Below are 56,675 nucleotides of genomic sequence, written 5' to 3'. Positions count from 1 at the left end.
TGCAGCGCTAGCGGCATTTCTTGATGATCTGCAGCTGTTCTCGATGGGTTTTTCATGGGGCGGCTATGAAAGCCTTTGTGTGCCGTTCAAGACTGGCTCGGCGCGCACCGCCGTTCCGTGGGAGGAACAAGGCACACTGCTCCGCCTCCATATAGGCTTCGAAGATCTTGACGACCTCAAAAGCGACCTTACGGCCGCAATAGATCGCTACCGAAAGATCCGTCTGGAATAACCGCGAAGCACGCGTCTCAAGGCCGGAACGCCCCGAAAGCGAACGCGCCCTTCGCCGTTGGCAACAAACAGCCAACGGCGGCGGGCAAAGAGATTGCGGACGATATAGGCCCCCGCAATCCCGACGACGAAACCAGCGATAACGTCGGTTGGGTAGTGCATCCCTACGGCGATGCGTGAGATTCCTGTCGCTACGGCAAGTGTAAGCAGCAGAGGGAAAAATCGCGGCGACATGAAGCCGATCGCGAACGCAAAAGCCAGCGCAGTTGTCGAGTGCCCTGATGGAAAGCTCTGATACGTCCAGTCGTTGAAAATGCGCTGAAAATCAAACGCGCCGGCATCAGAAAAGACAGGTGGCCTGCCGCGACCGAACAAGCGTTTCAGGATTTGCGTCAGTATGCCGGCTCCGGCGACGGTGACGAAGAGATAGCCACCGAGCAGAGTAAGCTCCATCGCAGCGCGCCGCCGTAGTCCGCGGCTCAGGTAGAAGACCGCCAGTCCCAACACGAACATCAGCACCGAGGAGACCAACACCCAGTCGGCAAGGCCGTAATCCGTGATAAAGAAGAACGGCGCGCGCCAGACCATCGGCCACGCCATCATCTCCTGGGACAGCCAGGCGTCGAACCAGAGCGCGACGAACAGTATGATGAGCACCACATTTACGTGGGTTGGCCAGGTCTTGCGATTAAGGCCGAAAGGCCAGCGCTGTCCGAGATCGATCATGCAGGCTTTTTCCCCGAGCGAACGCTTAACGTCAATGGAAAGAGCGAAGCTTGGCCTTGCCCTTTGCTTGCGAAGCTTGTAACGGGAGATGGTGATTTTCGGGGTATAGCTCAGCCTGGTAGAGCACCGGTTTTGGGAACCGGGGGTCGAGTGTTCGAATCACTCTGCCCCGACCATCACAGTAGCGGCGGCTCTTGACCGCCATGGCAGAGATGCCAAGATCTTGTGCGTAGTACGCTTGAGACGAGGACCACAATGACCGCCCGCATCTACCGTCCCTCCCCCAACGCCATGCAGTCGGGACGTGGAAAGTCGAAGCAGTGGTTGCTTGTGCATGAGCCGCTTGCGCCGCACCAGATAGAACCACTCATGGGCTACACCACCTCCGCCGATACGCGCCAGCAGATCAAGCTGTCGTTCTCGACCCTTGAAGCCGCTGAAGCCTACGCGCAAAAGAACGGCATTCCCTACACTGTTCAGCCGGTGCACCAGACGACGCCAAAGCGGGTATCCTATTCAGACAATTTCCGTGCTGGCCGGAAGACTCCCTGGACGCACTGAATTTGTAGCTCGACTGCGGGCTCTGTCTCACCAGCGTTGATCAGACGAAAAAGGGCCGCGCAGTAGCGGCCCTTGTGCTTTTATGCATCTGAGTGCCTGCAATTACCCTTCGAGGGTCACCCAGGCCGCATCCTGCTCACTTGAGCGGACAGCTGCCATGATGAACTGCATGCCTTCAATACCGTCTGCCATGGAAGGCAAGACATCCGTGTATTCTGCACCATCGCCACGGATGATGGCGGCGAACTGCGTATAAAGGGTCGCAAAGGCCTCGAGGTAGCCTTCCGGGTGACCGGGTGGCACGCGCACGCCCATATGCTCGGCAGGGGCAACGCCGATTGCACCACCGCGGGTGAGCAATTGCTTGGGCTTGCCGAACTCGGTGAACCACATCTGATTGGGATTGTCCTGACGCCACTCGATGCCGGCCTTATCGCCATAGACCCGCAGCTGCAGCCCGTTCTCGCAACCGACAGCCACCTGGCTCGCCCACAACATGCCTTTTGCTCCGCCTTCGAAGCGCAGCATGATGTGCACATTGTCATCAAGCTGCCGGCCCGGCACGAATGCCGTCAGGTCAGCCGCCAGCTTCTCGGTCTTCAGGCCGGTGACAAAGCGCGCCAGGTTGTAGGCGTGCGTTCCGATATCGCCAATGGCGCCCCCGGCACCGGACCGTTTCGGATCGACGCGCCAAGAGGCCTGCTTGTTATCTTCGTCGGTCTTTTCGGTCAGCCAATCCTGTGGGTATTCCACCTGGACCACACGGATCTTGCCAAGGGCGCCGGACTGCACCATCTCGCGCGCTTGGCGCATGAGCGGATAGCCCGTGTAGTTGTGCGTCAGCAGGAACTTCGCGCCGTTCTTCGGCGTCACCGAAGCCAGAGCCTGCGCATCCTCTAGTGAGGATGAAAGCGGCTTGTCGCAGATGACGTGGATGCCCGCCTCAAGGAATGCCTTCGCCGGACCGAAGTGCATGTGGTTGGGAGTGACGATCGACACCGCCTCGATCCCATCCTCGCGCGCAGCTTCCGCGCGGGCCATTTCCTCATAATCGGTGTAGATCCGGTCGTCAGCCAGTCCAAGCTCGCGCCCCGACTCCTTGGCGACTTCCGGCCGCGAGGACAAGGCCCCTGCAACCAGCTGATACTCCCCGTCTATGCGCGAGGCGATGCGGTGCACGCCGCCGATGAAAGCACCGGCGCCGCCGCCGACCATGCCAAGTCGAATGGGTCTGTTGCGGTTTTCAGCCATCGTCTCCCCCTAAAGCCCGAGCATCTTGCGGTTAGCAGCGTCGTCCGTGCCGGACGCCGCGAAGTCGTCGAAGGCGCGTTCGGTCACACGGATGATATGAGCATCGATGAACTCTGCGCCCTCACGCGCACCATCTTCAGGATGCTTGAGCGCACATTCCCATTCGAGCACAGCCCAGCCGGCAAAGTCATACTGTGCCATCTTCGAAAAGATGCCTGCAAAATCGACCTGCCCGTCGCCAAGAGAGCGGAAGCGCGCCGCGCGGTCCACCCAGTTCTGGAAGCCGCCATATACGCCCTGCCGACCAGTCGGATTGAACTCAGCGTCCTTGACGTGGAACAGCTTGATTCGGTCCTTATAGATATCGATGAACTCGAGATAATCGAGCTGCTGCAGCAGGAAGTGGCTTGGGTCGTAGAGGATGTTGGCACGTGGATGGTTATTCACATGCTCAAGGAACATCTCATAGCTGATGCCGTCGTGCAGGTCTTCGCTCGGGTGCAGCTCGTAACCAACGTCGACGCCTGCTTCATCGAAAGCATTCAGAATTGGCGTCCAGCGGCGTGCGAGCTCGGAGAATGCCTCGTCGATCAGGCCCGCCGGGCGTTGCGGAAACGGGTAAAGGAACGGCCAGGCGAGGCCGCCAGAGAATGTTGCATGGCCGGTGAGCCCCAAGTTCTGAGACGCTTTGGCAGCCCAGTGAAGCTGCTGAACCGCCCATTCCTGACGTGCTTTCGGATTGTTGTGTACTTGCGCTGGCGCAAAGCCGTCCATCGGCAGATCGTAAACCGGATGCGCAGCGACCAGCTGGCCCTGAAGATGCGTCGACAGCTCGGTGATTTCGAGCCCGTGCTCGGCAACAGTGCCTTTCAACTCATCCGCATAGGTCTTTGATTCCGCAGCCTTTTGCAGGTCTATGAAATCTGTGACCCAGGTCGGGATCTGAACGCCCTTATAGCCATAGTTTGCAGCCCAGCCGCAAATCGCGTCCAACGAATTGAACGGCGCCGCATCCCCTGCGAATTGGGCCAAAAAGATACCTGGCCCTTTGATGGTGCGCATAATCATCCTCCGCTTGTATCCGCCGCATCACTTCCAGTGAGGCACGTACCTCATGCTGCATCGGCGATTATAATGAGACAGTGCCGAGCGTCAGCCCGGCACCACCATTCGAGAGCTTATTTGTCCTGCCCACCCTGTCAAGCGATCAGCCCTTGAGCAGGGCCTGCGCATCTTGGGGCGACAGGGCAAGCGGTCGGTCACAGGTCGTCTGCATTGTCAGAACCGAACCAGACTCTGCGGCCTTGAGAAGCGAAGTCATGACTTCTACGGCGTGCAGCGCCACATCCTGTCCGCAACGTGCAGGGCGCCCCTCTTCAAGCGCCGCAAGCATATCCGCTAGACCGGCGGTGCGGTAGTTGGCACGCGGCGATGGCTTGTCGAGATCCTGGTTCAACACTCCAAATGGATGATCCCAGGCTTCGACGTCAGTCTTTTCTCCGGCGCGGTCGGTAATGGTCAGATCACCACCGAAGAAATTGGGATCTGGCACATAGATGGTACCTTCAGTGCCATACAACTCGATATTGTGGTGACCGTGGCTCGACACGTCCCAGCTCGCGCCAATCGTAACAACCGCGCCACTGGCGAACTCCAGCACACCGTGGATGGTGGTAGGTGTCCCAACCTTGACCGAGGTGCCCTTGTAAGGACCTTCAGCGGTCACCTCGCGTTCGGTACGTGCCATGTTGGCAAAAGCGGTAACGCGCTTCACCGGCCCGATGAGGTGGATGAGGTTTGTGACGTAGTACGGTCCGATATCGAGAATCGGACCGGCTCCAACCTGAAAGAAGAATTCCGGATTGGGGTGCCAGTGCTCCATGCCACGGCTCATCACATGCGTCGTTCCGGACGTGATCTTGCCGAGTTTGCCGCTGTCGATGATGTCGCGAGCCTGCTGGTGCGCACCACCGAGAAAGGTGTCAGGCGCACTACCCACGGCCAGATTGCGCTCTTCCGCCGCCTTGCGAAGGGCCAGGCCCTCCTCAAGCGTCAGGACGAACGGCTTTTCCGAATACAGATGCTTGCCAGCGCTGATGGCATCCATCGCCACCTTGTAGTGAGCCGCCGGGATAGTGAGGTTCACCACCACGTCAACTTCGCTGTTGTTCAACAGTTCATCCGGACTTTGCGCGGCGACACCAAATTCGTCAGCACGCTTTTTCGTGGCATCCGGGTTGATGTCAGCAACCGCACGGATTTCCAGCCCTTTGAACAATGGCGCAAGCCGCAGGTAGGCGCTCGAGATATTGCCGGCACCCATGATGCCGACGCCGTAAGTCTTGGCCATCGGATTATTTCCAGTTCTTGGCGGTTGCGATAGAACGGCTGGCAAAGCGCTCGAAATCGGCAGGATTATCGTGTTCGGCGACGAAATAGCGGGCCTTGGTCTTCTCTGTGACGTCGTTGATGAGCTCGTTCCAGTTCATCACGCCGTGGCCAACGTCGGCCCAGCCATCTTCATCGCTGTTCTCACCTTCAGGAGCCAGATCCTTGACGTGGACAGCTGTGATGCGATCGCCGAACTTGTCCATCCATGCACGCGGGTCATTCTGGCCACGGACCACCCAGGCGACATCCATCTCCCATTCGATATCCGGGGCGCCATCGAGCAGGATGTTCATCGGCAAAGCACCAGAGGCCGTCGGCCAGAACTCGAAATGATGGTTATGCCAGCCAAAGCCATAGCCCTTGGCGGTATAGGTGCGGCTCAACCCGCCCAAGGTCTCGGCCAACTGCTTCCAGTCGTCTTCGCCCTGCTCCCATTTTTCGCGCGGGATGGCCGGACAATAGAGAGTCTTGATCCCCACCTTTTCTGCAATCGACAGGGTGGCGTCGGTATCCATCAACTGGTCGAGGCCAATATGCGCAGTGGGCATAGTGAGATTGTTGGCTTTCAGGCTGGAGACGAGCGCATCGACATCCTGAAACAGGCCGCCAAAGCCCTCGACCTGTGAATAGCCAAGTTCCGACAGTTTCGCGAGAACGGAATCGAGCGGCGGGAAATTGCGCGCGCTGTAGAGCTGGAATGATAGGTCCATCGGTTGAACTTTCTTGATTGGCACGGCAGCCGGGTCCGCAGCGACTGCCGCGGCCCGACGCACGATTAAGGGAGCATCTCCCGAAGATTGTTAGCCTAGAGCCGGTTCGTCGTCTCAACGTCGAAGATCGACCCGCGTCCGGGATCAAACCCGACCCGAAGCTTCTGGCCCGCCTTGAGGTCGAGCTCGCTGTCAGCACGCGCCGAGACAGAGACACCACCGACAGTGGTATAGGCAAGAGTGTCCGATCCCATGGGCTCGACAATCTCTATCACGACGTCTTCCTGATAGGGCATGGATGCCGCAGCCTCGCCGACAAGGATATGCTCCGGCCGGATGCCGAGAACCGCTTTGGTCGACCCGCTCTTTGGCTTGGTTTCGAACTCGTACCCGCCGACCGGAATGGTCGTACCGCTCTCAAGCCGAATGGTCGGTTGATCACCGCCGATCAGATCACCTTCAAGAAAATTCATCGAAGGAGAGCCGATGAAGCCGGCGACGTAGAGATTGGTCGGACGATTATAGATCGTGTGTGGATCCGCCAATTGCTGAATCACACCATTCTTCATGATGGCAATACGATCTGCGAGCGTCAGCGCTTCGATCTGGTCGTGGGTGACGTAGATCATCGTGTTCTTGAGACGCTGGTGCAAGCGCTTGATCTCGACGCGCAAATCGCTACGCAGCTTGGCGTCGAGGTTGGACAGCGGTTCGTCGAACAGGAAGACATCAACATCACGCACAAGCGCGCGGCCAATGGCAACACGCTGACGCTGGCCACCAGAAAGTGCCGCAGGTTTGCGCTTGAGAAGCGGTTCGATCTGCAGGATCTCGGAGGCGCGCTTAACGCGCTGATCGATTTCCTTCTTGTCCATCCCCGCGACGCGCAGGCCGAACGAGAGGTTCCGCTCCACGGTCATCTGCGGATAGAGCGCATAAGACTGGAAGACCATGCCGATACCACGGTCTTTCGGCTCTTCCCACGTCACGTTCTTGCCGCTGATGAAGATCTGCCCGCCGGTAACGTCGAGAAGCCCTGCAATACAGTTCAGCAAAGTCGACTTGCCGCAGCCCGAGGGGCCGAGAAGGACGATGAACTCGCCCTGCCCGATATCAAGATTGAGATGCTCTAGAACCCGGACATTGCCAAAGCTCAAGGAGAGGTCGCGAATGGAAACACTGTGATCCATGAGGCTTACCCTTTCACCGCGCCGGCGGCGATGCCGCGAACGAACAGGCGGCCTGAGATGAAGTAGATGATCAACGGCACAAGACCCGTGAGGATGGTGGCAGCCATGTTGACATTATATTCCGGGCTGCCCTGTGCCGAGTTGACGATGTTGTTGAGCTGGACGGTCATCGGGTAGTTCTGCGTGCCCGCAAAGACCACGCCGAACAGGAAGTCGTTCCAGATACCGGTGACCTGCAGGATCAACGCGACGACGATAATCGGCAACGACATCGGCAACATGATCTCGAAGAAGATGCGCCAGAAGCCGGCCCCATCGACACGGGCCGCCTTGAAGAGCTCCACCGGCAGAGATGCGAAGTAGTTGCGGAACAGCAGTGTCAGGATCGGCATGCCGAAGATGGTGTGCACCAGGATAACCGCCCAGATCGAGCCGTAGATTCCTAGCTCACGCGTGATCATCACCAGCGGATAAATCATGACCTGGTAGGGAATGAACGAGCCGAAGATCAGGATCGAGAAGAAGATTTCCGAGCCTTTGAACTTCCAGTTGACGAGACCATAGCCATTAACCGCCGCAACGACCGTGGAAAGCAACACCGACGGGATCAGAATCTTGACGGAGTTCCAAAAGCCCGGGTTTAGGCCGTTACAGGTCAGTCCTGTGCAGGCTGAGGTCCATGCCTTCACCCACGGCTCGCCCGTGAATTCGATCGGTGGTGCGAATATGTTCCCAAACCGGATCTCCGGCATCGTCTTGAACGATGTCACGACCATCACGTAGAGCGGGAAAAGGTAATAAAGACATGCAACGAACAGGATCGAGTACAGAACGATCCGCTTGGGCGTGAAGAAGGGCTTCGGACGAGGACCGTGGTTCCCCTCAAGCCGCATGCCCTTATTATCCACCGCATCGAGCGCGACATTGGTTGAAAGCTGTGCGGGATTGCTCATGACTTCTTACTCCGCCCGCCGAATTCGAGGTAGGCCCAAGGCACAATGATAATCATTACGGTGACCAACATCATGGTCGATGCCGCCAGAGCCTGGCCGATATTTCCCGCAGTGAACATGTAGTCGTAAACGTACTTGGCCGGCACTTCAGAGGCGATGCCTGGACCGCCATTGGTCAAGGCTACCACCAGATCATACAGACGCACGATACCGGCACCGACCAGCACGACGGCTGTAACGAATACGCCGCGCATCATCGGCAGAACAATAAAGAGGTAGGTGCGCCAGGCCGGAATGCCGTCGACGCGGGCAGCCTTCCAGATGTCATCGTCGATGCTGCGCAATCCGGCCAGCATCAGCACCATGACAAATCCGGTACCCTGCCAAAGCCCAGCGATCAGCAGCGCATAGATGACCATGTCTGACTGTGCGATCCAGTCGAACGTGAAGCTTTCCCAACCCATGTTGCGCAGCGTGCCTTGCAAGCCGAGCGTCGGGTTCATGATCCACTGCCAGACCAGGCCCGTCACGATGAAGGACAAGGCGAACGGGTAGAGCATAATCGTGCGGAAGGCACTCTCGAAGCGGACCTTTTGATCCAGAAGCACCGCCAGCAGGAAACCGAGCGAAAGCGTCAGAACGAGAGAAAATGCGCCGTACCAGATCAGATTGCTGACGGAGCGATTCCAGCGCGAGGTGTTGAAGAGGCGCTCATACTGCTCAAAGCCAACGAAATCCCCGGTTGGCAGCAGGCGCGAGTCGGTGAACGAGTACCAGATGGTCCACAGCGTGCAGCCGATAAACACGACGAGCACTGTGACCACCATGGGGGTGGCTGCGATTTTGGCCGACAGGTTATGAGTGAGAACGCGGCCCAGGCTGCGCCTTGCTTTCCCCTCGTCCTGGTAGCGCACCTCATCGCTAGATGTGGCTTGAGTCAAAGGTATGCCCCTCCGTTGGGGATGCAGCGGCCGGATTGCTCCGGCCGCTGCAAGTGTTTTGTCAAAAGGTTTGCAGGATTAGTCGGCGCTCTCGATGATCGAGGCATAGCGATCGATGTACTCATCAACCGAGATGCTGTCGTCGTCGAGGAACTCGATATTGAGGTCCTGCATCTGCTGCTGCGTGTCGCTCGAAAGCGCGAAGTCACCCGATGGCAGAAGGCCATTGTCGAGCAGCACGAGCGCCTTCTGCATGCAGGGGTTTGCCGCTTCGAGATCGATGTCCGTACGGATCGGCATCGAGCCCTTCTTCAGATTGAACGCCAGCTGCGCTTCCGGCGAGATCAGCAGTTTTGCCAGTTCGGTCTGTGCTTCGATCACTTCCGGATCGGTGCCATCTGGCAGAACCGGGAAGAAGAACGAGTCGCCACCGCCGGTAAGCTGATCGTTCATGCCGAGGCCCGGCAGACACTCATAGTCTTCGCCAGGCGTACCACCAGCCACCTGCAGGTCACCCTGCAGCCAGTCGCCGTGGATGTTACCGGCAGCCTCACCCTGAAGCAGCTGGTTACCGACGTCGCCGAAGGACGGGACCATCGTTTCCGGAGAAACAACGCTGCGGATATCATCGAGAGCTTCGGCAACTTCACGGAATTCCGGGCTGCGGACGGCTTCGACGCTCTTGTCGCGGTTGATCTCAAGCACGAGATCGCTACCGCCGATACCAGCCATCAGAACGCCCGGAACGCCGGCAATCGGCCAACCGGAGGCGAGACCGAACGGCAGAATTCCAGCTTCTTCAAGAGCCGGCCAGGACGCGACATACTCATCCCAGGTGGTCGGGACAGGCTGGCCGATTTCTTCATATGCGGCGGTCGACAGCCAGAGCCAATCCCACGAGTGAATGTTCACCGGGAAGCAGTAGATGCGCCCTTCGTAGGTGCACGGCTCGAGCAGGGATTCGTCGACATAGAAATCGCGGATATTCATTTCTTCCGCGATGTCGGTCAGGTCGCGCATCAAGCCGGCCTGGATCAGTTCCTCGGCGTCGCGGCCGGTATTCATCTGGGTCGCACCCATCGGGTTGCCACCGAGAATACGGCTGATGATCACCGGATTTGCGCCGGTACCAGAGCCTGCAAGCGCACTGTCGACCCAGGTGTTGCCGGTTTCTTCCTCGAACACGCGAGCGAATTCGGCAACAGCCGCAGCCTCACCGGCAGAGGTCCACCAGTGGGTTACTTCCAGATCGGCTGCGAAAGCAGAGGTCGAGCCGAGCAGAGCAGTCGCCATTGCGGCGACTACCACAGATTTCTTCATGATTAGTCCTCCCAACATTCATATGGAGCCAGTGCTCCTGCTTGTGGCTCCAGCGGCTCAATTGCCTTCGGCGCCACGCGCAATGTAATCGATTGCACGGCTGACGCGAAGGTCTCATGCAATCGATTTCATCAGCTTTCATCTTTTGTTGCAGGGCTGTCAAGTTGCAATTACACAAAGCCTTGGAGGACGGCGTAGGGGGAGTGCCAAGAGCTATGGTTGCCAGTCGAAGACCACCGACGATTCAAGACGTTGCACGGCATGCTTCAGTATCCACAGCAACTGTCAGCCGTGCCTTGTCCTCGCCGGAACGCGTGTCGGTACGCACGCGCGAACGGATCGATCAAGCGATTGCTGCGACCGGCTACACGCTTAATCAGGCCGCGCAGTCTTTACGCCGTCAGCGTGCAAAGACCATTGTCATTGCGCTGCCGAACGTTGGAAATCCGTTCTATTCGACCATTCTCGACGCCGTGGTTATGGAAGCTGGGGAGCACGGGTATGGCGTACTCGTTGCCAATCGTCAGCCGGATGATCCGATCGAATGGCTGCGTGACTACTTCTTCTCGAGCCGCGCCGACGGGCTGGTACTGTTCGATGCCACACTCGACGCACCTGCCCTACAGAGCCAACTCGCCGCGCATGGAGACGTGCCCTTCGTGGTGGTGGCTGACGAGGTGGTCGAGCCATTCCTCAACCTTGTAACGAGTGACAATTACGATGCTTCGCGACGAGCGGTGCAGCACCTCGTGGCGCTGGGGCACACCAAGATCGGGCATTTAAGCGGCCCGCAGATCGGTCATTACCGGAACGAGCGCACCGCCGGCTTTATCGACGCAATGAAAGCCAATGATCTAAAGTTGTGTGACGATTGGCTGATGCGCGGCAATCATGTCGCCAGCAGCGGGTTCGCCGCCGCAGAGAATTTTCTGCGGATGACCAACAGGCCCAGCGCCCTTTTCTGCGCAAACGACGAAATGGCGCTTGGCTTCATTTCGCGCGTACATCAAGCGGGCCTCACGTGCCCTCAAGACGTCTCCCTGGTCGGATTTGACGACATTTCGATGGCGGAGTTTCTGTCTCCGCCGCTGACCACGATGCGTCAAAAACGCAATGAGCTCGGTCGCCTGAGCACTGAAGCCCTTATCTCGCTGATTGAAGGGCGTCGTAAGCCACAGCCACCGTTCAGGGCCACTCTGCGCTGCGAGCTTGTGGTACGCGGCAGCACTGCACCACCCTGCTCTTGAGCAAAGGCAGGGGTTGGGTTGCGGCGCAGCTTGCGCTATTCAATTCCAATCAGCGGTCCCGTAGCTCAGCTGGATAGAGCAGCAGCCTTCTAAGCTGTTGGTCGCAGGTTCGAGTCCTGCCGGGATCGCCAGGCTCTTCACGAACGCAGATATCGCCGTATGACTGCAAGAGACTTGAAGCGTGCGATATCGTCTACCGAGGCATTGGGCGCCTGCTCGAGCGCACGATTTATTGCAATCGATGGGTTGCCAGTTAGCGGCAAGAGCACGTTCGCAGACCTCATTGTCGACTCGTACGATGCACAGGTCATCCTTCTCGATGACTTCGTAAGACCGGAGAGACAATGGCGCGGCCATGTCCGGCCTGCCTTTCCCTTCCCTTACATTCGCTACGACGAATTTCTCGAAGCTGTATCGGTCGTTCAGCGCGGTGGGGCTTGCTCCTACAAAGCCTATGACTGGCGCACCGGTGAAGTCGAACCCGACGCGCGAACAGTAACCTCAATGCGCCCTGTGATCGTCGAAGGCGTTTCCGCGCTTCACCAGGACCTCGCGCCTTTTTATGATGTGAGATTCTGGGTCGAGAGCGATGCCTCGAGTGTGCTCGAAGCAAGCCTTCAGCGCGGAACCGCGGGCTGGGAGAAAGAGTGGCGCGAACTCTTTCTCCCGAGTGTCGCGTTGTACCTGGAATCAGACCCCAAGGGCCGCGCGGACTACGTCGTGCGTGGTCGTGGCTATACGGATCCGAGTTAAACCGCCGACTACCGCTCCCGCCTACATCGTTCGCAACAACCGCGCCGGCCGAGTGGACAGCACCTGCCAGATCGTCATCGCGCCAAATGCGATTGTCAGGACGACGGCCCCGCCGCAGATAGCCAGCAACGCCGGCAGGTTGAGTTCGAATGCTGTATCGAGCGTCTGTCCCGTGACAACCCAGGCAAACGCAATGCCAAGGGCTGCTGCGACAATGGCGGCAAAGATGCCCAATACCGCATATTCCAGCGCGAACGCGCCGAGCACCTGTGCCCGAGTTGCGCCGAGCACCTTGTTCATGACCGCCGCCGCTTCGCGCCGCTTGCGCCCCGCCGTCAAGGTGCCGAGCAGAACCAACAAGCCGTTGATAACAGCCACTGCCCCGACGGCTGTCGCTGCCATAGTCAGTTGGTCAAGTACCGTCGAGAGTTGGTTCAGCGTGTCACCGACGGGGATGAACATTACGTCCGGGAACCCAGCGGCCAGCTCGCGCTGCGCCGCAACAACCGCATCCGGCGCGGCCTGCAACTTGCCGAAATATGTTGAGGGATAAGACTCTATCCATCCGGGCGAGAATGCCACCATGAAGTCGATGCCGTTCTGCCACTGGTAATCGCGTAAATTGGCAATGGTCGGCGTTACGATTTCGCCGAACATGGTGAGTTCCAGCTGATCGCCCACCGATAGGCCGAGCTCTGTGGCAATTTCCTCAGGCAGGGAAATCAGCGGGTCGCCGGAGTAGTCTTCCGGCCACCACTCACCCGCCGTGATGCGCGAACTCTCGGGGAGCGTACGCAGCCATGTGAGGGGAATCTCGCCACCGAACAAACCGGCTGTAGGCGGGGTGAGATTGCGATAGCTAGACGGTGCGGCGCCATTCACGCCAGTGACCTCCCCACGCAGCATCGGAGACCAGGAGAAGGACGAAAGCGTGCTGCTGTCTGCCACCATCTGTTCGAGAGTTTCGACCTCGTCGTCGAACAGGTCGGTCGCGACGAAATCTGGTGCGTCCCGCACGGCCAAACCAAGCAGCTGATTCTGCAAATTGTACTGCAGCAAGACGATGATCAGCAGCATGGTCAGGCCCAGGCCCGCTGAGGTAATGACGATCGGCGCGGTAGAGCCTGGCCGGTAAATGTTCCGAAGAGCATTGCGCAGCCATGCGCTCGGAGCGGGCGGCATGGCGTTCAGGAGGCTTTGAAGCGCCCACACGGCCAGCCGGAGCGCAATGACGGTGACCAGAGCCGCGAATGCATACGCGCCGACCAGCACGACATCGCCCGTCGTCAGGACCGCAAGAACGAACAGCGCCACGACCGCGAGCCCAATCGGAACCGAGATTTGTGGCCTGATCCAGCTTTTCCAGCGCGAGCCGCTATCGGCTGTGTTTCCTCCCAGTGAGCGGAAAAGCCGCGAGGGGCTGATGGCCTCGGCACGGGCCAGTGGAACGTAGGAGTAAGTAAATGCCGTCAGGTAGCCAAAAAGCGCGGCCGCTATAAGCGGGAACGGTTCTACGGTTGCGGCAAGCTGCACGTTCACTGCCGCACCGACAGACGGCAAAACCAACGCCGACGCGGCCGCGCCGATCGCCACACCGATTCCGACACCGACACTGGCCAGAACGAATATCTGCGTGAGGAAATGAACGCGGATTCGAAGCCCGGTCGCCCCGAGGCTGCGGAGAACTGCGATGGACGGCTCGCGTTCGCCAACATAGGCGGCGACGCCATTCGAAACACCCACCCCGCCGATCAGCAGCGATGAGAGCCCCACGATCAACAGGAAGCGCGAGAACATATCGTAGTACCGCACAAGATCGCCAATAGCGTCGCGCGGTGTGCGAACAGACCAAACCTCTTCACCGAGCTGCTGGTCGATCGACTCCAGCGCTTCTTCTTCAGTGAATCCGTCCAGCAGGACCTTATAGCGATGTTGCGTCAGCAGACCCGGCAGCGGGGCCTGCAGGTCTGAAATGGCGTCAAACCCTTCGCTGGAGATCAGCACCGGCAAGCCGATGCGGAAGCCGCGCACGGCAGCGTCAGGCACCGACCCGAGCGTTCCGCGTATCTCGAAACTGCTAGTGCCAATGCTGACGCTGTCACCGATGGCGACATTCAACCGGTCCAGCAGGAGTGCATCTACGAGCGCCCCATAGGTCCCTTCCTGCTCCCCGAGGTAACTGAAGGGCTTTTCGTCGACGCCGAACTGAGGAGAGGCAACGGCTCCGCGCAGTGGATAGGTCTCACCGGCGGCCATCAGATCGACAAGCGCCGTATCCTCGGAATTGGCAGCGCGAGCGTTCGTTTCGATGATGTGTGCAGCCTGCCCGAGCGATTGGATGAACGCGAGTTGGTCATCATCGGCGGCCCGCTCGGGCCGGGACAACTCTACGTCGCCACCGAGAATGCCAGCAGCATCACGCTCCGCTGCGGTGCGGACAGATGTACCGACAGAGCCGACAGCCGCAATGACGCCGGTACCCAGCGCAAGACAGGCCAGAAGGATACCGAACCTGCGCAGGTCGCCCCGGAGATCGAGGAGCCCTACCCTGATCCACGCGAACAGGCTTTGCATTATTGCTGCTCCGAAAGATCGGCCAGTTGTCCACGCGCCATCGTTAATTTGCGATCGGCGCGGTTGGCGAGCTGCCGATCGTGCGTGATCAGCAGTACCGCTGTGTTCTGCTCGCGCGCCATATTGAACATCAGGTCGATAACGCGCGCCCCGGTGTCCTCGTCGAGGTTGCCAGTCGGCTCGTCCGCCAGCAACAACAGGGGCTTGGTGACCATTGCGCGGGCAAGCCCCACACGCTGCTGCTCGCCACCTGACATCATGTTCGGCAGGTGCGTGAGACGTTCCTTGAGGCCAACTTCCTCGAGCGCCTTTGCGGCCGCCTCACGAATTTCTGGCAGCTTCATCTTCGGCTGGGCGATCTCAAGAGCCAGCGCCACATTCTCAAGCGCGGTCAGCGAGGGAATCAGGTGAAAGTTCTGGAAGAGGATGCCGACCGTGTTGCGACGAAACCGTGCGAGTTCGTCCTCATTGAGGCCGGTAATTTCCTTGCCGGCAATGAGGACTTGCCCGCCGGTGGCGCGATCAAGCCCGGCGAGGAGCATCAGCAAGGAGGTCTTGCCGCTGCCCGAAGGGCCAACAATTGCAACCACTTCAGCCGCGTCGACAGCGAGGTTCACATCCTTAAGGATGTGAAGATCTTCGCCAGCAGAGCGCAGCCCAAAATTGATACCCTTCGCCTCCACGACCGGTCCAGCATCGGCGCCAGGTGTCCGGTCACGAAGATTTTCCCGACCACGATCCACATGATCGGCTGCCCGGTTTGCCTCGTAATTCACTGTATCACCCTTTCACGGTCCAGCTGCTCTTGGCGGTCGGCGCCCCTGTAGGGCATTGCAACGGCTTGGCCAAATCCGCTTGGCGAATTACTGTCGCCGCAAATTCGAACTCCCGGAATATCGCGGGTCCTGCTTAAACGAAGGTTCAGGATAATGAGAATGATGAAACTCCTGCGTCGCGCACTAACGCTCAGCGGCCTGCTTGCCCCGATGCTTGTATCGCCGGCTTTTGCCGGCCCGGCAGAGTACAACCTGCTGGTCTCCTATATCGGCAACTGGCGCGGCTCGGGTCAGCTGGTTGGCGGAGACCGTCCGGAGTCCTTTAACTGCCGCATGAACATTGCCAAAGGCAATGACACCCGGATTAATTACGCGGGGCGATGTGCGCTTGTCGGTCTGAATCTTTCCGTAAGTGGCACAATTGCATACAACGACGCCAATAATCGTTATGAAGCGGCCATGAGTTCCAATGCAGGGTTTACCGGTCTTGCCATTGGGCAGCGGCAGGGGGACCAGATTTCGTTCGATCTGAGAGAACAGGGTCGCGACCAATCAGGCAACGATGTCAGCATCGGCTCCGAGATCATCCTCAAGGACGGCGGCATCACCGTTAATTTCCTCGTCGAGTTCAACGATTCCGGCGACACGATGAGTGCATCCGTCCCGTTCAACCGCTGACCAACCCGCAAGCTCAGCAGCAGAACACACGACGCCTCACCTGAAGGGCTGCATCCAGTGCAGCCCTTCGCTCGTTCCGGCAAGTGGTGTGTACTCACACCCTATGAAGCCCTGATATCCAGAGTCTTCAATCGCGCGCAAAACGTTGAAATAATTGATTTCTCCTGTGCCAGGCTCGTGTCTCCCAGGATTGTCTGCCAACTGGATATGCCCGATCTGGTCGTGCAGCCGCTTGAACGTTGCGATAAGATCTCCCTGCATGATCTGTGCATGATAAAGATCAAACTGTATCTTGAGGTTTGGGGACTCTACCCTCTCGAGAAGGCGTTCGGCATGATCCGTGTGTGAGAGAAAGAACCCCGGGATGTCCTTGAGATTAATCGGCTCGATTACGAGAAGGATGCCTTCGTCCGCGAGCATGGCCGCAGCCAGGCTAAGGTTATCTACGAAGACAGCCTCGAGTTCGGCGTGTGAGGCATGGGTGGGGGCAATGCCGGCAAGGCAGTTTAGCTTCGGGCACTCAAGAACCTTCGCGTACTGTATTGCTGTCTTTAGCCCCTCCTGAAACTCTTCCCTGCGATCAGGCAGACATCCAATGCCACGTTCGCCTGCATCCCACTGACCAGCGGGCAGGTTGAATAGGGCCTGTCTTAAGCCGGTTTCGTTCAAGATCTCTGCGACTGCTTCGGCCGGCTGGTCATACGGCGAGACATACTCCACTGCCTCAAACCCATCCTGTGCAGCGGCGCGAAACCGATCCAGAAATGGCAGATCGGGGTAGAGAAAAGAAAGATTGGCAGAAAAGCGGAGCACTAAGATTCCTCCGGTTGGGCGCCAGTAGACGCTAAAAAACCAGCGAACTGAACCAGAACAGAATCCAAATCGCAGCCCATCCGAGTGCGGCGAGAATAGCCAGCAGCAATAGCCGGCGTCGCATCAATGCGTCGATCCAGCGTTTGGAATTAGGCACAGCGGGCTCGGTTCTGGTGTTGAAAAGTCACATGCGGGGCACAAATAGACTATTTGGGCGATCGCCGCAGCCACCGCGTTAGTACTAGTGCATTGTCAGTTTTGTCGCGAGAGATTTGGCCGGAGCAATTCATGACGAAAGATAGTGGGACTGTCGCCTACTCATGGTGGAGCCGTCAGCAGCGCCCTTTCAGTTCCGGTGAGTTGTTGGCCGATGGCATAGTTCATGGCGTAGCCATTGCTGGTGCCATGATAGCGGGCGCGTTTCTTTTGTATCTGGCTTGGCGCCATACCGCACCAGATCAGGTACCCGCTCTCGCGCTCTATGTAACTACGCTCATTACTGTTCTCGGCGTCTCCTGTGCCTACAATATGTGGCCGGTGTCACCGATAAAAAAGCTGCTAGCCCGCCTCGATCAGGCGGCAATTTTTCTTTTTATTGCAGGGACATATACTCCGTTTCTTGCTGTTCTGAATCAGACAACTACAGTCACGGTACTGACGGCGATTGTCTGGGGAGCCGCACTCGTGGGGATGGCGTTAAAACTGCTGATTCCCGAGCGGTTCGGCCGTATGGCAATCCTGCTCTATCTGGGTATTGGCTGGAGTGGCGTTGCCGTATTCAAGTCACTCGCCGAAACCCTTCCTCCGACCACGTTGTGGCTGATTGTTGCTGGCGGCATAGCCTATTCCGCAGGAATTATCTTTCACCTGTGGGAGAAGATGAAGTTCCAGAACGCTGTTTGGCACGGTTTCGTGACGGTTGGCGCTGGCCTGCACCTGTGGGCAGTTTTCGATTTTATGGTAATCAACCGCCTCTGACCTCAGGCCGACACGTTCGTATAGAGCACCGCGATTGCCGCAATGGCCGCAATCGGTGTCATTAGCCGGCGCTCTGACTGACTTTTGGAACCCAGGTTCGCAAAGGTGTTGAGTGTGAGGAAGAGGAACACTGCCCAACACGGCCAGTACATCGCCGGGGACCACATCGAATAAAGAACACCCGCCCTGATGAGCACAATGACGCTCATCGCAAGGAGCACCGGAACGCTGGCGGCGCTGGCCACCTGAAGTCTCGGCGGGAGCACATCGCCGGCTTGTCCACCCCAGGCGAAGCGTCCCAGCGGGGCACCAAGAGCCAGAGCGGCCTGAAAGGCTGCGAGCAGCACAAAAATCAGACTGGCGACAACCGCGGCCAGAAGGGTCACGGGTCAGTTGCGGGAATACGCGTATGCTCGACCGTGTCTCCCGCCTCGAGGCCAATCTCTTCGGATCGTCCGCCAGGAATTTCCAAAACGAATTGCACCGGCCCATCGGACGGTATCGATGTGGGATCCTGCGGTCGCGCGTTGACGTGGACGTTCCGGACAACACCGTCAGCACCGATGAAGATCATATCGAGCGGGATCAGCGTGTTCATCATCCAGAAGGACACGCGCTGCTCTCCCTTGAAATCGAACAACATACCGGCGTCGTCGGCCAGGTTTTCCCGGTACATCAACCCTTGGGCGCGACTCTCGGGAGTATCGACCACCTCGACGTTGAACGTGAAGTCGCCGGTGCTGGTGTTGACCGTAAGTCTTGACTCATCGCTGCAGGCGGCGAGCGGTGTCGCAATTACCAAGGTAAACGCAAGGCTGGCGGTGCGGCCGAAGCGGGAGGCCTTCCCGCGGACTTTATCGAGGTACATCGGTCGCTTTCGTTGGCTGATGGTGCTGGCTCAGTGTGACGACGGGGCATCGCCCCAGCCGTCAGGACGAATCTCCGCGACCATCAGCCCCTTCGGCCCGTGACCGTAGCGGACGAGGACATACTGACCGGGCCGCAGTTCTGTAATGCCGAAGCGGCGCAAGGTCTCCATATGGACGAAAATATCGGGTTCCCCCTCCCCGGCTGACAAGAAGCCGAAGCCGCGCACGCGATTGAACCATTTGACAATCAGGCGCTCCATGCCGGAGGTCGGCTCAACCGTCACATGTGTGCGGGCTGCGGGCATCTGTGATGGATGCCGGACGGTCGACTCATCCATGGAAACAATGCGGAAGGCCTGCAGACCACCAGGGCGATTCAACGCTTCGACGACAATTCGCGCGCCTTCGTGCGCCGTCTGGTATCCGTCACGACGCAGACAGGTCACGTGCAGCAGCACGTCCGGAAGACCATTGTCAGGAATGATGAAGCCGAAGCCTTTGCCTGCATCGAACCATTTTATGGTCCCTTCAACCTCGATGGCGTCGGTTGAAGCCTGGCTGTCGCCGGCGCCCGTCTGGTGCACCTCATCTGCGCCAGAATACCCCCGATCGACCGGCTGATCGCCGTTTCCCGAATCCCTGGCCCCCATGGTCCCCAATGCCTTTATGTACTCGCCCCGCCGCAAGCGGGGTACTGAACAAGCCGAACCAACTCTGTCCGATTCATGCTGAAAAGTTAAGGAGGCGTTGAGAAATTCTTTAGGCTTGCGATTCGCGTGCCACAAACATCGCGCGTTGCCGATGAACCCGACGATTGGTAGGTGTTGCTACACACCAATTCGGAGGAAAACGATGCAGTATCTGCACACCATGGTCCGTGTCACCAATGTCGAGGAAAGCCTTCGCTTCTATTGCGAAGGCCTCGGACTAGAAGAAGTTCGCCGCAGCGAAAACGAGAAGGGGCGCTTCACGCTGATTTTCCTGCGCGCTCCGGGCGATGCCGGCGGTGAAGTCGAGTTGACGTATAACTGGGATCCGGAAACCTATTCAGGCGGCCGCAATTTCGGCCATCTCGCGTATCGTGTCGAGGACATCTACAAGCTGTGCCAGCACCTGAGCGACATGGGCGTGACCATCAACCGGCCGCCGCGCGACGGCCATATGGCATTCGTTCGCTCCCCCGACGGCATATCCGTTGAGTTGATCCAGGCCGGCGACGCGCTCGCCCCGCAAGAGCCGTGGGCTTCAATGGAGAACACCGGCTCCTGGTAAAAATCAGGCTTTACGTTTCGCTAACCAGTGCGCTTAGCGCGCGGTTAGCGAAACTTCTCGTATTTTAGAGACTTCAACAGACCGAACGAAATCGTTGCCCAATTGCAACAGATCGGACTGCGGAGTCGCTGATGAAATCCTTATTTGCCGCCGCCGCACTGGCAATCACCCTCGCAGGCTGTGTTCCGATGGCAATGTTCGCCAACGGTAGCGGATCCGGTTATCGGGGGCTCAAGTCGGACTGGGGCACCTACGTATCCCACAACAACGTCAATGCCTTCTGCCTCACCCCCAAGCTTCGCATGGCGATCTGGGACTTCGAAGGGCATTTTGGGCGCAAGGTCGTCATGAATTCCGGATTCCGTGACGCACACTACAATGCCAAAGTCGGGGGCGCATCGCGTTCATTCCATACCAAATGCATGGCAGCGGATTTCTACATTCCCGGCGTGCCGAAGGCACAGTTGATCGCGTTCGCGATGGGCAATGGCTATGTCGGCGGGCTCGGATGCTATCCAGGTCGCACGTTTATCCATATTGACGTACGCGAGCGTCCAAGAGGGTATCGCCGTCCGGTGACGTTTAACGGGTGCTAGTTTTCCACAATCGTTCGTTCAGGGGCTTGCGTCCGAAACGCAGCTTCACTATACGAACCCAGCGCTGACGCGCCCTTCGTCTATCGGTTAGGACGCCACCCTTTCACGGTGGAGAGAGGGGTTCGATTCCCCTAGGGCGTACCAGCACTTGCACACGACCCCTGCGCGCTTTATATCCGGCGTCAGGTTGTTATGCGCCCATCGTCTAGTGGTTAGGACACCGCCCTCTCACGGCGGGAACAGGGGTTCGAGTCCCCTTGGGCGTACCACCTTTTTTATTCTCACATCACGGCATAAACTTCCCGCTGGTCACGCCACCGGTTAGCCATGCGGTGGCACGTGCCGCGCTGCAGCCATCAGGTCGCTGCCGAATACACCATGGTGGCGTCCTTTTATCCCGACAACACTGAATCCACGCTCCTTGAGCCGTGTAAGCAGCGTCGGCAACATCTCGACTGTGCGCTGATGAATATCGTGCATGAGGATAATACCGCTCCTGCGGCGATCGAGTTGAGCAAGGGTACGCTCTACAATCTCGGCAGGGGTCGATTCGGTGTAGTCCTTGCTGTCGATGTCCACATCGAGAACAACGATGTCTGCGCGATATAGTCCTGCCCGCAGGAAAGGCGTCTCAGCGAGGTACGGAAACCGGAAGAATCGCTCCGGTTCCAGTCCTGCCGGGGCTAACGCCTCAACGACCGCAGCCTCGCCATCGATGATCGACCGCAGCGCGCTGTTCTCATCCAGCGAGTCGAGATGAGGATGATCATAGGTATGGGTTCCCACAGCGTGTCCGGCGAGAGCGACACGTTGGGCAAGCTCGGGGTGCTTCTTCGCTTCTGAACCGATCATCAAGAAGCTCGCCGTAACATCGAAACGGTTGAGTATCTCGAGTATCCGGTCGGTTTTCCCTGGCCGAGGCCCATCGTCGAACGTCAGCAGTACTTCACCATCGTTGAGGACGATCTCCTCAGTGGAGCCAATCACCAGCGTGCGTCCCCTCAACCCGGAAGCTGGAAACTCGGCGCTCATGGTGTTCGGAAATGCACGCAGTACGGCATCTCTCCCTCCTCCTTCACCTAACGCGCCTTGATCGCCACTATAGGCGCGAGCGCCAATTGCGATATCCGAGAATCGTGGCGCGGTATCTTGTGGCGGTTTTGCGCAGCCGGCAACGAGCATAGCCAACGCTGCCGCGGCGGCTGCGAAGAAGCGGTGAACAGACAAGTTGTGAGGACCCGTTCTGGTGGTATCGCCTCACAATTCGCCAGTATGGTTAATTTTCTGCCAAGCGCATGAGTCAGACTGGCTGTAGCGACCTGTGTGGCCCTTCGGGCAGTTGCACCGCGATAAAGCTACCGGGAAGAACGACGCCACCCTCTTCCACTACAGCCATAACGCCAGACTTGCGTATAAGCGCGCCGTGCGCATCCCTGTCGAGAACCGCGGCGAGAAGGCCCTTGCCGAAGGCCTCAATCTGCTTGCAGGGATTCCGCAGACCAGTGACGCGCAGCACAACCGCGTCACCAATTTGCAGCAGCGTGTCTGTCGGCAGCCCCAACAGATCGAGGCCTGCCGTCGTGATGTTCTCGCCCAATGCACCGGGCGCAATATCTGGATAGATCGTCCCAAGTTCGTCCAGCAGCTCGGCGTGTATGAGGTGGACCTGACGCAGGTTCGGCTGCGAAGGGTCCACCGCTACCCGGGAGCGATGCTTGACGGTCGTTCCGAAGTGCGCATCGCCAAGCACACCATGGCCCGCGATCAGTTCAATCCGGTCTAGCGCCGGCTTGCTGAATGTGTGCCGCGGATTTGCACAAACAGCGACGACGCTCGCCTGCGAGGACACGGCTAGTACAAGACCACGCTGCGGATACTCTCGCCCGAATGCATCATCTCGAAGCCCTTGTTGATATCCTCGAGACGCAAGGTGTGCGTGATCATCGGATCGATCTCGATCTTGCCCGACATGTACCAGTCAACAATTTTCGGGACATCCGTGCGGCCGCGTGCGCCACCGAAAGCAGTGCCTTTCCAGGTGCGGCCCGTGACGAGCTGGAATGGGCGCGTCGAAATCTCCTGGCCAGCGCCTGCCACGCCGATGATGATGGATTGTCCCCAGCCGCGATGACTGGCCTCGAGCGCCTGGCGCATCACCGTCACATTGCCGGTGCAGTCAAACGTATAGTCGGCGCCGCCAATCTGATCGGCACCCCGCTTGGTCATGTTGACCAGGTAGGGCACGACATCGCCGTCAATCTCCTTCGGATTGACAAAGTGAGTCATTCCAAAGCGTTCGCCCCACTCTTTCTTGTCATTGTTGATATCGACGCCGATAATCATGTCAGCGCCAGCCAGTCGCAGACCCTGGATGACGTTGAGGCCGATACCGCCCAGACCAAAGACGACAGCGGTTGCCCCGAGCTCGACCTTCGCCGTGTTGACGACAGCACCCACGCCGGTCGTGACGCCACAGCCAACATAGCAGACTTTGTCGAATGGCGCCGCGGGATCTATCTTGGCGACTGCGATCTCGGGCATGACGGTGTAATTCGAGAAGGTGGAGCAACCCATGTAATGGTAGATCGGCTTTCCCTCAAACGAGAAGCGCGTGGTACCATCCGGCATAAGCCCCTGCCCTTGCGTCGAGCGTATGGCGGTACACAGATTGGTCTTGCGGGACAGGCAGGACGGGCATTCGCGGCATTCCGGCGTATAGAGCGGAATCACATGATCGCCCTTCTTGACGCTCGTCACCCCTGGCCCAACGTCAACCACGACACCGGCACCTTCATGTCCCAGAACCGAGGGGAACAGGCCTTCGGGGTCCGCTCCTGAGAGCGTGAAGTCGTCCGTGTGACAGATGCCCGTGGCCTTTATCTCGACCAGAACTTCGCCTGCCTTCGGCCCTTCAAGATCAAGCTCAACCACTTCAAGCGGCTTTCCGGCTTCAAACGCTACGGCGGCGCGGGTCTTCATTCAGGCAGCTCCTCATTTTTCTGCCGGCAAACTGGCATAGGGCACCAAGCCGCACAAGCGCAGATGGCCCGGACACAAGCGGCTCTGCGGCGCAAGTAAAGCACATCGTGGCAGTGCCTCAGCCGCCGAACTTGCAAAACGCTGCGAACCCGGTTATTGCGCCGGTGCGTGCCGGTATAGCTCAGTTGGTAGAGCACCTGATTTGTAATCAGGGGGTCGCGGGTTCGAACCCTGCTGCCGGCACCAGATAAACCCCCTGAAATCGCTAAGTTTACTTAATCGGTCGCCAGGCCGTCCCAGTCAATTTTGGCCGGTGGGACGGGGGCGCGAGAATGAACGTCTCTCGGGCCTGTACGTAGAATAGAGAACACGATCTATCGACCTTGCCGATGTTCCGGTTCCGGTTTCGTTCTAGCTTCGATGGATGCCGCCTCGCCCATCCCGACTTTCTGACTATCCATTCGTCGTCGTCCGACTGTCGTGCAGCTATTACCCCCGGCGTGGTCAGTATCGCCTGGCACGGCTGGCTGAGCGATACGGCGCAGATATCGGCATCGAGCACATGCTCGGTCTGCTCGCAGGGGATTGTCCGTGGCATGGACGGAAGCAGAGGAAATACGTGCCGACGTGTGGGATTTATCTGCCCGACCTCGAAGGCGCGCCCCGGCCGCCGGATTTACCACCGGCGCTGGGGCGCTTGGTCGCGATCGAGGGTGGGAAGAAGAAGATCGGATAATCGATCAGATCGCCGGCAACGCCATCGCGGGCTCTTCGTCAGTCTCATCGAGGAACTGCAGCTGCGGCAGATCAGCCAACCGGGCACCGATCGTTTGCGCATCAACCGGTACGTAGCCGACATTATCGACACCGACATCGATGCACTGGCTCGTTCCCGGCAGCCGTCCGTGCGAGTGGCCGTACAATTGGATGGCGCCGCGCCGCATGTTGCGCCAGGTCCGCAATCCATAGTGACACAAGACGAAGATCTGGCCCTTGATGTTGACCTCGGTCAGATCGGACTGGGATGCCCAAGGCAGCTTCTGGGTCTCGTTCTTGAAGTCATGATTGCCAAGAATAAGATGCTTCTCACCATTGAGCTTTGCGAAGATGTCACGAGTCTGCTGCGGCCCGCAGCGGTATGCGAAATCACCGAGGTGATAGACGGTGTCCTCAGGCCCGACGACGGCATTCCAGTTCTCGATGAGCGCGTGATCGTGCTCGTCGATGTCAGCGAAGGGGCGGTTACACATCGACAAGATGCTGCGGTGGCCGAAGTGGGTGTCTGCGGTGAAGAATACGGTCATCAATCCATACCCTCTCAGTTGAACGACACGATGGCGTCAGGATCGTCTTCGAGATCGAGACGCCTTAAAGTGCTCGCAAACCAGGAGTCTGTACGCATGTTTACGTCGTCGATCGACTCGTTCCAGCGTGTGGCGCAGTACACGCAGATGGCATCGGACCACGAGTCAGTGTGCTCGCGAAAAAAGTCGACGAGATCATTCCAGGTCGGGTCTCGGTACATCATGCCAGTCGGCTCAAGATGCGCTGGCGGGTGCTCGTAGCCGATTTCTTCCGCGAGAGTGGCAATAGCCATGGTTTCAGCGTGGGTTCGAGGCATCAGGATCTCCTGTGATTGCGATATCAGGAAGATGCCGCGAGACCATGCAAGGAACACGAGATTAGTCGCTTTTTCTGCGAGTTATTCAGCCTTCACCAAAATTTCCCGGAACTTTACCAGTCGCATCACCCGCGCTTGATAAAGTTCAAGGATAACTTTGTTACGGCATCAGCCCATGTCATCAGCGTAATCGAGCAATGCAAAAATCGTCGTGTGTGCTAGCTCGCATCGGCGGGATTCTGTCATCATTGGGCATCAGGCACAGAGGGGACTTCGGTAGGTGGGCAGATGCAGCCGACCGAGGAGTTGGGAGCACAGCCGCGGGCATTTGGTCATTCGATCTTGGACACTAAATCGCCCCCATGTCGACTTCGTCTGGCGTGCCACACGATCGGCAATCGGTGATTTGCCTTCTAGTCCTTGCTCGAAGTCATCTCACTCGTCTTCGCTATCGAACTGAACGTTGGCTTGAGCACGTCGCGAACATTGCAAGCCCTACTCGTTTCTTGCGTATCGTCCGCCGAGCTTAGCCAAGGACTGAAATGGCGCCGCAAGCGGACGGGCAGGTTTTGGGGACGGTGCGTTGAAAACAGCCGATCTGCGGTAGTGCCCTTGGCATATACGGGCACAATCAGACCGGCGACCTTCGTAAGTGCGAAGCTGGAATCGGACACTTTGCCGCCGACTGAAGAAAGCGTTTAAATGAAATACGGCTGCAGCTCATACGGAGGCACTGGAAGCTCTTTCTTTTCCTCAGTGCCGGCAAGTTCCTCCTCCAGCATGGCGCGCAGAGTCTTTTCCGCGTCCTTGTACTCGTCGGATTCGTATTCCTCGGAGACCGGGTCGACGACATTGCCCTCCATCAGGAAGTCCTTGAGGCTCTTGCCGCGTTCACGCCCAGTTTTGCAGTGCATGTCGTAGGCTTCCTCGGGTATCGTGGGCAGGATACCGCGCTCGAATTCCTTGCGCACGATACCCATGACGATACCGATGGTCAGGTCTTTCTTGGTGCGGCACAGCACGCGGATCGCCTGGGCAAAGTAAGAAGCCCGGTCGATATCGTTATAGGGGTGCATCTTGCGCATCCGCTCCAGGGTCTCGATGACAGTTGGCACCATGGGGTCAGCGAGGCCGATATCCTCCACCGCCATGATCGCCAGCCGGCGCCACAACATGTCCTCGAGCTGCTCGCTGGTGATATACATCTCATAGGCGATGCGGATCGCCAGTTGCGGGTTGTTCCGCCGGATCGTCTTGTGCAGACCTTCTCTCAATTCATCCGCGAGATAGCCGTTGCGCGACGTCACATTTGCCCAGGGGTCGTAAGACAGAAATTCCACGGCAATTATCCTTCAGTTGTTTGCTTGTGAGTGGCTCGGGGCGCGGTCGGGCTCATTGCGAGCGCCGCTGCAACTCCCGCAAAAAGGGAATGGCCTCGAACTGATCGGGCTGAATGGCATCCCACATGATCCCCTTCGGACGCGGGTTGGCACTGTGCGTCTCGATGAGTTCGGCTTCGGTGGCGATGAAATCGAGAGGGGAATCATGATCCATCATGACGATCTCATCGGCCTCGACCAGTTGTGTGGAATGGATCGTGGTGGCAATCGGCGTCTGCGGCCCGATCGTGCCCAGCTCGCGGAAGATGCCGGTCTCGATATCGGCAAAGCCGGCGCCCTTGCCGGTGCGTCCGCCGATCCGGGAGACCGCCACTGACCCCACCACGCAAAAATCGAGCGGTGGCACCTCAGCGAACTCGATGCGGGTGCCATGTTCGAAATAGCCTTGGTGGGTTGCCGCCAGCTCGAAGCTGACGCCCTTGGCCTGGAGCGTTGCTGCGTCGATGCGCAGATATGGATAGGACTGGGTGAGCGCTGGCACCGGACAGAACAGGGTCTTGCCCTCATACAGTGCCCGCAGACGGATCTGGTACTGCGCCGGATCGGGATTGACCTTGATAGTTGTCGCATTCATCCACGCCGGCGTTTGCGCCAGTCGCCAGGCGGCGATGTCAGCGCCAACGAAGTTGGGAATGTGGCTCCAAGTCTCGCCCATTGCATAGCCGCTGTCCTCCAGCATGCTCCAAATCCGGTTGCGCAACGTGTCTTTTTCGGGGCTGCGCCCGTCCCAATTTCCTCGTTTGCTCATGGTTTTTCGTGCCCATCGAGAAAGGTGTCGGGCGAAAGTTTGCTTGTGTCGAAGCGGTCGATCTCAGCCAGCAAGTCCGCCAGGGCCTGCGCCGCATTATCCACCAGTGCGCGTCCGGCTTCGGGGGTCGCACGGCGCGCATCACCGGCGGCGCCATAGGGATTGAGGTCTTGCATCATCCAGCCAAAACCACCAATGCGGCCATTGCCCGGGTCCGATTGCAACAGGCTGAATTCGGAATCAATACTCGCCGCCGTGGAGGGGAAATCGGTGATGCGGTCACGCCGCACCAGCTCGGGATGCAGGTGCAGCATCATCGCGGTTTCGATGGCCCCGGCATGGATGCCGAAATTGACTTCGTCCGCATCAAACAGGCCTGCGGGGTACCCGGCATCGAACCAGCTGGCGTAAGCGGCCAGCACGCCATGGCGTCGGCGGATCTGCAGCGCCACCGGCTGCAGCAACCGCGATTGTCCGCCATGGCTGTTGAACAGCACCACCTTGGAGATACCGGCCCGCACGACAGTGTCGAGCAATGTCGTCCAGATGGACATGATCGCATCCGGGTCATGCGACAGCGTCCCCGGAAAATCGAGATGCTCCGTGGACGTGCCCACCGGCTGAGTTGGCAGAACGACCAGGTTCAGCGCCGGATCGACCAGTTCCAGCATACGCGCCACGATACCCTGATTGATCAGCGTGTCGGTGCCGACTGGCATGTGTGGGCCGTGCTGCTCGGTGGCGCCGACCGGCAGCAGCGCGATAGCCCCCTTGGGCAGGACGGCGAAGTCGGCCGTGGTCATGTGCAGCCAATAGTGCATAGTGCTCATCGTTGCGGAATCCTGATGGTCATGCTTGTTGCCAGATTACCCGGCGCGCCCGAGCCGCAGCCCGGTCGTGAGATCGAACACCGGTGGCGACTTGACGATCGCAACACCGACCGCGCCGGTGACGACCGGTTCATCGGCAGACAACCGGATTACCAACATCTGCCCGCCGGCTTCGACGTGAACCAGGCGTTCGGCACCTAGGTATTCCACCGTCCTGATGGTGGCCGGCAAGGCGTGTGGCGCGTCGGCGGACGTAAGCGCCAGGTGGTCGGGCCGCAGCCCCAGCGCGACGGCCACTCGCTGGATCGGCGCCAGCACGGCCTCGAGCTCCGGTGACGGCGACCAGATCGTGTCGCCCACTGCGAAGCGACCATCGATCTTGCGATCGACCTGCAACATTGCCGCAGGCGGCGTGCCGACAAACTTGGCGACAAAGTCGGAGGCCGGCTGTTCGTAGATCTGCTGCGGCGTATCGTGTTGCAGCACCTCGCCATCCGACATCACGGCAATGCGGTCGGCCATGGTCATCGCCTCTACCTGATCATGGGTCACCATAACGATGGTCAGGCCGGTGCGGGCATGCAGCTCGCGTAGTTCGGTGCGCACGCTGGCGCGAAGCACCGCATCGAGATTACTGAGCGGTTCGTCGAGCAGCAGCAGCCGGGGGCGGATGGCGATGGCGCGCGCCAGTGCCACCCGCTGTTGCTGGCCACCGGAAAGCTCGGACGGCATGCGGGCCGCCAGATGCTCCAGTTTGACCAGCGCCAAGGCATCGGCGACGCGCGTTTCGGCCTCGGCGCGCGGCATGTTGCGCATATCGAGGCCAAACCGCACGTTCCGCGCCACCGTCATGTGCGGGAACAGCGCATAATTCTGGAATACCAGCCCGATATCACGCTTGTACGCGGGCAGATGGCCGATGCGCTGATCGGCGAGCGTAATCGTGCCCTCATCCGGCTCAAGCAGTCCGGCAACGAGCCGCAACAGGGTGCTCTTGCCGCAGCCGGACGGACCGAGCAGCGCAACGAACTCGCCTTCATTGACGTCGAGATCGACAGATTTCAGGGCCGGGGTGCCGCGATAGGCCTTCGCCATGCCGGAAATAGAGAGATAAGCCGAGGTCAAATTTCTGCCTTGCTGGTTGTCGCCATGATCGGTCACACCCGTCGAGACCAGTTGAGAAACCGTTCGCCGATCAGCGCGAAGACGATGATCATGGCGACCAGCATGGCGCTGATGGCGATGGTCGTCGGATCGATGCCCTGACTGCGCAGTTCGGAATAAAGCCGGACCGGGTAAGTGAGGTAGCGCGAACCGGCGATAAGAACCGAGACGGTCACCTCATTGAACGAGGTCAGGAAGGTGAAGAGCGCGCTGGTCAGCACGCCAGGCCAGATCAACGGCAGCACGATGTGCACGACCACCCGCATCGGGGAGGCGCCCAGCGTCGTCGCCGCATCCTGCAGCGTTTTGTCGAGCTGGCTGAAAGTGGAGAGCATGATGCGCACCGCGAACGGCAGCGTCAGCGCCGCGTGGGCCAGCACCAGGCCGAGCAGCGTGCCGCCAATGCTCAGCCAGGCGTAGATCTGCAGCAGCCCGATGGCCCACACGATATGGGGGAGCGCGAGCGGAGCCAGCAACAGGGTCTCGATCATGGTCTTGCCGCGGAATGTGCTGCGGCTCAGCGCATAGGCGGCCAGCGTGCCGGCAGTCAGTGACACCAGCGTGGCCAAGATGCCAACCAGCAGGCTGACGCTCAACGCATTTCGATACTCAGAGCTTTCGAAGGCCGCCTGATACCATTTCAGCGAAAAGCCGCTGGGCGGAAACCGGAAGGTATTGCCATCGCTGAACGAGGCAAAAAACACGACCACTATGGGCATGAGAACGACGATATAGCCGATCGCCATCCACGCAATCCAGACGGTGTCAATCGCAGCGCGACGCAGCTTCATTAAACGGCTCCCGCGACGTTGGAGCGACGCGCCAAGCGCTGCCGGATGGCGCGTAGTGCCAGCACCAGTCCCCCAAGCAGCACCATCATGGTGACCGCAAGTGCCGAGGCGAATGGCCAGTCATTGACCAGCGCGGACTGTTGATACATCACTGTCCCGAAGGTCTGAATGCGTCCCTGCCCGAGGATCTGCGGTGTAACGAAAGAGGTAACCGAGGCAAAAAACACCAGCACGCTGCCGGCTATTATGCCGGGCATGGACAGCGGCAGAATAACCAACATCCACAACCGCCATGCCGGCGCGCCCAGTGAGCGTGCAGCCGATTCCAGGTCTTCGGGCAGTTTCGACATGGTGTTGAGCAACGGCAGCACCATCAGCGGCAAGAAGGCCTGCACGAGGCCGATCAGCACGCCCAGTTCGTCGCCCAGAAATCGAATCGACCTGTCGATCAGGCCTAACTGCTTCAAGAGGCCATTGATCACGCCGAGCAAGCTAAGCAGATTGACGAGGCCGAGCGTCTGCACCACGGCGCCGCTGACCATTGGGGTCACGATAAGCACCACAAGAATGCCGCGCGAGACGACTGCCCTACGGGCGATCCACCGCGCGATGGGCAGGCCCAGCACCAGGCAGACAAGCACCGTGATAACACCGAGATAGATCGTGTGGAACAGCACACGAAGAAAGAACATGTCGGTGGCGATGCGAACGTAATTGACGAGAGTGAAGGCCGGGTCGACCAGCAACGAATTCGGGCGCTGGGTCCAAAAGCTTGTCAGGGCTAGAAATGCAAATGGCGACAAGAATACAGCCCCGGTCACAAACAAACCGGGTGTCAACAGCAAGAACGTGGATTTGCGCGCCATCAGCTACTCTCGGGATAGCAGACCGGCCGTAGCCGGTCCGCAGGGTATGAAACAGAAACGATTAGTCCGCGAGGATCTCGGCGTTCCAGCGATCGGTCCAGGCGCTGCGGTTCTCGATCAGGTATGGCCAGTCGAGTTCCGTCAGGGTCTCAACCTCTTCGGGCGTGTCGATGAGCATCTCGGAGACAGCCGGCTCCAGCTCGACATTGCTGTTGGTCGGACCGAAATAGAGCTCGTTGGCGTAGGCAGTCTGGTTAACAACGCCGAGAGCCTTTTCGGCGAACAGCATCGCCAGCTCAGGGCTGGGGCTGTTGGCGACCAGGCAGAGCATGTCGCGCGTCAACACCGGACCTGGATCGGTCGGAAACGAAAAGCCGATGTTCTCGTAATTCTCCATACCCGAGATGGCATAGCCGCTGATGATCGGTGCTGCGGCGATTTCACCGGCATCGGTGAGCAACAGCAACTCGTCTAGGTTGGTATAGGTCAGCGGGATCGGCTTCAGTTCGGCCAGCTTGTCGAAGGAAGCGTCGGCGTCATGCTCGTCCGCTCCTGCGAGCCGACCGGCGATGGCCAGGATGCCATTGGCTTCCGAACCCGGGAACGGCGGCAAAGCGATCCTGCCCTGCAGCTCCGGCGCCCACAGGTCTTCCCATTCCGGCGGCGATTCAAACTCGTCCTTGTTGTAGACGATGCCCAAGGCCGCCAAGGACATCGCATAGCAACCCTCGTTCATGCCAGGCCAGATGTCCTTGTACATCTGCAGATCCGGATCGGGCGCCACGACAACACCGTCGGCGAGGGCCTGCGGCGCCTCGAAGATGTTGAGGAAGGCGATATCCATCGTCGGGTTGGCGCGCTCAGCATAGATCTTGGCAACCCGATCGCCGGTCCCGCCGAGCAGCAACTCGACATTGGCACCGGTCTCTTCTTCCAGCGGCCCGATGACATTTTCGCGCAGCAGGCGCTCAATATCACCGCCCCAGACGCCGACAACGAGAGTCTGTCCAGAGAAGTCCTGTGCCATAGCTGGCATCAGGCTGGTGCTGCCGAGCGCGGCGCCCAAGCCCATCAGTGCGATACTCTTTAGTCCGTTTTTCATGTCCTTATCCCTGTTAAAGCCGGCTTCTGCCGACTGTTGACGAAGTTCTAGGAGACGAGTTCGTTTGCGCCCCAGACATCTTCGATGACCTTGGCCAGCGTATCGGCGGCGTGATCGACGAGGCGCTGTCCGATATCGGCGCTGGCGGCGGTGGCATCGCCGCAGGCGCCAAACTCATTGAGGTCGCCGCTCAGCCATCCGAACCCGGCGGCGCGCGACCCACCAACTCCAGCCCCCAGCTTGGTAAAGCGGGACTCAAAGCCGATGGCGTTGGAAGGAAAATCCTGGATCTGATCGGTCGCCACGAGGTCCGGGCGGAGCGCCATCATGATCGACGTCTCGATCGCCCCGGCATGAATGTCGAAGCCTAGATTGGGCAGATCGAGAATGTCCGCGGGAACCCCCGCATCCGAGCGGCTGGAATAGGCAACCAGCATGTCGAACCGCTGCCGCAGGTCGACGGCGATGGGGTAAAACAGGTCACGGTTGCCGCCGTGGGAATTGTAGATCACGACGCGCTTGAAACCGGCGCGGTGCACGCCTTCGAGCAACTCCGTCCAGTGTTCGATCAGCCGCACGTGTCGATGCGACAGCGTTCCGGACGAGCGCAAGTGCTCGGCAGACGCGCCAACGCTCTGCTCCGGCAGGATCAGCGCGGGCACAGTGTCCGGCAAGACATTCAACATAGCGGCAATGATGCCGCGATTTATCAGGGCATCGACGCCCAGTGGCAGGTGCGGGCCATGCTGCTCGACGGCGGCGGTCGGGAGCACGCAAACTGTTGATTTGTCGAAGGCTGCCATCTGCCGGGTGGACTGTTCGATCCAGTAGCGGCTGCTCATGGTAAAGCTCTCCGATTAAGATTGTCGATGGGTGGTGCGAGCACCGGCATGCGTCGGGTGCCGGCCTCGGTAAGGCGGCGGGTCTCGCCGAGCAGCGTTTGCCGAAGCCAGCGATTGCGGGTGCTGTTATGGGCATGCTCGTGCCACAGCATATAAAGCTGCATCAGCCCGAACTCGGCTGGTGCCGCGACTGCCCGCAGGTCGCTCGAGCCTGCCATCACCTCGCCCAGTGGCCTGGCGGTGGTGAGCACCAGGTCCGAGCCGGCGATAATCGAAGGGATCACCCCGAACCCGGGCACACAGATGCTGTTCCGCCGCCGCTTGCCTAACTGGGCAAGGCGTCCGTCGACCGGGCTGAGGGCGGACTCGCCGGGGCTGGTAGGGGACAGGTGCGCAAGCTGCAAATATTCGTCCAGTTCAAGCTGGATGCAATTTGCATAAGGGTGCTCCGCATCCATAACGCAGACGAATTCGGCCTCCATCAGCGGCATGCAGCGTAAGCTTTCCGGCGGCTCGGGCCAATTGCCAATGGCAATGTCGATATCGCCGCACTCGAGACCGGTCAGCAGCTCTTGCGTATTCGCCGGTGTTGAAAATTCGATAGGCATCAACGGCGCCGTCTCGCGCAAATGACGCACAAACGGCGGGATCAGAAATGTCGCCAGGCAATCCGCCCCAGCAATTCGCGCTGTCCGCGATGACGTCGCGGGCTCGAACATTTCCACTGTGTCGAACATGCCGTCGATACCGCCCAGCACCTTGTTGACCGAGGCCAGCACCGAGCAGCCCTTCTCAGTGCGCACCATATGCTGGCCACTGCGCACCAGCAGCGGGTCGCCGAACATGGCGCGCAGCCGCTTGAGCTTGTTGCTGACAGAAGGCTGCGCTCGACCGAGGCGATCGGCCGTGCGAGAGACGCTACATTCGCTCAGCAGCACCTGCAAAAGCCGCAGGCTCTTGATATCGAGATCTTCATCGAGGGCGTTGAACATGTTTGAACCGGTCTCAAGTGCGATGTTTCAGTTTAGACGGCTGGTATCCTCCGGGCGGGATCGGTTGGGCGGCACCCGGAGTGGAGACACTCCGAGGCCAACATCACGGGACGCGGCGGTCGTGTGCATGGCGTCTAGCCATGGACGTACCGTTGCAGCATGGCGGCTCATGGCGGGACATTCCTCGCGCCGGAATCGCTCAGCGGACTCCGCGATTTCCTCGCGCAGCGCTTCTTCGTCGACAAACGTAAGGTTCCGATCCTCCATCACCACGCGACCGGCAATGATCGATGTCTGGACCGCTTCTGAGTTAGCGCTGAAGGCGATTTGCTGGATCGCGTCGTGCATGGGAATAAAGCCCCAGGCCTTGCGATCGAGCAGGATGATGTCTGCCTGCTTGCCGACTTCGATCGAGCCGACCTGTTGATCCATCAGGCTCGACCGGGCGCCGCCCAGCGTCGCCATGTGCATCACTTCATGGGCCGAGACCCAGTCGTGATAATCATGCGTACCAACCTTGTGGATCATCGCCGCAGCTTTGAAAGCCGCAAACATATCCGCCGTATCGGCCGAGGCGACACCGTCGCACCCCAGCGCCACATTCACCCCCGCATTCAGCAGCTGCCGCAACGGCGCAATCCCGGAGCCCAGCTTGAGGTTGGCCAGCGGATTGTGGGTGGTGGAGACACGGGCATCGCCCATCATTTCGATATCGGCTTCAGTCAGCCACACTGCGTGATTCATCGTCAGGCGATGCGTCAGGCAGCCTGTGTCTTTGAGATATTGCACCAGCGTTCTGCTGTATTTCTCTTGTCCGGTAACCGCTTGTGTGCGGGTTTCCAACACATGGCAATGGATCGGCAGATCCTTCTCAACCGATAGTTCTGCCACTTCTTCAAGCAGCTCGCGCGAACAGCGCTGCGGCCCGCACGGCCCCAGGATGATGCGCATGTTGTCCTTGCCGTGCCAGTTGTCGTGCAGCTCACGGAACAGCGCGATCTGTTCGGCCTGACCGGGCCGCGGCAGCGCGTCCAGTGCCGCGACAAGGTCCGCCGGCATTGTGTCGCGCAAGAACGGCAGGCTGTCGCAGAAGCTTTCGTCCCACATCGAAGCGGTTAGCCACCCACGCAGGCCCAGGTCGCGATAGGCGCTTGCTGTCGCGTCCACCATATCCGGCTTGAAGCCAAGATTGATGACATCGTCCTGCAGGGTGGTGACCCCAGAGCGAACGGAAACAATACCGACCAGCATTGCCCGCAGATACTTGTCGCGGGCACTGAGCGTCGACTTGTGAAAGGGCGGATAGACCTCGGACAACCAGATTTCGAGCGGCAGGTTGTCATACCGCCCCATCTCGTAGCCTTCGTTGGAATGCATATGCGCATCAACGAAACCGGGAAGCACAAGACGGTTGCCGGCGTCGATGGCCTTGAGGTCGGTATAGGCTGCAGCGCGTTGGCTAAGGTCCTCGCCGACTTCAACGATCTGGTCGTCCACAACCAGAACGTCCCCGCCATTAATGATGGTCTTGGCGGCGTCGTTGACGAAAATCCAGCCGTTTCGGATCAATAGCGCGGTCATATAAGCTCCTGTTGCCGTGCACTCGGTTGCTCGCCGCGTGCCACTTTTCAACAGGATGACTTGAGGTGTCTCAACACCTCTAAGCCCGATAGCTTCGCAGCCATGGCCGTTAAGACAGCTGCGCGGTCATCCGATTTCAGTCTGCAGAGCCTTAGCCCTGCCTAACTAATGAGCAGGAAAACACGTTGCCTACAAGGTGTCCATACCGCCGATGGAATATATTCTATTGCATGCAGACGGTGGCTTGATCTGAAAGCATTCGGCTTAATGCGGTTCGCCAATTACCCACAGGAGACCGCCATGCTGCTGCATTCCCTACTCTTACGCGGCGCAGACAGGCAGCCAGACAAGCTCGCTTTTACCTGGGTGGACCGCACCCGCAGCCTGAGCTATGCGCAGGCTGCAACCCAGATGGACGCCTTCGCGGGTGCGCTTGCCGAATGCGGCCTTAGCAAAGGCGACCGGGTCACAATCGTCGCTCATAACGGCCTCGACTACCTGATGACGATGTTTGCGGCCTGGCGGCTGGGCGCCATTGCCGCCTTGGTCAACGTCAAGTTTGCCGACGAGCTGGACTACTATTTCAACGATCACCAACCCCGGATCATCGTCTATACCCACGACATGCACGAACAGGTGCGGGCCGCGGCGGCCAAGGTGCCATCAGTCACCCACCTGCTGTGCATGGACGGACCGCAGTATGGCGCCCTTAGCCTGCCCGAGCTGGTCGAGGCCGGCTTCAACGTCCCCGCCGATCCGGGCGACGAGGACGCCATTGCGCACCTGTCCTACACCTCCGGCACCACCGGCAAACCCAAGGGCGCATGCCTCGCACATGAGCCCACCTGCCGCGCAACGCGCTCGATCGCCGAACGGCTGCGCATCACCGCCGATGACATCTCCTTTGGCCCGACTGCGCTTTCCAGTTCCTATCAGCTCGTCGGCAATTTGTTGCCGCAACTCGACCGGATGGCTTCGATCAACGTTATGGGCCGATGGACTCAATCAACCGGCTGGGATGCCCTGGACGCTGCCGGCGCCACCATGCTGATCGCCAACCCCCCTGTGCTCACCGAGGTGCTGGACGAGAGCCGTCTGCGTGGCAAGACGCCCGGCCGACTGCGCCTCTCGCTATCCGGCGGTGGGCCGGTGCCGCCTACCCTTAAGGCTGCCTGGCGGGACGTGCTGGATGTCCCGCTCGTCGAAAGCTATGGACAGAGCGAACTCGGCGGCTTCGTCGCCCTGGGCATGCCACACTTCGATACCGTCCCCGACAGCTCGATCCGCGTCGGCCCGCCGCTGCCCGACAAGGAGGTGCAGGTCTTCGGCCCTGATCACACGATCTTGCCAGTCGGCCAGATCGGTGAGCTACGGGTGCGCGGCGGCTTCATGCACGGCTACTGGGGCAAGCCCGAAAAGACCGCCGAAGTCACCGCTAACGGTTGGCTGCATACCGGCGATATCGGGTTCATCGACCGAGATGGCTATATCACCATGCGCGGTCGCCGCTCCGAACTCATCCATGTCGACGGCACCGCCTGGTTTCCGCGTGACATTGAGGAAGCGCTCTGCCGCCAGCCCGGAATAAGTCAGGCGGCGCTTGTCGGCATGCCGCAGGGTGATGGACAGCGCCCTGTGGCCTTCGTCATCGTCGATGATGGAGCGCCGGACACCCTGCTCGACGCTCTGGTGCAGGCCATCCAACCTGAGCTGGGGTACGATCTCTCCCCTCTCACCGTGCAGCGCATTGATGCCATGCCGATGACGCCGACGGGGAAGATTTCAAAGGCCCAGCTCGTCGACGCCCATCGCCACTCCTGAGCGGCGCGGATTTGCAAAGGCGCTGAACCCGAAGAACACCGTGCTGCTATTTGGAGCCGGCTCTTCGTTGCCGTCCGGCGCTCCGTCGGTGGCACACTGATTGACCATTTTCCCAGGCGATTTGAATTCGCCGCCATCGGCTACTCATTGCGCGAGATGGCGAGCCTCTATCAGGCAAAAGCGAACCGCAGACAGGTGATCGATGAACTGCGCAAGTTTGTGCCGGTCTTAAGCCGACGGGCGGGCTAGAGAACTTGTCGCTTTACCATTGGAAGAGCATCTTCACTACCGACTACGGTGATTTGCTAGAGCAAGTCCACAAGCTCGAAAAAAGCACAGGAGCAGCGATCCTGTCGTAATCCCTCGCGACTTCAATATAGCCAATGAAATTGAGAGATCCAAGGATGCATATTGCCATTGTCGGAGCGGCCGGCATGATTGGGCGCAAGCTTGTGGAGACACTGCTCGAACGGCCATGGTTGGGCGACCAGCCGATCGATCGGTTGACCATCGCCGACGTACGACCTTGTTCTCTGGCTTCGAGCGATATGGACTTGCGCGAAGTGATCGGAGATGTTTCGGATCCGATCGTGGCGGCGCAGGTGTTGGCCGAGCGGCCGGACGTCGTGTTCCATGTCGCGGCGACAGCGATGGGGCAGGCTGACACGGATTTCGCTGCGGGCTACCGCATCAACTTCGATACGGTACGTTCGACGCTCGAGGCTACCCGGCTGGCGGGACAGGAATATCGCCCGCGCTACGTTTACGCGTCTTCAATCGGCGTCTATGGTGGGGCTTTTCCGGACATCATAGACGATGTGTTTCTGGCCCTGCCGGAGAGCTCCTATGGGGCGCAGAAGCTGATGAGCGAAACGCTGCTCGCCGACTATTCGCGCCGCGGCTTCGTTGATGCGGTGGCGCTGCGCCTGCCCACCATAGCCATTCGGCCGGGTGTGCCGACACATGGTAATTCCGGATTCTTCTCGAACATCATTCGCGAACCGTTGGCGGGGAAGAGAGCGGAGCTGCCTGCAGCCCTCGACGTGGTGCACTGGCTGGCCAGCCCGCAATCGGCCATCGGTTTCCTTCGGCACGCCGCGACATTGCCCGCCGAAGCGTTGGTAGGCGCGCGGGTGCTGGTGATGCCGGGGCTTGCGGTTAGCGTGGAAGAAGAAATCGAGGCGCTTCGCTTGATCGGTGGCGAAGCGGCGGTGGCATTGATCGATCGCCTGTCGCCGCCCCTTTACCAGCCCTGCAACTTTCCGCAGCGCTTCACCGCCGAGCGCGCCAGGGCGCTCGGCTTCGCGCTGCTCGAAACTAACTTTGCCGAGATTATCTCGTTTCACCTCGATGAGGGTTGAGGCGATTGGCGCAAAGTCGTCCAGACTTATTGGCATGATCCCCCGGTCGAACTCGCATCCGGTCCATCAAGCGTGAGCGATACCGCCCCTCATAAGAAGGCTGCTTTTTTCGGCGCAGTGCCGAAACCGTATAAGCCACTCCCTCCGTTCTGGCCATGGCACCTATGTCCGCTTCAGAAAGGCCGAAAGGCGGATTCAACAGCAGGAATGAGGGCGCACAACCGCCCGTCGGGTTCCGACCCCATTCCGGTCTTTCGCGCTCGTTAATGCTTCCCTGTAAGCTGCCGCTCTTTATGTCCACCGCTCGCTGGAGTCAGCATCTGCTGGACGCGCGTAGATGCTCGGGGGCACTCCGACAAATCTGGAAAATGCCACGCTGAAGGCGCTGGCGGATCCATATCCTACACGCTCAGCGATCTCCTTCATTTGCCCATCTCGGCGTCGTAGCATGTCTTTTGCCAGCGCCATGCGCCATGACGTCAGGTATTCCATTGGCGCCATTCCGGTCTGCTTCTGGAACTTCTCGAAGAACGCCGAGCGCGACAGCATAGCCTTTGCAGCCAAGTCTTCGACACTCCAAGCTTGGTTTGGCGCCTCGTGCAAGGCTCGAAGTGCGAGACTGAGATTTCGGTCTGCAAGTCCACGCAGCAGACCTGGCGCCTCCAAGGCAGCCGTGTCTGATCGCAGCGCCTCGATCAAAAGCACTTGCAGTAGCCGCTCCAGCACGAACTCCTTTGCCGGTCGAACATCCTGTGCCTCTCCCCGGATCATTTGGACGAGAGTCGTAAGCCGGGCTTGTCGACGTACCAGTAAGAGTCGCGGCAAAAGGGCAAGGATGAGCTTGCTGTCAGGTGAGCCGAATGCGAGTCGCCCAATAAGGATGCGCATGTTGGGATCGCCAGTAGGATCGCCATGGCGCGTTTCCTCGGCCAGCTTGGTGACCCGCAGAGGGTCACCCGCGTCAACCGCAGGTGCTTCGGTGCTCGCCATTGTGAACTGGTAAGCCGCTGGGATAAGCACGAAGTCATTCTCTTCGAGCCTCGCTTCCGATTCACCGGCGATCGACAACTTCGCCGACCCTTCGAGGATGGCCGCAAAGAATGGGCTACCGTCCCCCTTGCCGTCGACGTGCCAGCTACCCGAGCCACTAGCCGTCTTGGAGAACGGCAGGCGCGGCTGGAGCAAGGCTACAATCTCAGCCAACGGGTCGGTCAAATGGATCATCTCTAACAAAAGGCGGACGTTTCAATATAGCGCGTCCTTTCTCAGAAGGCCACTATTGGCTTATCGCAATTCGAAAGGTCCATACGATGAAAACCATTCTGATCACCGGCTGCTCCTCCGGCTTTGGCCTCGACACGGCTAAGTATTTCCTGGACCACGGCTGGAAGGTTATCGCGACCATGCGGTCGCCTCAGGAAGATCTGTTTCTACCTTCCGAGAATCTTTCCGTGCTGCCGCTAGACGTTACCGATGAGGGAAGCGTGCGCAAGGTCATCGAGCAGGCCGGCCCCATCGATGTCTTGGTCAACAATGCTGGCATCGGCTGGCTCAATGCGCTGGAGGGTACGCCAATTGACGTGGTGCGTTCGGTTTTTGAAACCAATACGATCGGAACCATGCGCATGATACAGGCGGTTCTGCCACAGTTTCGCGAACGGAAGGCTGGCCTCATCATCAACGTGACATCGAGCGTGACGATGAAACCGCTGCCGCTTCTGTCGGTGTACACCGCCAGTAAGGCAGCAGTGAACGCCTTCACCGAATCCCTTGCTCTTGAGCTAGCTCCATTCGGCATTGAGGTAAAAATCGTGCTGCCCGGCTCCTCGCCGGAGACAAGCTTCAGCGGTACTGCCTTGGCCCGTGTCCAGGGTAACGGAGGGTTTCCTAACGCCTACAGCGCGTTTGCCGGACAGGTGATCGGCGCCCTACGTGAGTCGGGAGCGCCAAAAACGAAATCATCAGATGTCGCCGAGGCCATCTGGCGCGTCGCGAACGATCCGTCAGCTCCATCACGGACACCGGCTGGAGCCGACGCCATAGCCTTGGCTAGCTGAGGTAACGTGGCGGTAAGACGTCAACGCGTCATCTAATCGTTTCCGTTGATGGCATGATGGAGATGCCATCAACGACTGCTCTTTGGTGGACTTCGCTGCCTCCCACTGAGGCACTGACCTTGTCGCAAAGTCTGCTTGAAGCCGATCACACCAAAAGCCGCCAGTCCGCAAACCACCCCGAAAGGGCCGGCCCGCTATCGACCCCATGATGGTCACTGGCGCTCGGAAGGACGTTGCCCGAAAACCTGCCAAAAGATCGCTCGCATAATGCGTCATTATGAAACTGCATTTGTGGAGCGAAGCAGCTTCCGCACTCGGCGCACTCGCCGCATGATCAAGTCGCTTCCAGTCACTTTCCCGGACGCCACCCTGAATTCACGCTTGCCGATCGGCGAGAAGCCAAATCGGGCATAGAAACGCTGAGCTGCCAAATTGTCTTCCCATACGTCGAGGTAGATAGCTTTTGCGTCGGCTAGTTCCAGACGGCTAATCGCGTGCTCCATAAGCAGTCGGCCGACTCCGGCATTTTGGAGCCGTGATTGAACATAGACTCTGCGAATGTCCCAAGCGTTCGACCCCTCTATGGCCGAACCTTCGTGACGCCCAAACTGCAAGAAACCGACTGCTTCGGTCTTATGGTCGGCCACAAGGACAACATCGTGTTTCAGGATTTCCTCGAAGCATGCAACCGACAAATTGCTGTTCAGATGCACAGTCGAGTTTGATGGCCCGAAGGAGTGTCCAAACGCCGCCACGTAGGTTTCAATGGCAAGACGGGAGAGAACTTCCGCTTCGTGTTTCGCTGCTGCTCAGACATTGATCATAATATAAAGGTAACATGAGGCGGCAGGCGTCGAAATTCTGCCCGAGAACTTACCCACAGCGTGGAAATCGATGCTGCCCCCAAACGAACTGGATGAGGCGGAGCTGACTATACAGGTCGCCTTGGGAAGCGAACATGGTGCAAAATTCAGGTGCGCATCTAGCCGGTGGTGTCTGCTTTCACCGCCGCAGACTAAGAGCTGCCAGTCGGTGACCCACCCCTAAAAGGCCGCTCACCATGCTGGACATTTGTAGACACAACATGCTGAGGAAGGCCGCCCGGGTGACGGGAAGATTTCGCGGCGCGTCAGAACGAGCCATTGTTTGAGCGCTGTTGTGCCGGCAGAAATGGGCCGATTGCGGACGGAGAGCTTCGATAGGGTGCTGAGGGAATCGGACATTCTGGCATGGGACGCACCTTTGCTTGAAAGGCGAGCCGACGCGATATTTCGGGCGATTAGCAGGCGATTGCAAATAGGCGCGCGCCAATAAGATGGCTAAAATTATATCAGGTAGTGACCATCCGGTCTAACTCTCTTGAGAACTATGACGGTTGGCGCTTTTGCGGCGATAGAAAACTGACAACCGCTCCGATCAGGCAGACAATGCCAATGCCGAGATACGCGCTCGTGTACTCCACGTGCAGTAGCGAGCTCTCCTGACTAGCACTTTCGGGGGCTTGGGTGGCAAGCAAGGCGGGCAGGGTCGCGAAGAACGCGAGCAGGATGGCGCCTCCGACCTGTTGGCTTGTATTGACCAAGCCGCTCGCGAGACCGCTATCCGCCTCTTCAACGTTTTCAATCGCCAGTTCCGTGCTCGCGATAAACGTTCCACCCAGACCGATCCCCACAATCAGCGTGGGAATGAGCAACGCCACAAGGAAGCCTGCCCCGGATTGTGTCTGGCTCAGCGCCAAGAGCCCAGCTGCGAGGGTCAAAAAAGAGACAGTGAGTACCAGACGCAGGCCAAAACGCCCAATCACCGAAGGGAGCAGGGCCGCAGTCGTGAGAAAGGTAATCGCGAGCGGCAACTGACGGAGCCCGGTTCCGGCAGCGGAGTAGCCCATGACCAACTGCATATGAAGCGAGAGAAAGAAAAAGATGCTCAGCGTGACTCCGCCAACAAGGAACATCGATAGATTGCCGAACGCAACGCCGGGATTGGTGAAGATGTCGAGACGTATCAGAGGATAGTGGCTGCGGCGCTCGATCATTATGAAGAGTGCGACGAGCACAACGCCTCCACCAGCGAGAGCGAGCGCAACAACATCAAACGTGCCCGTTTCTAAAGCGTGTGAAAACGCACCGACAACGGCCAGCATCCCAAGCGTCACTGTGATGGCGCCCATCGCGTCCAGCGGATTGCGCTGAAGGCTTTGCCCATTCGCGCTGACAAAACGCAACGTGCCGGCGATGACCAAAAGGCACATGGGAATATTGACGAAAAAGATCGCGCTCCAGCCAAACGCCGTCGTCAACAGGCCGCCCATCAAGGCGCCCGTGGCGCCACCCAGACCGGCCACGCCGCCCCAAACGCCGATGGCTTTGCCACGGCCATCATTGGCGGGAAAGAGCCGCATCAACAAGGCCAGCGCGGCGGGCGCTAAAAACGCTGCAGACATCCCTTGAGCCGCGCGCGCCGCCAACAAGATCTCAAAACTTGGCGCCAGTGCCGCGAGGGCCGAGGCGAGAAGAAACACGATGACGCCCATGAGGAACAGGGGTCGATGTCCATACCGATCACCCAATCGTCCGCCCAGCATTAGCAAGCCGCCAAACGGAATGACGTATGACGAGACAATCCAGGTGAGGGCTTGCGACGAGAGCAACAGGTCCTTGCCAATTGCCGGTACTGCCACATTGACGATAGACGCGTCGAGAACGATCAGGAACTGCGCCAATGTCAAAAAGGCTAGAGCAAACCAACGGCTCCGCCCCCCGCCTTGGGTTTTCTCTTGTTGCACGGCTATCTCTGTGCCGAGGTCTGGCGTGTAAGACCTCCCGCCAATTTCTGCGGGAGACTTTGCTCGCGCCAGCAGCCGGCGCGAAATCATGACGTCTCGCGCCATTTCGGCGCTAAGCGCATTGGCAGTTCTGAAGCGCCGCATGTCCCTGATACGAGCGACGATGACAAGCTCGACCTCCTGATCGTAAAGATCGTCGCCAAAATCGTGCAGATAGGCCTCGACCTGGATACGGTCGACATCGTTGAAGGTTGGGTTGTCGCCGATACTTACAGTCGCGCCAAACCAGGTGTGACCCCGCCCGACCTTGACCCAGGCCGCGTAGACCCCCTCGCGCATCGAGATTGCGCTTGCCGGCGCGAGGATATTTGCCGTCGGGAACCCCAGTTGATGCCCGCGACCATTGCCGCGTTCAACCCTACCGCGCACTTCGCCCAGGCTCACGTCGGCAGAGCAAGGTCATGGAATTGACTGAGGTAGAACACCAAGGGCACTACCTCAGGAAAATCCTCGCAGCGCTCAATCTTGAGCAGTTCGACCACGTGATCGCCGCCGTCAAAGGTTTCCCAGTAACGACATTCCAGCCACAGCGCTGCCCCCTCGATCAGAACGGCGCCTGCCTCGGTCGTACGCAAGTCGACGCCCTCAAAACGGCTGGTCGATCTCGACGACAACTGGCGGCACATGGCATTCTGGTCTTTGCTCAGAACGCTGATGCCTAGAGAAGTCGCGGATTTCAGCTTTGGCCATGTAGTCGAAGAATTGGCGATGGAGACGGCAGCCAAAGGCGGGTCGAGCGAGATCGATGTAAAGGAGTTGATCGCCATACCAACAGGCTCGCCGTCAACCATAGCACACACGGCAGTCACGCCTGTGGGATAAAGCGAAAACGCGCGGCGCAGGGTCTCAGGGGACGATGCCGCACCCAAACGATCGGCTTGAACAAGGGTCATAGGTCAGCCTGCTCCTTGAATAGTTTAGTTTTACTATTCAAGTAGTCCACGATTGCGCCGTGAGGGTCAAGGGGTCATAGTTGATTATTCAAGGTCGTGGAGATCGCCATATGTCCAATTCGTCCCGACACGCCACACGCTTGATCGTTCTGGGTGCCGTACACCAATTCCAGCCGGTTCATGGGTATTTCGTGCGTCGGGAACTCATGACATGGCATGTGGACGAATGGGCGAACATGCATGCGGGATCGATCTACAACGCGCTGCGCACGCTCAAGAAAGACGGCTATCTGCTCGAGGATGGCACCGAGACCGAGGGCAACCGCCCTGAACGCACCACTTATTCTGTCACCGAGGAAGGCGAGGTGGAGTTCCTGCGCCTGCTTCGGCAATCGATCTGGAACGTCGAACCGTTCGACACCGTCTCGGCAACCATGCTTGTCTCCTTCATGTACGCCCTCTCACGCAAGGAAATCATCTCCGCCCTCGAACACCGGCTGACCGAGATCGACGCGCGCATCAAAACCAATGGCTTCAATGTTGCGGATGTCGCGCAGTCCAAAACCACGCCGGTTTACGTGCGCGAGATATTCGAGCTCTCAAGCGCCCGCCTCCAGGGCGAGAAACAATGGACACTCACCCTGCTGGGGCGGATCAAGGATGGCGAATATTTCTTCGCCGGTGAAACGCCCAATATGCCGGACCGGCGCCATTCGACACGGCGGTAGGGCCTAGGCGCACTCACCTCCATCAATCAACTCTCGAATTGCCGCCGCGCTGAGCGACGGGTCTTGCGCCCCCATTGCAGACGCCGTAATCGCGCCCGCCGCAGAGGCCCTTTTCAGGGCTTCGTCGATCTCGAGGTTCTGCGCAATGCTGGCCGCAAAGACCCCGCAAAACGCATCGCCCGCCCCGGTCGTATCTAAGACATCGACAACGAACGCTGAAACGTCTTTGCGCCGTGCATCCAAAGACGCGCAATACGCCCCGTCCCCGCCAAGCGTCACAACGACGTGCGTGGGGCCGCGGCGCAGGACCCGTTCGAGACCTCCAAGGTCCGCAAGCTCAGTCTCATTGACGATCAAGACGTCGACCAGGGACAAAAGCGCATCACCCACCTCTGTTGCAGGGGCGGCATTTAACACCGTCGCGATGCCGCGATCACGCGCAGCGGCCAGAACGGCAGCTACCACGCCTGGGTCGATTTCCATCTGCACCAACACGACAGCGGCGTTCTCAAGGCACGCCACGGCTCTCTCAGTGCTCAGCCCGAGGTTGGCCCCGGGCACGACGACGATGGAATTCTCACCCCCCGGCAAAGCCGCAATTTGGGCGGTGCCGGAGGGCAAATTTGGATCGCTGAGCAGGTCGGCGTCGCTTAAACCCGCTGTAACGAGCGCATCGCGCAAGAACGTTCCATCCGGATCGGCTCCGACCTGCCCACAAAACCGGGTGACGGCACCGGAGCGGTGTGCGGCCACCGCCTGGTTCATGCCCTTGCCACCTGGAAAGCGGCCGACCCATTGTCCCATCACGGTCTCACCGGGTTCAGGTCGGCGCGCCAAACGCACCACGACGTCAAGATTGATGCTCCCGACAACCGCAACTTTAGTCATTATTCAGCCGCTACTATGCCGGAGTGCTCCCCGTGCTTACGATACGCTGCACCGGGATGGTCAGAGGGCAGTGTGGGCTGGCTCGACCCGATCAGCCTCTCGCGCAGCGTGCCATCGGAGTACCCCGAAGCAGCAGCACCACGCTCGCGCAGGATCGGCAGGACCTTTGTCACGAAGTCGATGGTCGTACCGGGCTGCGTGACCGGCGTGAGCAGGAACCCGTCCAGATCGGTCTGCTCGGCCAGATCGCACATTGCATCGGCAATCCTCTCGGCCGTCCCCACCACCGGGCTAGGACGTACGCCGTGTGCATGCCAGTTTTCGAGTATGTCGCCGACGGTTTTGTCCTTGAAACGCTCAAGCTGCGTTTTGGAGAGCTCGGTCTTCATTTCGCTCATCGGAGTATCGGGTGCATAGGCCGACAGATCCAAGCCGGTATACATCGCATACGAGGCCACAGTGACCTCAGGGTTTTGAGAGTCGAGGACCTCTTTGTACTTCGCCTCAGCCTCTTCCTCGGTATCGCCTACAACGCATGAGAAGGCGCTCATAAGCTTGATGGATTCAGGCGACCGGCCCGCTTTAGCCGCTTCTTCCCGGATCAGGCGCACCTGTTCTGCGAGTTTGTCGACCGGTCCGCCGCCGAGGAAGATGCACTCTCCATGCCGCCCCCCGAATTCGCGTCCTTTGGTAGACAGGCCGGCCTGAAACAATACCGGCGTGCCCTGCGGCGAATAGGAGGTATTGCCATAGCCGTTTGAGCGGAAATACGGGCCGTCATGGGTGATCCGATGAACCTTGTTCGGATCGGCGAAACGACCCTGCTTGTCGCGCTCCAGCGCGTCCGGCTCCCAAGAGCCCTCCAGCAGCTTATAGATCAGCTGCATATAGTCTTCGGCCATGTCATAGCGTTCGTCATGGTTGACCATGGGGATGCCAAATGCGGCCGTCGCCGTTTCCGCTGTTCCGGTCGTCACCACATTCCAGCCGATGCGCCCTTCCGACAGATGGTCAAGAGTAGCGACGCGCCGCGCAAAGGCGTAGGGCGGTTCTACAAGTGTGGAGCTGGTGAAGACGAGCCCGAGTTTATCGGTGCATTCCAGCAGGGCGGCAGCCACTGTCGCAGGGTCGAGCCGGGGCAAGTCCAGCGCTTCAACCGAACAAATCTCGGGGCGTTCACCATCGACTTCAGACCAGCCCCAGGCATCGGCCAAGAACAGGAAGTCGAGGGACGCGTCTTCGCAGATTTTTGCGACATTCTTCCAGTATTCCATGCGGTCAAAATGATCGCGCTTGTTGCCCTTGTGCCGCCATGTTGCCGTGCCGGAATCGTTGGCTTGGGCGTTTTCAAAAAGTCCGAGGCGAAGTTGTTTCACGGCTGTATTCCTTGTGTAGCCAATTTTGGTCGCTGCGGCGGACGGTGGCAGCGCGGTTAAGCGCCGTCCTCACTCCACCAAAGGACGTATCTGCGGATGACGGCGAGCACAGCGACCAACAGGACGCCCGTAAGGCACAAGAGTGCGATGCACGCCCAGGTGACGGGCAGGTTCGCTTGCGCGGCTGCAATCGTGAGCAGTGAGCCAAGTCCGGCCTGCTGCCCGGCGGCGGCGAACTCGGCGACGGCTGCGCCGACCACGGAAAGTGGAAAGGCAATACGCAAGCCGGCGAAGAAGAACGGCATGGAGCCGGGAAATCTCAGTTCCCTGAAAATCTCCCACCGGCTGGCATGAAGCGTTTTCAGGACATCATGCGCGCGGGCGTCGACAGACTTCAGACCGGCCAAGGAATTGACCAGCATGGGGAAAAACACGACCAGCCCGGTCACTATGTACTTGGGCGCCATGCCGAAGCCGAACGCCACCACCAGCGCCGGCGCGATGGCCACGACCGGCGTGACCATGATCGTCACCATAAGCGGCATCATCGCGCGTTCCAGGATCGGCAACTCGGCCATCAAGACCGCGAGCACGAAGCCTGCGAGGATGCCGGCCCCGGCGCCGATCGCAATCTCTTGGGCGGTGACCAGGAAGTTCTGCCAGTACATACCCGGGTTAGACACGATGTTGGAGCCAACGGCATCCAGGGTTGGCAAGACATACGGATTGCCCAGTGCCAGGAGCTGCCAGATAACGGCAACGATGGCGAAAGTGACGATGGGCGGCCCCCAGGCCGCAAGATGCGACTTTGCGCTCCTGACCCAGTTCATTGAAGCTGAGCCAGGCGCAATGACGCCAGCCGAAGCACGGCTTTGTAGTTCTGAATTGCTCATCGGATCCTCTCTGCGGGCAGGTCTAGGCGGCTTGCCCCGGTGCCATCACGGACTTGAGCGAGTTGCGGACGTATCCCTCAAGATCGCGGAAAGCGTCAGTTGCGTAGACATTCTCGTCACGGGGACGAGGCAGGTCCACGTCGATGATCTCGGCGATCCGTCCGGGATGCGCCGCCATGACCACGATCCGGTCCGACAGAATGATCGCCTCGGGAACCGAGTGCGTCACAAACATTACGGACTTACGGTTGGACTGCCAGAATTCGAGGAGGCCCATCCGCTGCTGGTCACGGTTCATTTCGTCCAGCGCCGAGAACGGCTCGTCCATGAGTAGCACCATCGGATCGAACACAAACGCGCGCGCAATCGCGACCCGCTGCTGCATCCCACCCGAGAGCTGAAATGGATACTTGTCGACGGCGTGGCCGAGACCAAATGACGATAGAATCTGACGCGGATCGCGCAGCCTCCTGTCGACATTCGCCTTGCTGTTCACCCGGATCGGCAGCGAAACATTGTCGTGCACGGTGCGCCATGGAAGAAGCGCTGGTGACTGCGGAACAAGGCCAACCGATTTATGTCGAGTTGCCGTGCGAATAGCTTCGCCGTGCACGGTCACCGTGCCGTGGTCGGCCTCGGTGAGTCCAGCAACCAGCCGCAAAAGCGTCGACTTTCCGCACCCGCTGGGGCCGATGACGGAGACGAATTCTCCTCGCTTGATCGAAAAGCTCACATCGTTGAGGACGACAAGTTTGGCCCCTTCGGGACCAAACCCTTTCGTTACGTGACTGACCTCAACGCCAACCTCTTCGCTGACCAACTGGGTGGCAGCGCTTGATATTCCAGACTGCATTTCGTCCACCTATTCGCCCGGCCAGATCAGTTCGCCGTCGCGATAGAGCGAAGAAACGAGTTCGGAATCCATCATGGTTTCCAGTGGCGGGAGCGAGGTAACGTTGCCGTAGCGCTCGACCAGATCGTATTCGGTTTCCCAGTCGGCCGGGGCGTGAACACCAACCGGCTTGTCACTGCCGCGAACCCATTCCGATTCTACGGCCCAGGTCACCTTCTGCTGCTCATGCGGAAAGGCAGCACCCTGATTGTTTTCGGCCGCAATATCGCTGACGAGGTTCACGCATTCAGTCTCGTTCTCGAGGCAATGGTGAAGGACCCGGAGAGAGGCCCGCATGAAGTCTGCAGCGACTTCACGATGGTCTCGCAGGAACTCGGAATTGACTTCCATGACATTGTATGTGCCATCCAGACCGAATTCTGCTGGGAAGAACTCACTGAAGGTGAACCCCTTCAGCCGCAGCGTTTGTGGTTGGTTGGAGGCATATCCGACAATGGCTTCGATCTGCCCGCGGGGCACGACCGTCGGATCGTAGCTGGTCATCTTGATCAGTTCGATCGAGGAGAGATCCACACCGGCTGCGTCGAGCATCGCCAATGCCATCGGGATGATGTTGATGTAGTAACCGAGACGTCTGCCTTCGAGCTCGCTCAAGCTCTCGATACTATCCTGAGCAAAGATGGAAAATGGCGACGTCGTGCCATAGGTTGCGATCGCGGTAATGTTCTCGCTGTTCGAAGCCGCCAGCATGACATCCGACGCCGACCCCAATTCGGTAAATTGGGCACGGCCAGACGCCACAAGCTGCTGGCCGTTCGCACCGCCGGCATTGATTTCGACATCAAGGCACAGGGCGTCGAAGTAGCCCATTTCCTCCGCCAAAATGACGTCCATCTGGCCGGCGCTCGCGGAATAGCCGTAACCGGCCACATAGGTGATTGTGCCCACTGACCGATTGCGCTCGCAGCGCTCTTCGGACACCAATACTTCACCTTCTGCCAGCTCGCTCCCCAGCGCCGAACCCTCAGGGCCCTCGGCTGCGTCAGCCTGAACGGGGAATGATGCGCCTGACAGCATCAGCCCCGCCGCAAGCGCCACACTTAGTAGGCTGGTCCCATACCTCCGAAAAGTCGCGCGCTTAGCTGGATTCATGATTTCCTCCCTTGCCTCATGACCTGCAAGGGGCAACGCTAATGGGGCGACTTGTATCAGTCAATCTTTATTATTCTTAGTTTAGCTAGCCGGTTCTTTTATTCCTGACCTCGGTCGCCAAGTGGGCCAGGGACATGACGCCCCTTGTGGAGAGACGGCTTCCACGAGCTTGCTAAAGCTGCGGAAAGCGGGTGTGTGGGGTAAGAGTACGAAGCGACCGTTCAACTCCGCTTTTCAAGCTTAAGACCTATGCGGAGCCGAATATGCTCCGCAATCGAACCTGCGTCGCTTGATGTCTGATCTGAAAGCTTAGTTGCCAGGACCGGCCATTTTGCTCACCACCCCAAAAATGTCGGGCCGTTATCGACCACATTTCGGCCGTTCGCTGATCAGATTACTATGCCGCAAACCTGCCATCGAATGGCAGCGACACCTTCTCTGTCTTCTATCGATAGTGGAACCGGGACTTACCAGTGGACGAAGCAAGCCTCATTGAGCGCACGAAGACTCCCGCCACAAGGGAAAGCCTACAACGCGACCTGTGGGAGTTGGGCATTCGACAAGGCGACGTGCTGCTCGTGCAAGTTCGCTTCAGTCGCTTGGCTGGGTCAGCGGAGGACCGGTCGCCGTCGTGCAGTCTTTGCTCGACGCTGTCGGGCCGGGCGGCACCATAGCCATTCCCGCCATTCCAATGGGCTTACGGATCCTGCGAACTGGGGGCAACCGCCCGTACCCCAGGCATGGGTCGAGATTATTCGTTCAACAATGCCCGCCTATGACGTTGCGATTACTCCCACTCAGGGTATGGGAGCTGTCGCCGAAGTATTCCGCAAATGGCCCAAAAGTCGGCGCAGCGCCCACCCGACTACCTCTGTGTCAGCTTGGGGCCGACACGCAGACGAAATCACTGCCCGTCACGAGTTGAGCGATCCCCTGGGACCGACATCGCCGTCGGGTGTGCTTTTTCACATAAACGCAAAAGTTGTGCTGATTGGAGTGGGCTTCAATCGATGCACAGCGCTTCACCTCGCGGAGGACATTCGCTGGCCCGACCGACCTACTGTTCGAGAAGGCGCGCCTGTTATGGTTGGTGACGAGCGGCAATGGGTAGAGTTCGAAGTGCCGATCCTTATTGACGATGATGAGTTCTTGCCTGTCGGCGATGCTGCAATTGCTGCTGGAGTGGCAACGCTTGGAGGTATCGGGCAGGCACAAAGCGTCGTCGCCAGCATGCCTGCGCTGATCCACTTCGCGGTAGCCGACTTCGGCCGAATAGAGCGTGTATGCCTCCATCGCCAGCACGTTGAACCCGCGTCCCAGGAGCCGCGGCGTACCGAAATCGGCAATCGACTGGATCAGCGCCAGCAATCCACCTGCCGATAGGGCCGGAAACACCATCGGAAACGAGATTTTGAAGACGCGTTGAACTGGGGTCAGTCCAAGGCCTTCCGCTGCCTCCTCGAGCGAGCGGTTGATGTTCGCCAGCGCGCCCGAAACCATCAGGTAGACGAACGGATAGAACTTCAAAGAGAACACGACAAGAATGCCACCGACGCCGTAGATCGGTGGCATGGTGATGCCAAAATCGCGGGCGACAACAGGCGCGCAGCGCACAGGTGGCCGCCCGTCTCTCGGCCCGTGCTCCTCTAGACGTCGATCTCGTCATCATGGCCGCTCCCGACATCGCTGTTGCGATCAGCAATGAGGGCCTGGCCGCTAATCTCGACATAGCGCCGCTCGCAATACAATCAGGCTCGGAAACATCGTGGCGCAGCGCCTTGAGCTTGCGCAGGCGCTGGAAACAAATCGCGAGCTGTTCCGGCGTGCCGGCATCGTTAATGTCGGCGTTGATGCGGTCTCTTACGCCTTGGCATCCCAGGACAGTCTGCGCTCGCCGCTATATTGGCGGCTGGCCGCCTCGTTCGGAACAGCACAGGCGCGCATCTACAACACTAGTGACGAACTCGTCGAAGCACTGCGGCGTGGAGATATAGACCTCGCCTACAATGTGCCGCTATCCGAGGCCGTTGCCGGCGCCACTGCACAGCCCTATGCCGTTGTTGTTCCGGAAGAGTATGCCCTTGGTCTTCCATGGACGGTATTCGTACCGCAAGCCGCTCGGTCGGGCGCCGCCGCCACTGTCGCCGAATATCTACTTTCCCCTTCAGGCCAGGCCGTAGTCTCGACGGTTCTTTGGGGCAATCGGCGGTCGGAGATCGTCGAGATCGAGGACCAGAAGATCGCGCTCGGCCCGGAGCTGCTCGTCTATCTCGACTCAATAAAGCGCAGCAACTTCCTCGACGCCTGGTTCGAGCTTGTGACGTCGCCTTAGGCGCTTGTGGTGCGCATCAACACGTCAGCGCGAGACCCTCTTCAGGTGCGGCCCCACCCATGGTGGGGTCGCTGATCACTAGACTTCGCTTGATTCCGCCAACTCCAGCGCGTCGTCAACATCGAAGTCCCGATATCGAACCGTATACGCGATCTTGGTATGGCCAAGCAGGATTGCAGGTACGGAGGTTGACCGTCGCCTAATAGAGGAGCGAAGCCTTGGTACGCCGGAGCGAATTCCTGCCATATTCCTCCTTACGAAGACCGATGGCGGTAACCCACTCATCCATCAATCGGGCATATTTCCTCGTGCTCAGGTGATCGTTTGGATCCACCCGGATAGGAAACGCTAAGTCCTATACCGAGCCCCCTCGTCTTTCGAGCCACGCCAGTAAACTCGTTCGGCGTCGCTCTTGATCTCGAACTGCACTGGTCGGACAGTCTCTTGTTGAACAGTAGAGACCTGATTCGCATGTCAGACCGCCCACCAGTTCGCCAATCTTGAGCTTGACAGGATCGCTACCGCGCAGCTTGCTGTCGACGGCCAGATCAAACAACGCTCTGTCGCGCATGCGCCCCTCAAAAAAAACGGATTGCCCAGATCTGCCGGACATTGAGCGCCTTGCCGGCCAGCGTTTCCTCCCCAGCCGACCTCTGGCGGCGGGGTCCTACCGTGAGATACCCATTTTCAGTCTCCTTCGGCCACTATCGGCCATCGGAGAACGATCAAGGCAAACCACTCCATGGCCGGCGTCGTTCCACAGCGCCAAAAATGTCCCCAGCCCCGCAAACCTGCTAAAGGGGGCCCTTAAGGGGCCGGGAGCGGACTGACCGTTGTGTGATCGCAAGCTCGATAAGCAGGCTTTCCTCGAAATTCCGTCGCAGAAGCACGCGAAGTTCCCAGTCCCGGGCTCAGGCGGTTATCCAGTGCTCGACGTCCGGGGGCTCCACTGCCTGGCTTGCTGCTGAATTGGTCAGATTTGCGCCGGCTCACGCGCGGCGCTGGCATCGAGTTTGGCGATATAGTCGCGCAACATGGCGGCTCGCCGGGGCCTGAAGCTTTGTGTGCCGCGACGGGCCTCACGCAGCCGGTCCAGCCGGAACATGCGATAATCGTTGCGCAGGCAGCACCAGGCAAGCGCGGTCAGCGTATGGTCCGTGTACATGATCGCCAATGGATAGATGGTGCGCGCGCTGATTGTGCCGGCAGCATCGGCATAGCCGATATCGAGCGCATATTCATGCCAGCAGGCCTCTCTGACGACATCGAGAAATGCCGGGCTTTGAATGTGCCGGTCTGGCCGATAAACGCGCGAGATGGCGTGCAGCAATTGCTGGTCACGGCCGCTGGGAAGGGTCGCGGCGACCTTTGAGAGCACCGCATCGGCGGCAACCGACATGGCCGGGTCGCGCATCGCCTTTACCTCCGACAGCCCGAGCGCGATGACCTCCATTTCCTCGCGGGTAAAGGTTTGCGGCGGCAACGCGATGTCCTCGACAAGCCGATAGCCATAGCCGCGCTCGCCATCGATCTGCGCCCCCGCGGCCCGAAGGCTGTCGATATCCCGGTAAAGCGAGCGTTGCGAGACTTCCATTGCTTCCGCCAGCCGCTCGGCGGTCAGCGGTGGCGGCATCTGCCGCATGAGCTGCAAGAGGCGGAAAAGCCGATCTGATCGGGCCAAGTTTCCAACTGTCGGAAATTGTCAGTTGGGCTGCCTTATACCGTACTCATCGTAGTTTTGAAAGGAAAACCAAAATGGCAATCCAAACCGTCGCTCATATCAACTTCAATGGCCAGGCGCGGGACGCGCTGAGCTTTTATCAAACCGTCTTCGGGGGAGACCTCGCGCTTGTCACCCATGCCCAGGCTTATGGCACGCTCGAGGCCTCGGTCGCCGACCTGGTCAGCTGGGGTCAGGTCAGTTCGCCGGAAGGCTTTTCGGTGATGGCCTTCGACGTGCCGCCCGAGCAGCCGTTCGATGCGGGCAAAAAACCGTTCTTCGTATCCGTACGTGGCGGCGATATCGACGAAATTGCGGCCTATTGGAAAAAGCTGAGCGAAGACGCAACGATCATCCAGCCTTTGGCGCAGTCCGGATGGGCCAAGCTTTACGGCATGCTCAAGGACAAATTCGGCGTGACCTGGGTGCTGGACGTGCCCGCCTACCCGGCTTGATTGCAATAGGCCCGGTTCCTGCCGGGCCGCCACTCCCCTTCGTTTTTGGAAAGATGAGACAAAATGTTCAACGTTTTCGGCCAGATCAACTGGATCGGCTTCATCGCCGCCACCATCATTTCCCAGGCTCTGGGCGCCGTCTGGTTCACCGCCCTTTTCGGCAAGGTCTATGCCAAAGCACTTGGCCGCGAGGGCAAGCCGGCAGCATTCGCTCCGATCTTCATCGTCGGTCCGCTGATCTGCAATCTCATTTTGGCGATCTCCATGGCGCAGGTGATGGCCGCCACCAGCATCGACGGCATCGGCAATGCGCTCGTTTTCGGCCTGATTGTCGGCTTCGGCTTTCTGGCAACGACGACCATCAACACCGGGATCAATCCGAACACCCCACGTCCGCTTCTTTATGGCGCCGGTGAGCGGATCCTATTTCGTGCTGGCCGGCAGCTTGATCGCCATCATCCTGGCGCTGCTCTAGAGCGCTACAGCAACAGGCGGGGTCCACCTCTTCGCTTCGAACAGGCTTAAATTAAAGACCTAGATGGAAGAAAGCACCGAAAGTCGTGGCCATACCATGTCCCCACGAGGTTCGGCGCTGTACTTGGCGCTAAGTCCTCTTCCGCGATTCAATGGCGTAGCCGAGACCTCTCGATTGGACCTCGGCATATTGGACCACCCGAGATCGAACACAAAGTTTGTTTCGCAGGCGTCGAACCAAGAAGGGGCAAGCCGACGTCGACGGGGAGCTCGCCGGCTGAGCTCGCCGTCCATCACGATGGAGCAATACTTAGTCAGCGCTCGACGCAGCCGGTCAAAGACCGGATTTGGCACCGTTGGCAAAGACCATTCATACTCAGGTTCGATCGACGGCAGAAAGACTATCGCGCCATGAACAAGGACACTCATCCGCTTTGGGCAAAGGCAAAGTTTGCCTGTATGTCCACAAAGACGGCGCGTTTCACTTTGCAGATGGAACATCTGCTGGACAGAAAACCTGGTCAGCTGTGGGGCGGCCAGCGGCAGCGCGTTGCGATTGGACGCGCAATTGTTCGCAACCCGAAGGTATTCCTGTTTGATGAGCCCCTCTCCAACCTCGACGCAGCGCTTCGGGGCGACATGAGACTGGACTTGGCGCGGCTGCATCGCGAGTTCGATACCACCATCGTCTATGTGACCCATGATTAGGTTGAGGCGATGACGCTGGCCGACAAAATCGTTGTCATGGATCATGGCGTTGTTCAGCAGGTGGGTTCACCGCTTGATCTATACCACCGGCCTGCCAACTGCTTGGTTGGTTTCATCAGCGCCCCGCGGATGATTTCGTCGACGTCATAGTCGAAGATATAAGGGGAGGTGAAGTGCGCATCTCCTCTCCTGAATTGGCGAGCACGTGGTGCCTGTGTCTTCCAGCGCGATCAAGCAGGGGGATCAGCTTTCCCTCGGTATCAGGCCGCACGACGTTGATTCCGGTGACAAGGAGATCAAAGGGACGGTGAACGTAGTCTAGCGTTTGGGGAATGAAGCGATTGTTGCAATACGTCTTGCTTCGGGCTCCGAC

55 protein-coding genes, 5 tRNA genes and 3 pseudogenes (1 of these 63 running past the window's edge) are annotated in these 56,675 nt (G+C 59.1%); 22 read left to right on the top strand and 41 right to left on the bottom strand.

Translation table 11 applies throughout. The features are described from left to right. Window positions 1–232 carry the end of a cystathionine beta-lyase gene (gene metC / locus IE127_RS00310; protein ID WP_189422342.1) on the top strand. The gene continues 962 nt to the left of window position 1, outside the view, so only the last 232 of its 1,194 coding nucleotides appear in the window; its start codon lies beyond the left edge, outside the window; its stop codon occupies window positions 230–232. On the opposite strand, the gene IE127_RS00305 is transcribed toward metC, so the two are convergent. After that, entirely contained in the window at window positions 208–957 is a 750-nt protein-coding gene (locus IE127_RS00305) for a phosphatase PAP2 family protein (protein WP_189422340.1), read from the bottom strand. The two genes, metC and IE127_RS00305, sit on opposite strands and share 25 nt — an antisense overlap. Before the next feature lie 99 nt (window positions 958–1,056). On the opposite strand from IE127_RS00305, the gene IE127_RS00300 reads away from it, so the two are divergent. Further along, window positions 1,057–1,133 (top strand) — tRNA-Pro (locus tag IE127_RS00300). 79 nt (window positions 1,134–1,212) lie between these two features. After that, window positions 1,213–1,518, top strand: a complete 306-nt coding sequence (locus tag IE127_RS00295; RefSeq protein WP_189422338.1) for an ETC complex I subunit — start codon at window positions 1,213–1,215, stop codon at window positions 1,516–1,518. Between the two features lie 102 nt (window positions 1,519–1,620). Here IE127_RS00295 and IE127_RS00290 read toward each other — a convergent pair whose 3' ends face one another. The 8 genes from IE127_RS00290 to IE127_RS00255 all read right to left on the bottom strand — a co-directional run bounded on the left by IE127_RS00290 (window position 1,621) and on the right by IE127_RS00255 (window position 10,274). After that, window positions 1,621–2,769, bottom strand: coding sequence for a Gfo/Idh/MocA family protein (locus tag IE127_RS00290; protein ID WP_189422336.1), 1,149 nt, complete (start codon window positions 2,767–2,769; stop codon window positions 1,621–1,623). 9 nt (window positions 2,770–2,778) lie between these two features. Further along, complete coding sequence (locus IE127_RS00285) at window positions 2,779–3,831, bottom strand: sugar phosphate isomerase/epimerase family protein (RefSeq protein ID WP_189422334.1); 1,053 nt, start codon at window positions 3,829–3,831, stop codon at window positions 2,779–2,781. A 145-nt stretch (window positions 3,832–3,976) separates the two neighbouring features. Then, window positions 3,977–5,119, bottom strand: coding sequence for a Gfo/Idh/MocA family protein (locus IE127_RS00280; protein ID WP_189422332.1), 1,143 nt, complete (start codon window positions 5,117–5,119; stop codon window positions 3,977–3,979). Between the two features lie 4 nt (window positions 5,120–5,123). Continuing rightward, a complete protein-coding gene (locus IE127_RS00275) occupies window positions 5,124–5,870 on the bottom strand; it encodes a sugar phosphate isomerase/epimerase family protein (protein ID WP_189422330.1) in 747 nt (248 codons plus the stop codon). Between the two features lie 95 nt (window positions 5,871–5,965). After that, entirely contained in the window at window positions 5,966–7,060 is a 1,095-nt protein-coding gene (locus IE127_RS00270; RefSeq protein WP_189422328.1) for an ABC transporter ATP-binding protein, read from the bottom strand. A gap of 5 nt (window positions 7,061–7,065) precedes the next feature. Next, on the bottom strand, window positions 7,066–7,953 hold the full coding sequence (locus IE127_RS00265; protein ID WP_373297293.1) for a carbohydrate ABC transporter permease: 888 nt from the start codon (window positions 7,951–7,953) through the stop codon (window positions 7,066–7,068). 56 nt (window positions 7,954–8,009) lie between these two features. Beyond that, window positions 8,010–8,927 (bottom strand): carbohydrate ABC transporter permease, encoded by a 918-nt coding sequence (locus IE127_RS00260; protein WP_373297292.1) that lies wholly within the window; start codon window positions 8,925–8,927, stop codon window positions 8,010–8,012. A 105-nt stretch (window positions 8,928–9,032) separates the two neighbouring features. After that, the gene (locus tag IE127_RS00255) at window positions 9,033–10,274 is read right to left on the bottom strand and encodes an ABC transporter substrate-binding protein (RefSeq protein WP_189422324.1); all 1,242 of its coding nucleotides are present in this window, start codon (window positions 10,272–10,274) and stop codon (window positions 9,033–9,035) included. Between the two features lie 116 nt (window positions 10,275–10,390). Between IE127_RS00255 and IE127_RS00250 the strand changes: the two genes are divergently transcribed. The 3 genes from IE127_RS00250 to IE127_RS00240 all read left to right on the top strand — a co-directional run bounded on the left by IE127_RS00250 (window position 10,391) and on the right by IE127_RS00240 (window position 12,274). After that, entirely contained in the window at window positions 10,391–11,521 is a 1,131-nt protein-coding gene (locus IE127_RS00250; RefSeq protein ID WP_210310392.1) for a LacI family DNA-binding transcriptional regulator, read from the top strand. A 54-nt stretch (window positions 11,522–11,575) separates the two neighbouring features. Next, window positions 11,576–11,652: transfer RNA gene (locus IE127_RS00245), tRNA-Arg, on the top strand. 28 nt (window positions 11,653–11,680) lie between these two features. Continuing rightward, window positions 11,681–12,274: a uridine kinase family protein gene (locus IE127_RS00240; RefSeq protein WP_189422319.1), complete on the top strand. Its 594-nt coding sequence runs from the start codon at window positions 11,681–11,683 to the stop codon at window positions 12,272–12,274. A gap of 21 nt (window positions 12,275–12,295) precedes the next feature. Here the strand turns inward: IE127_RS00240 and IE127_RS00235 are convergent, their stop codons facing one another. Next, on the bottom strand, window positions 12,296–14,848 hold the full coding sequence (locus IE127_RS00235; RefSeq protein ID WP_189422317.1) for an ABC transporter permease: 2,553 nt from the start codon (window positions 14,846–14,848) through the stop codon (window positions 12,296–12,298). Next, window positions 14,848–15,624: an ABC transporter ATP-binding protein gene (locus IE127_RS00230; RefSeq protein WP_211198857.1), complete on the bottom strand. Its 777-nt coding sequence runs from the start codon at window positions 15,622–15,624 to the stop codon at window positions 14,848–14,850. Before IE127_RS00230 ends, IE127_RS00235 begins: the two co-directional genes overlap by 1 nt. Window positions 15,625–15,783: 159 nt before the next feature. On the opposite strand from IE127_RS00230, the gene IE127_RS00225 reads away from it, so the two are divergent. Then, window positions 15,784–16,302, top strand: a complete 519-nt coding sequence (locus IE127_RS00225) for a hypothetical protein (protein WP_189422315.1) — start codon at window positions 15,784–15,786, stop codon at window positions 16,300–16,302. A gap of 36 nt (window positions 16,303–16,338) precedes the next feature. Here the strand turns inward: IE127_RS00225 and otnI are convergent, their stop codons facing one another. After that, window positions 16,339–17,115, bottom strand: coding sequence for a 2-oxo-tetronate isomerase (gene otnI / locus IE127_RS00220; RefSeq protein WP_189422313.1), 777 nt, complete (start codon window positions 17,113–17,115; stop codon window positions 16,339–16,341). A gap of 288 nt (window positions 17,116–17,403) precedes the next feature. Between otnI and trhA the strand changes: the two genes are divergently transcribed. After that, window positions 17,404–18,093 (top strand): PAQR family membrane homeostasis protein TrhA, encoded by a 690-nt coding sequence (gene trhA, locus IE127_RS00215; protein WP_189422311.1) that lies wholly within the window; start codon window positions 17,404–17,406, stop codon window positions 18,091–18,093. A gap of 2 nt (window positions 18,094–18,095) precedes the next feature. Here trhA and IE127_RS00210 read toward each other — a convergent pair whose 3' ends face one another. The 3 genes from IE127_RS00210 to IE127_RS00200 are packed head-to-tail and all read right to left on the bottom strand — an operon-like array spanning window position 18,096 to window position 19,612. Beyond that, window positions 18,096–18,479: a hypothetical protein gene (locus IE127_RS00210; RefSeq protein WP_189422310.1), complete on the bottom strand. Its 384-nt coding sequence runs from the start codon at window positions 18,477–18,479 to the stop codon at window positions 18,096–18,098. Further along, window positions 18,476–18,961 carry a DUF192 domain-containing protein gene (locus IE127_RS00205; protein WP_189422309.1) on the bottom strand — a complete coding sequence of 162 codons (486 nt, stop codon included), beginning with the start codon at window positions 18,959–18,961 and terminating at the stop codon, window positions 18,476–18,478. Before IE127_RS00205 ends, IE127_RS00210 begins: the two co-directional genes overlap by 4 nt. 30 nt (window positions 18,962–18,991) lie before the next feature. Then, on the bottom strand, window positions 18,992–19,612 hold the full coding sequence (locus IE127_RS00200) for a cold-shock protein (protein WP_189422308.1): 621 nt from the start codon (window positions 19,610–19,612) through the stop codon (window positions 18,992–18,994). A 202-nt stretch (window positions 19,613–19,814) separates the two neighbouring features. Here IE127_RS00200 and IE127_RS00195 point away from each other — a divergent pair, with 202 nt between their 5' ends. The 4 genes from IE127_RS00195 (at window position 19,815) to IE127_RS00180 (ending at window position 21,099) form a co-directional block, all read left to right on the top strand. Then, a complete protein-coding gene (locus tag IE127_RS00195; RefSeq protein WP_189422307.1) occupies window positions 19,815–20,234 on the top strand; it encodes a VOC family protein in 420 nt (139 codons plus the stop codon). 131 nt (window positions 20,235–20,365) lie between these two features. After that, window positions 20,366–20,830, top strand: a complete 465-nt coding sequence (locus tag IE127_RS00190; protein WP_189422306.1) for a YcbK family protein — start codon at window positions 20,366–20,368, stop codon at window positions 20,828–20,830. 69 nt (window positions 20,831–20,899) lie between these two features. Beyond that, window positions 20,900–20,974: transfer RNA gene (locus IE127_RS00185), tRNA-Glu, on the top strand. Between the two features lie 50 nt (window positions 20,975–21,024). Beyond that, a tRNA-Glu gene (locus tag IE127_RS00180) sits at window positions 21,025–21,099 on the top strand. A 52-nt stretch (window positions 21,100–21,151) separates the two neighbouring features. Here the strand turns inward: IE127_RS00180 and IE127_RS00175 are convergent. The 3 genes from IE127_RS00175 to IE127_RS00165 form a co-directional block, all read right to left on the bottom strand. After that, window positions 21,152–21,817, bottom strand: coding sequence for a polysaccharide deacetylase family protein (locus IE127_RS00175; protein WP_189422305.1), 666 nt, complete (start codon window positions 21,815–21,817; stop codon window positions 21,152–21,154). Between the two features lie 313 nt (window positions 21,818–22,130). Then, window positions 22,131–22,679, bottom strand: coding sequence for an MOSC domain-containing protein (locus IE127_RS00170; protein WP_189422304.1), 549 nt, complete (start codon window positions 22,677–22,679; stop codon window positions 22,131–22,133). A gap of 2 nt (window positions 22,680–22,681) precedes the next feature. After that, on the bottom strand, window positions 22,682–23,809 hold the full coding sequence (locus IE127_RS00165) for an S-(hydroxymethyl)glutathione dehydrogenase/class III alcohol dehydrogenase (protein ID WP_189422303.1): 1,128 nt from the start codon (window positions 23,807–23,809) through the stop codon (window positions 22,682–22,684). Window positions 23,810–23,979: 170 nt separating this feature from the next. Between IE127_RS00165 and IE127_RS00160 the strand changes: the two genes are divergently transcribed. Further along, window positions 23,980–24,055 (top strand) — tRNA-Thr (locus tag IE127_RS00160). A gap of 494 nt (window positions 24,056–24,549) precedes the next feature. Here IE127_RS00160 and IE127_RS00155 read toward each other — a convergent pair. From IE127_RS00155 to IE127_RS00100, 12 genes are all read right to left on the bottom strand, one after another. Beyond that, entirely contained in the window at window positions 24,550–25,113 is a 564-nt protein-coding gene (locus IE127_RS00155) for a metallophosphoesterase (RefSeq protein WP_244639834.1), read from the bottom strand. Between the two features lie 14 nt (window positions 25,114–25,127). Then, on the bottom strand, window positions 25,128–25,430 hold the full coding sequence (locus tag IE127_RS00150; RefSeq protein ID WP_189422299.1) for a hypothetical protein: 303 nt from the start codon (window positions 25,428–25,430) through the stop codon (window positions 25,128–25,130). Between the two features lie 698 nt (window positions 25,431–26,128). Further along, window positions 26,129–26,770, bottom strand: coding sequence for a hypothetical protein (locus IE127_RS00145; protein WP_189422297.1), 642 nt, complete (start codon window positions 26,768–26,770; stop codon window positions 26,129–26,131). A 52-nt stretch (window positions 26,771–26,822) separates the two neighbouring features. Then, window positions 26,823–27,578 (bottom strand): 5-formyltetrahydrofolate cyclo-ligase, encoded by a 756-nt coding sequence (locus IE127_RS00140; RefSeq protein ID WP_189422296.1) that lies wholly within the window; start codon window positions 27,576–27,578, stop codon window positions 26,823–26,825. After that, entirely contained in the window at window positions 27,575–28,408 is an 834-nt protein-coding gene (locus tag IE127_RS00135) for a creatininase family protein (RefSeq protein WP_244639832.1), read from the bottom strand. Before IE127_RS00135 ends, IE127_RS00140 begins: the two co-directional genes overlap by 4 nt. Before the next feature lie 36 nt (window positions 28,409–28,444). Further along, a complete protein-coding gene (locus IE127_RS00130) occupies window positions 28,445–29,533 on the bottom strand; it encodes an ABC transporter ATP-binding protein (protein WP_189422294.1) in 1,089 nt (362 codons plus the stop codon). Between the two features lie 32 nt (window positions 29,534–29,565). Beyond that, on the bottom strand, window positions 29,566–30,318 hold the full coding sequence (locus IE127_RS00125; protein ID WP_189422292.1) for an ABC transporter permease: 753 nt from the start codon (window positions 30,316–30,318) through the stop codon (window positions 29,566–29,568). Window positions 30,319–30,362: 44 nt separating this feature from the next. Further along, window positions 30,363–31,229, bottom strand: a complete 867-nt coding sequence (locus IE127_RS00120) for an ABC transporter permease (protein ID WP_189422290.1) — start codon at window positions 31,227–31,229, stop codon at window positions 30,363–30,365. Between the two features lie 61 nt (window positions 31,230–31,290). After that, on the bottom strand, window positions 31,291–32,331 hold the full coding sequence (locus IE127_RS00115; protein ID WP_189422288.1) for an extracellular solute-binding protein: 1,041 nt from the start codon (window positions 32,329–32,331) through the stop codon (window positions 31,291–31,293). Between the two features lie 47 nt (window positions 32,332–32,378). Beyond that, window positions 32,379–33,173: a creatininase family protein gene (locus tag IE127_RS00110; protein ID WP_189422286.1), complete on the bottom strand. Its 795-nt coding sequence runs from the start codon at window positions 33,171–33,173 to the stop codon at window positions 32,379–32,381. Further along, window positions 33,170–34,165, bottom strand: coding sequence for a LysR family transcriptional regulator (locus tag IE127_RS00105; RefSeq protein ID WP_189422284.1), 996 nt, complete (start codon window positions 34,163–34,165; stop codon window positions 33,170–33,172). Before IE127_RS00105 ends, IE127_RS00110 begins: the two co-directional genes overlap by 4 nt. 27 nt (window positions 34,166–34,192) lie before the next feature. After that, complete coding sequence (locus IE127_RS00100; RefSeq protein WP_189422282.1) at window positions 34,193–35,746, bottom strand: amidohydrolase family protein; 1,554 nt, start codon at window positions 35,744–35,746, stop codon at window positions 34,193–34,195. 300 nt (window positions 35,747–36,046) lie between these two features. Here IE127_RS00100 and IE127_RS00095 point away from each other — a divergent pair, with 300 nt between their 5' ends. Beyond that, window positions 36,047–37,567: a class I adenylate-forming enzyme family protein gene (locus IE127_RS00095; RefSeq protein ID WP_189422280.1), complete on the top strand. Its 1,521-nt coding sequence runs from the start codon at window positions 36,047–36,049 to the stop codon at window positions 37,565–37,567. Window positions 37,568–37,971: 404 nt separating this feature from the next. Continuing rightward, the gene (locus tag IE127_RS00090; RefSeq protein ID WP_189422278.1) at window positions 37,972–38,928 is read left to right on the top strand and encodes an NAD-dependent epimerase/dehydratase family protein; all 957 of its coding nucleotides are present in this window, start codon (window positions 37,972–37,974) and stop codon (window positions 38,926–38,928) included. Between the two features lie 291 nt (window positions 38,929–39,219). Here the strand turns inward: IE127_RS00090 and IE127_RS00085 are convergent, their stop codons facing one another. Continuing rightward, window positions 39,220–40,143, bottom strand: a complete 924-nt coding sequence (locus IE127_RS00085; RefSeq protein WP_189422276.1) for an AraC family transcriptional regulator — start codon at window positions 40,141–40,143, stop codon at window positions 39,220–39,222. A gap of 95 nt (window positions 40,144–40,238) precedes the next feature. Between IE127_RS00085 and IE127_RS00080 the strand changes: the two genes are divergently transcribed. Then, window positions 40,239–40,985 (top strand): SDR family oxidoreductase, encoded by a 747-nt coding sequence (locus tag IE127_RS00080; RefSeq protein WP_189422274.1) that lies wholly within the window; start codon window positions 40,239–40,241, stop codon window positions 40,983–40,985. A 275-nt stretch (window positions 40,986–41,260) separates the two neighbouring features. Here the strand turns inward: IE127_RS00080 and IE127_RS00075 are convergent, their stop codons facing one another. From IE127_RS00075 to IE127_RS00065, 3 genes are all read right to left on the bottom strand, one after another. Next, entirely contained in the window at window positions 41,261–41,740 is a 480-nt protein-coding gene (locus IE127_RS00075) for a GNAT family N-acetyltransferase (RefSeq protein WP_189422273.1), read from the bottom strand. 611 nt (window positions 41,741–42,351) lie between these two features. Beyond that, window positions 42,352–44,199, bottom strand: a complete 1,848-nt coding sequence (locus IE127_RS00070) for an MFS transporter (protein ID WP_189422271.1) — start codon at window positions 44,197–44,199, stop codon at window positions 42,352–42,354. An 11-nt stretch (window positions 44,200–44,210) separates the two neighbouring features. Next, window positions 44,211–44,723, bottom strand: coding sequence for a flavin reductase family protein (locus tag IE127_RS00065; protein WP_189422270.1), 513 nt, complete (start codon window positions 44,721–44,723; stop codon window positions 44,211–44,213). Between the two features lie 110 nt (window positions 44,724–44,833). On the opposite strand from IE127_RS00065, the gene IE127_RS00060 reads away from it, so the two are divergent. Further along, on the top strand, window positions 44,834–45,451 hold the full coding sequence (locus IE127_RS00060; RefSeq protein ID WP_189422268.1) for a PadR family transcriptional regulator: 618 nt from the start codon (window positions 44,834–44,836) through the stop codon (window positions 45,449–45,451). 3 nt (window positions 45,452–45,454) lie between these two features. Here the strand turns inward: IE127_RS00060 and IE127_RS00055 are convergent, their stop codons facing one another. From IE127_RS00055 to IE127_RS00035, 5 genes are read right to left on the bottom strand one after another with little or no spacing between them, the layout of a single operon-like run. Beyond that, on the bottom strand, window positions 45,455–46,339 hold the full coding sequence (locus IE127_RS00055; RefSeq protein WP_189422266.1) for a ribokinase: 885 nt from the start codon (window positions 46,337–46,339) through the stop codon (window positions 45,455–45,457). Next, window positions 46,339–47,715 (bottom strand): NtaA/DmoA family FMN-dependent monooxygenase, encoded by a 1,377-nt coding sequence (locus tag IE127_RS00050; RefSeq protein ID WP_189422264.1) that lies wholly within the window; start codon window positions 47,713–47,715, stop codon window positions 46,339–46,341. Before IE127_RS00050 ends, IE127_RS00055 begins: the two co-directional genes overlap by 1 nt. A 56-nt stretch (window positions 47,716–47,771) precedes the next feature. Next, entirely contained in the window at window positions 47,772–48,608 is an 837-nt protein-coding gene (locus IE127_RS00045; RefSeq protein WP_189422262.1) for an ABC transporter permease, read from the bottom strand. A gap of 22 nt (window positions 48,609–48,630) precedes the next feature. Then, the gene (locus IE127_RS00040; protein WP_189422260.1) at window positions 48,631–49,461 is read right to left on the bottom strand and encodes an ABC transporter ATP-binding protein; all 831 of its coding nucleotides are present in this window, start codon (window positions 49,459–49,461) and stop codon (window positions 48,631–48,633) included. A 9-nt stretch (window positions 49,462–49,470) separates the two neighbouring features. Next, on the bottom strand, window positions 49,471–50,613 hold the full coding sequence (locus IE127_RS00035; protein WP_189422258.1) for an ABC transporter substrate-binding protein: 1,143 nt from the start codon (window positions 50,611–50,613) through the stop codon (window positions 49,471–49,473). A gap of 541 nt (window positions 50,614–51,154) precedes the next feature. On the opposite strand from IE127_RS00035, the pseudogene IE127_RS19880 reads away from it, so the two are divergent. Beyond that, a pseudogene (locus IE127_RS19880) lies at window positions 51,155–51,996 on the top strand (AAC(3) family N-acetyltransferase). Here the strand turns inward: IE127_RS19880 and IE127_RS19875 are convergent. Beyond that, window positions 51,901–52,185 (bottom strand): annotated as a pseudogene (locus tag IE127_RS19875) (ABC transporter permease subunit); the annotation flags it as partial. The pseudogenes IE127_RS19880 and IE127_RS19875 overlap by 96 nt on opposite strands. A 193-nt stretch (window positions 52,186–52,378) precedes the next feature. Between IE127_RS19875 and IE127_RS00025 the strand changes: the two are divergent. Beyond that, a complete protein-coding gene (locus IE127_RS00025; protein ID WP_189422256.1) occupies window positions 52,379–52,945 on the top strand; it encodes a type 2 periplasmic-binding domain-containing protein in 567 nt (188 codons plus the stop codon). Between the two features lie 973 nt (window positions 52,946–53,918). Here IE127_RS00025 and IE127_RS00020 read toward each other — a convergent pair. Then, entirely contained in the window at window positions 53,919–54,626 is a 708-nt protein-coding gene (locus tag IE127_RS00020) for a helix-turn-helix transcriptional regulator (protein WP_189422254.1), read from the bottom strand. A gap of 74 nt (window positions 54,627–54,700) precedes the next feature. Here IE127_RS00020 and IE127_RS00015 point away from each other — a divergent pair, with 74 nt between their 5' ends. From IE127_RS00015 to IE127_RS00005, 3 genes and pseudogenes are all read left to right on the top strand, one after another. After that, window positions 54,701–55,120, top strand: a complete 420-nt coding sequence (locus IE127_RS00015) for a VOC family protein (protein ID WP_189422252.1) — start codon at window positions 54,701–54,703, stop codon at window positions 55,118–55,120. A 63-nt stretch (window positions 55,121–55,183) separates the two neighbouring features. Further along, the gene (locus IE127_RS00010; RefSeq protein ID WP_210310388.1) at window positions 55,184–55,645 is read left to right on the top strand and encodes a DUF1761 domain-containing protein; all 462 of its coding nucleotides are present in this window, start codon (window positions 55,184–55,186) and stop codon (window positions 55,643–55,645) included. A gap of 390 nt (window positions 55,646–56,035) precedes the next feature. After that, window positions 56,036–56,434 (top strand): annotated as a pseudogene (locus IE127_RS00005) (ABC transporter ATP-binding protein); the annotation flags it as partial. Window positions 56,435–56,675: the final 241 nt, after the last annotated feature.

This window comes from Devosia pacifica (genome assembly GCF_014652635.1).
Classification (GTDB): domain Bacteria; phylum Pseudomonadota; class Alphaproteobacteria; order Rhizobiales; family Devosiaceae; genus Devosia; species Devosia pacifica.
This window is presented reverse-complemented; position numbering and strand designations above follow the sequence as displayed.

Bases quoted from the DNA above. Each gene is read 5' to 3' on its own strand.
- IE127_RS00225 (WP_189422315.1), top strand. From the start codon at position 15,784: ATGATGAAACTCCTGCGTCGCGCACTAACGCTCAGCGGCCTGCTTGCC.
- trhA (WP_189422311.1), top strand. From the start codon at position 17,404: ATGACGAAAGATAGTGGGACTGTCGCCTACTCATGGTGGAGCCGTCAG.
- IE127_RS00200 (WP_189422308.1), bottom strand. From the start codon at position 19,612: ATGGGGGCCAGGGATTCGGGAAACGGCGATCAGCCGGTCGATCGGGGG.
- IE127_RS00010 (WP_210310388.1), top strand. From the start codon at position 55,184: ATGTTCAACGTTTTCGGCCAGATCAACTGGATCGGCTTCATCGCCGCC.
- IE127_RS00235 (WP_189422317.1), bottom strand. From the start codon at position 14,848: ATGCAAAGCCTGTTCGCGTGGATCAGGGTAGGGCTCCTCGATCTCCGG.
- IE127_RS00295 (WP_189422338.1), top strand. From the start codon at position 1,213: ATGACCGCCCGCATCTACCGTCCCTCCCCCAACGCCATGCAGTCGGGA.
- IE127_RS00060 (WP_189422268.1), top strand. From the start codon at position 44,834: ATGTCCAATTCGTCCCGACACGCCACACGCTTGATCGTTCTGGGTGCC.
- IE127_RS00280 (WP_189422332.1), bottom strand. From the start codon at position 5,119: ATGGCCAAGACTTACGGCGTCGGCATCATGGGTGCCGGCAATATCTCG.
- IE127_RS00095 (WP_189422280.1), top strand. From the start codon at position 36,047: ATGCTGCTGCATTCCCTACTCTTACGCGGCGCAGACAGGCAGCCAGAC.
- IE127_RS00275 (WP_189422330.1), bottom strand. From the start codon at position 5,870: ATGGACCTATCATTCCAGCTCTACAGCGCGCGCAATTTCCCGCCGCTC.
- IE127_RS00285 (WP_189422334.1), bottom strand. From the start codon at position 3,831: ATGCGCACCATCAAAGGGCCAGGTATCTTTTTGGCCCAATTCGCAGGG.
- IE127_RS00045 (WP_189422262.1), bottom strand. From the start codon at position 48,608: ATGAGCAATTCAGAACTACAAAGCCGTGCTTCGGCTGGCGTCATTGCG.
- IE127_RS00115 (WP_189422288.1), bottom strand. From the start codon at position 32,331: ATGAAAAACGGACTAAAGAGTATCGCACTGATGGGCTTGGGCGCCGCG.
- IE127_RS00250 (WP_210310392.1), top strand. From the start codon at position 10,391: ATGCAATCGATTTCATCAGCTTTCATCTTTTGTTGCAGGGCTGTCAAG.
- IE127_RS00195 (WP_189422307.1), top strand. From the start codon at position 19,815: ATGCAGTATCTGCACACCATGGTCCGTGTCACCAATGTCGAGGAAAGC.
- IE127_RS00270 (WP_189422328.1), bottom strand. From the start codon at position 7,060: ATGGATCACAGTGTTTCCATTCGCGACCTCTCCTTGAGCTTTGGCAAT.
- IE127_RS00165 (WP_189422303.1), bottom strand. From the start codon at position 23,809: ATGAAGACCCGCGCCGCCGTAGCGTTTGAAGCCGGAAAGCCGCTTGAA.
- IE127_RS00135 (WP_244639832.1), bottom strand. From the start codon at position 28,408: ATGAGCACTATGCACTATTGGCTGCACATGACCACGGCCGACTTCGCC.
- IE127_RS00090 (WP_189422278.1), top strand. From the start codon at position 37,972: ATGCATATTGCCATTGTCGGAGCGGCCGGCATGATTGGGCGCAAGCTT.
- IE127_RS00105 (WP_189422284.1), bottom strand. From the start codon at position 34,165: ATGTTCAACGCCCTCGATGAAGATCTCGATATCAAGAGCCTGCGGCTT.
- IE127_RS00155 (WP_244639834.1), bottom strand. From the start codon at position 25,113: ATGACCGTATTCTTCACCGCAGACACCCACTTCGGCCACCGCAGCATC.
- IE127_RS00240 (WP_189422319.1), top strand. From the start codon at position 11,681: ATGACTGCAAGAGACTTGAAGCGTGCGATATCGTCTACCGAGGCATTG.
- IE127_RS00140 (WP_189422296.1), bottom strand. From the start codon at position 27,578: ATGAGCAAACGAGGAAATTGGGACGGGCGCAGCCCCGAAAAAGACACG.
- IE127_RS00255 (WP_189422324.1), bottom strand. From the start codon at position 10,274: ATGAAGAAATCTGTGGTAGTCGCCGCAATGGCGACTGCTCTGCTCGGC.
- IE127_RS00110 (WP_189422286.1), bottom strand. From the start codon at position 33,173: ATGAGCAGCCGCTACTGGATCGAACAGTCCACCCGGCAGATGGCAGCC.
- IE127_RS00125 (WP_189422292.1), bottom strand. From the start codon at position 30,318: ATGGCGATCGGCTATATCGTCGTTCTCATGCCCATAGTGGTCGTGTTT.
- IE127_RS00205 (WP_189422309.1), bottom strand. From the start codon at position 18,961: ATGTACCTCGATAAAGTCCGCGGGAAGGCCTCCCGCTTCGGCCGCACC.
- IE127_RS00080 (WP_189422274.1), top strand. From the start codon at position 40,239: ATGAAAACCATTCTGATCACCGGCTGCTCCTCCGGCTTTGGCCTCGAC.
- IE127_RS00150 (WP_189422299.1), bottom strand. From the start codon at position 25,430: ATGCCTCGAACCCACGCTGAAACCATGGCTATTGCCACTCTCGCGGAA.
- IE127_RS00040 (WP_189422260.1), bottom strand. From the start codon at position 49,461: ATGCAGTCTGGAATATCAAGCGCTGCCACCCAGTTGGTCAGCGAAGAG.
- IE127_RS00290 (WP_189422336.1), bottom strand. From the start codon at position 2,769: ATGGCTGAAAACCGCAACAGACCCATTCGACTTGGCATGGTCGGCGGC.
- IE127_RS00065 (WP_189422270.1), bottom strand. From the start codon at position 44,723: ATGACCCTTGTTCAAGCCGATCGTTTGGGTGCGGCATCGTCCCCTGAG.
- IE127_RS00190 (WP_189422306.1), top strand. From the start codon at position 20,366: ATGAAATCCTTATTTGCCGCCGCCGCACTGGCAATCACCCTCGCAGGC.
- IE127_RS00120 (WP_189422290.1), bottom strand. From the start codon at position 31,229: ATGGCGCGCAAATCCACGTTCTTGCTGTTGACACCCGGTTTGTTTGTG.
- IE127_RS00035 (WP_189422258.1), bottom strand. From the start codon at position 50,613: ATGAATCCAGCTAAGCGCGCGACTTTTCGGAGGTATGGGACCAGCCTA.
- IE127_RS00055 (WP_189422266.1), bottom strand. From the start codon at position 46,339: ATGACTAAAGTTGCGGTTGTCGGGAGCATCAATCTTGACGTCGTGGTG.
- IE127_RS00015 (WP_189422252.1), top strand. From the start codon at position 54,701: ATGGCAATCCAAACCGTCGCTCATATCAACTTCAATGGCCAGGCGCGG.
- IE127_RS00100 (WP_189422282.1), bottom strand. From the start codon at position 35,746: ATGACCGCGCTATTGATCCGAAACGGCTGGATTTTCGTCAACGACGCC.
- IE127_RS00265 (WP_373297293.1), bottom strand. From the start codon at position 7,953: ATGCGGCTTGAGGGGAACCACGGTCCTCGTCCGAAGCCCTTCTTCACG.
- IE127_RS00305 (WP_189422340.1), bottom strand. From the start codon at position 957: ATGATCGATCTCGGACAGCGCTGGCCTTTCGGCCTTAATCGCAAGACC.